At 56.7% G+C, this 57,671-nt stretch carries 51 protein-coding genes (2 of these 51 only partly in view); 25 read left to right on the top strand and 26 right to left on the bottom strand.

What is annotated here, in order from left to right; genetic code table 11:
- Both ACOTX7_RS07485 and ACOTX7_RS07480 read left to right on the top strand, forming a co-directional pair.
- On the top strand, positions 1 to 61 hold the final stretch of the coding sequence (locus ACOTX7_RS07485) for a YheU family protein (protein WP_003861664.1). 158 nt of this gene lie to the left of the window's left edge; only the last 61 of its 219 coding nucleotides appear in the window; the start codon falls outside the window, past its left edge; its stop codon occupies positions 59 to 61.
- Between the two features lie 30 nt (positions 62 to 91).
- Positions 92 to 961 (top strand): phosphoribulokinase, encoded by an 870-nt coding sequence (locus ACOTX7_RS07480; RefSeq protein ID WP_003861663.1) that lies wholly within the window; start codon positions 92 to 94, stop codon positions 959 to 961.
- 86 nt (positions 962 to 1,047) lie between these two features.
- On the opposite strand, the gene ACOTX7_RS07475 is transcribed toward ACOTX7_RS07480, so the two are convergent.
- Positions 1,048 to 1,452 (bottom strand): OsmC family protein, encoded by a 405-nt coding sequence (locus tag ACOTX7_RS07475; RefSeq protein ID WP_047353775.1) that lies wholly within the window; start codon positions 1,450 to 1,452, stop codon positions 1,048 to 1,050.
- A 310-nt stretch (positions 1,453 to 1,762) separates the two neighbouring features.
- On the opposite strand from ACOTX7_RS07475, the gene crp reads away from it, so the two are divergent.
- Both crp and ACOTX7_RS07465 read left to right on the top strand, forming a co-directional pair.
- Positions 1,763 to 2,395 (top strand): cAMP-activated global transcriptional regulator CRP, encoded by a 633-nt coding sequence (gene crp, locus ACOTX7_RS07470; protein ID WP_000242758.1) that lies wholly within the window; start codon positions 1,763 to 1,765, stop codon positions 2,393 to 2,395.
- 57 nt (positions 2,396 to 2,452) lie between these two features.
- Positions 2,453 to 4,540, top strand: coding sequence for a YccS/YhfK family putative transporter (locus tag ACOTX7_RS07465; protein ID WP_221257180.1), 2,088 nt, complete (start codon positions 2,453 to 2,455; stop codon positions 4,538 to 4,540).
- Here the strand turns inward: ACOTX7_RS07465 and argD are convergent.
- From argD to ppiA, 4 genes are all read right to left on the bottom strand, one after another.
- Positions 4,537 to 5,757: a bifunctional acetylornithine/succinyldiaminopimelate transaminase gene (gene argD, locus ACOTX7_RS07460; RefSeq protein WP_221256553.1), complete on the bottom strand. Its 1,221-nt coding sequence runs from the start codon at positions 5,755 to 5,757 to the stop codon at positions 4,537 to 4,539. The two genes, ACOTX7_RS07465 and argD, sit on opposite strands and share 4 nt — an antisense overlap.
- Before the next feature lie 87 nt (positions 5,758 to 5,844).
- Positions 5,845 to 6,408: an aminodeoxychorismate synthase component 2 gene (gene pabA / locus ACOTX7_RS07455; protein WP_047353773.1), complete on the bottom strand. Its 564-nt coding sequence runs from the start codon at positions 6,406 to 6,408 to the stop codon at positions 5,845 to 5,847.
- A 30-nt stretch (positions 6,409 to 6,438) separates the two neighbouring features.
- Positions 6,439 to 7,023 (bottom strand): putative adenosine monophosphate-protein transferase Fic, encoded by a 585-nt coding sequence (locus ACOTX7_RS07450; protein ID WP_221256555.1) that lies wholly within the window; start codon positions 7,021 to 7,023, stop codon positions 6,439 to 6,441.
- Positions 7,024 to 7,130: 107 nt separating this feature from the next.
- Entirely contained in the window at positions 7,131 to 7,703 is a 573-nt protein-coding gene (ppiA, locus tag ACOTX7_RS07445; RefSeq protein WP_000920483.1) for a peptidylprolyl isomerase A, read from the bottom strand.
- Positions 7,704 to 7,981: 278 nt separating this feature from the next.
- Between ppiA and tsgA the strand changes: the two genes are divergently transcribed.
- The 5 genes from tsgA (at position 7,982) to ACOTX7_RS07420 (ending at position 14,115) form a co-directional block, all read left to right on the top strand.
- On the top strand, positions 7,982 to 9,166 hold the full coding sequence (gene tsgA / locus ACOTX7_RS07440) for an MFS transporter TsgA (RefSeq protein ID WP_221256556.1): 1,185 nt from the start codon (positions 7,982 to 7,984) through the stop codon (positions 9,164 to 9,166).
- A gap of 260 nt (positions 9,167 to 9,426) precedes the next feature.
- Positions 9,427 to 11,970 (top strand): nitrite reductase large subunit NirB, encoded by a 2,544-nt coding sequence (nirB, locus tag ACOTX7_RS07435; RefSeq protein ID WP_047353770.1) that lies wholly within the window; start codon positions 9,427 to 9,429, stop codon positions 11,968 to 11,970.
- Positions 11,967 to 12,293, top strand: a complete 327-nt coding sequence (gene nirD, locus ACOTX7_RS07430; protein ID WP_006812221.1) for a nitrite reductase small subunit NirD — start codon at positions 11,967 to 11,969, stop codon at positions 12,291 to 12,293. Before nirB ends, nirD begins: the two co-directional genes overlap by 4 nt.
- A 134-nt stretch (positions 12,294 to 12,427) precedes the next feature.
- Entirely contained in the window at positions 12,428 to 13,801 is a 1,374-nt protein-coding gene (cysG, locus tag ACOTX7_RS07425; protein WP_221256557.1) for a siroheme synthase CysG, read from the top strand.
- A 143-nt stretch (positions 13,802 to 13,944) separates the two neighbouring features.
- Positions 13,945 to 14,115 carry a YhfL family protein gene (locus ACOTX7_RS07420; RefSeq protein ID WP_020884583.1) on the top strand — a complete coding sequence of 57 codons (171 nt, stop codon included), beginning with the start codon at positions 13,945 to 13,947 and terminating at the stop codon, positions 14,113 to 14,115.
- A gap of 95 nt (positions 14,116 to 14,210) precedes the next feature.
- Here the strand turns inward: ACOTX7_RS07420 and trpS are convergent, their stop codons facing one another.
- The 12 genes from trpS to pilM all read right to left on the bottom strand — a co-directional run bounded on the left by trpS (position 14,211) and on the right by pilM (position 24,168).
- Entirely contained in the window at positions 14,211 to 15,215 is a 1,005-nt protein-coding gene (trpS, locus tag ACOTX7_RS07415; protein WP_006812224.1) for a tryptophan--tRNA ligase, read from the bottom strand.
- A complete protein-coding gene (gene gph, locus ACOTX7_RS07410; RefSeq protein ID WP_006812225.1) occupies positions 15,208 to 15,969 on the bottom strand; it encodes a phosphoglycolate phosphatase in 762 nt (253 codons plus the stop codon). The genes trpS and gph overlap by 8 nt, the downstream gene beginning before the upstream one ends.
- On the bottom strand, positions 15,962 to 16,639 hold the full coding sequence (gene rpe / locus ACOTX7_RS07405) for a ribulose-phosphate 3-epimerase (protein WP_003861634.1): 678 nt from the start codon (positions 16,637 to 16,639) through the stop codon (positions 15,962 to 15,964). The genes gph and rpe overlap by 8 nt, the downstream gene beginning before the upstream one ends.
- 39 nt (positions 16,640 to 16,678) lie before the next feature.
- On the bottom strand, positions 16,679 to 17,491 hold the full coding sequence (dam, locus tag ACOTX7_RS07400) for an adenine-specific DNA-methyltransferase (RefSeq protein ID WP_221256558.1): 813 nt from the start codon (positions 17,489 to 17,491) through the stop codon (positions 16,679 to 16,681).
- Between the two features lie 67 nt (positions 17,492 to 17,558).
- Positions 17,559 to 18,848, bottom strand: a complete 1,290-nt coding sequence (damX, locus tag ACOTX7_RS07395) for a cell division protein DamX (protein WP_006812228.1) — start codon at positions 18,846 to 18,848, stop codon at positions 17,559 to 17,561.
- A 92-nt stretch (positions 18,849 to 18,940) separates the two neighbouring features.
- On the bottom strand, positions 18,941 to 20,029 hold the full coding sequence (gene aroB / locus ACOTX7_RS07390) for a 3-dehydroquinate synthase (protein WP_003861631.1): 1,089 nt from the start codon (positions 20,027 to 20,029) through the stop codon (positions 18,941 to 18,943).
- 57 nt (positions 20,030 to 20,086) lie between these two features.
- A complete protein-coding gene (aroK, locus tag ACOTX7_RS07385; RefSeq protein ID WP_003861630.1) occupies positions 20,087 to 20,608 on the bottom strand; it encodes a shikimate kinase AroK in 522 nt (173 codons plus the stop codon).
- A gap of 286 nt (positions 20,609 to 20,894) precedes the next feature.
- Entirely contained in the window at positions 20,895 to 22,133 is a 1,239-nt protein-coding gene (gene hofQ, locus ACOTX7_RS07380) for a DNA uptake porin HofQ (RefSeq protein ID WP_221256560.1), read from the bottom strand.
- On the bottom strand, positions 22,045 to 22,449 hold the full coding sequence (locus ACOTX7_RS07375; protein WP_205925159.1) for a HofP DNA utilization family protein: 405 nt from the start codon (positions 22,447 to 22,449) through the stop codon (positions 22,045 to 22,047). The genes hofQ and ACOTX7_RS07375 overlap by 89 nt, the downstream gene beginning before the upstream one ends.
- Positions 22,450 to 22,489: 40 nt before the next feature.
- Positions 22,490 to 22,900, bottom strand: coding sequence for a DNA utilization protein HofO (locus tag ACOTX7_RS07370; protein WP_221813299.1), 411 nt, complete (start codon positions 22,898 to 22,900; stop codon positions 22,490 to 22,492).
- 3 nt (positions 22,901 to 22,903) lie between these two features.
- Positions 22,904 to 23,395 carry a PilN domain-containing protein gene (locus ACOTX7_RS07365; protein ID WP_006812232.1) on the bottom strand — a complete coding sequence of 164 codons (492 nt, stop codon included), beginning with the start codon at positions 23,393 to 23,395 and terminating at the stop codon, positions 22,904 to 22,906.
- Positions 23,395 to 24,168 (bottom strand): pilus assembly protein PilM, encoded by a 774-nt coding sequence (gene pilM / locus ACOTX7_RS07360; RefSeq protein WP_006812233.1) that lies wholly within the window; start codon positions 24,166 to 24,168, stop codon positions 23,395 to 23,397. The genes ACOTX7_RS07365 and pilM overlap by 1 nt, the downstream gene beginning before the upstream one ends.
- Positions 24,169 to 24,288: 120 nt before the next feature.
- On the opposite strand from pilM, the gene mrcA reads away from it, so the two are divergent.
- On the top strand, positions 24,289 to 26,841 hold the full coding sequence (mrcA, locus tag ACOTX7_RS07355) for a peptidoglycan glycosyltransferase/peptidoglycan DD-transpeptidase MrcA (protein WP_006812234.1): 2,553 nt from the start codon (positions 24,289 to 24,291) through the stop codon (positions 26,839 to 26,841).
- A gap of 93 nt (positions 26,842 to 26,934) precedes the next feature.
- On the opposite strand, the gene nudE is transcribed toward mrcA, so the two are convergent.
- Complete coding sequence (gene nudE / locus ACOTX7_RS07350) at positions 26,935 to 27,495, bottom strand: ADP compounds hydrolase NudE (protein ID WP_003861622.1); 561 nt, start codon at positions 27,493 to 27,495, stop codon at positions 26,935 to 26,937.
- A gap of 327 nt (positions 27,496 to 27,822) precedes the next feature.
- Between nudE and ACOTX7_RS07345 the strand changes: the two genes are divergently transcribed.
- The 5 genes from ACOTX7_RS07345 (at position 27,823) to pckA (ending at position 34,021) form a co-directional block, all read left to right on the top strand.
- On the top strand, positions 27,823 to 29,961 hold the full coding sequence (locus tag ACOTX7_RS07345) for an intracellular growth attenuator family protein (protein WP_221256563.1): 2,139 nt from the start codon (positions 27,823 to 27,825) through the stop codon (positions 29,959 to 29,961).
- Between the two features lie 64 nt (positions 29,962 to 30,025).
- A complete protein-coding gene (gene yrfG / locus ACOTX7_RS07340; protein ID WP_006812237.1) occupies positions 30,026 to 30,709 on the top strand; it encodes a GMP/IMP nucleotidase in 684 nt (227 codons plus the stop codon).
- The gene (hslR, locus tag ACOTX7_RS07335; RefSeq protein WP_006812238.1) at positions 30,706 to 31,107 is read left to right on the top strand and encodes a ribosome-associated heat shock protein Hsp15; all 402 of its coding nucleotides are present in this window, start codon (positions 30,706 to 30,708) and stop codon (positions 31,105 to 31,107) included. The genes yrfG and hslR overlap by 4 nt, the downstream gene beginning before the upstream one ends.
- A gap of 18 nt (positions 31,108 to 31,125) precedes the next feature.
- Positions 31,126 to 32,010, top strand: coding sequence for an Hsp33 family molecular chaperone HslO (gene hslO, locus ACOTX7_RS07330; RefSeq protein WP_006812239.1), 885 nt, complete (start codon positions 31,126 to 31,128; stop codon positions 32,008 to 32,010).
- 391 nt (positions 32,011 to 32,401) lie between these two features.
- A complete protein-coding gene (pckA, locus tag ACOTX7_RS07325; protein WP_047353760.1) occupies positions 32,402 to 34,021 on the top strand; it encodes a phosphoenolpyruvate carboxykinase (ATP) in 1,620 nt (539 codons plus the stop codon).
- 87 nt (positions 34,022 to 34,108) lie between these two features.
- On the opposite strand, the gene envZ is transcribed toward pckA, so the two are convergent.
- Positions 34,109 to 35,455, bottom strand: coding sequence for a two-component system sensor histidine kinase EnvZ (envZ, locus tag ACOTX7_RS07320; protein ID WP_003861615.1), 1,347 nt, complete (start codon positions 35,453 to 35,455; stop codon positions 34,109 to 34,111).
- Positions 35,452 to 36,171, bottom strand: a complete 720-nt coding sequence (ompR, locus tag ACOTX7_RS07315; RefSeq protein ID WP_001157751.1) for a two-component system response regulator OmpR — start codon at positions 36,169 to 36,171, stop codon at positions 35,452 to 35,454. The genes envZ and ompR overlap by 4 nt, the downstream gene beginning before the upstream one ends.
- A 228-nt stretch (positions 36,172 to 36,399) precedes the next feature.
- Here ompR and greB point away from each other — a divergent pair, with 228 nt between their 5' ends.
- From greB to feoC, 5 genes are all read left to right on the top strand, one after another.
- Complete coding sequence (gene greB, locus ACOTX7_RS07310) at positions 36,400 to 36,873, top strand: transcription elongation factor GreB (protein ID WP_000856689.1); 474 nt, start codon at positions 36,400 to 36,402, stop codon at positions 36,871 to 36,873.
- 87 nt (positions 36,874 to 36,960) lie between these two features.
- A complete protein-coding gene (locus ACOTX7_RS07305; RefSeq protein WP_221257181.1) occupies positions 36,961 to 39,291 on the top strand; it encodes a Tex family protein in 2,331 nt (776 codons plus the stop codon).
- 336 nt (positions 39,292 to 39,627) lie between these two features.
- A complete protein-coding gene (feoA, locus tag ACOTX7_RS07300) occupies positions 39,628 to 39,855 on the top strand; it encodes a ferrous iron transporter A (protein WP_003861611.1) in 228 nt (75 codons plus the stop codon).
- Positions 39,856 to 39,885: 30 nt separating this feature from the next.
- The gene (gene feoB / locus ACOTX7_RS07295) at positions 39,886 to 42,204 is read left to right on the top strand and encodes a Fe(2+) transporter permease subunit FeoB (RefSeq protein WP_221256565.1); all 2,319 of its coding nucleotides are present in this window, start codon (positions 39,886 to 39,888) and stop codon (positions 42,202 to 42,204) included.
- Between the two features lie 12 nt (positions 42,205 to 42,216).
- The gene (gene feoC / locus ACOTX7_RS07290; protein ID WP_000157581.1) at positions 42,217 to 42,453 is read left to right on the top strand and encodes a [Fe-S]-dependent transcriptional repressor FeoC; all 237 of its coding nucleotides are present in this window, start codon (positions 42,217 to 42,219) and stop codon (positions 42,451 to 42,453) included.
- Here feoC and bioH read toward each other — a convergent pair.
- Complete coding sequence (gene bioH, locus ACOTX7_RS07285; protein WP_213828245.1) at positions 42,428 to 43,210, bottom strand: pimeloyl-ACP methyl ester esterase BioH; 783 nt, start codon at positions 43,208 to 43,210, stop codon at positions 42,428 to 42,430. The two genes, feoC and bioH, sit on opposite strands and share 26 nt — an antisense overlap.
- Positions 43,211 to 43,246: 36 nt before the next feature.
- Between bioH and gntX the strand changes: the two genes are divergently transcribed.
- From gntX to gntT, 3 genes are all read left to right on the top strand, one after another.
- Entirely contained in the window at positions 43,247 to 43,927 is a 681-nt protein-coding gene (gene gntX, locus ACOTX7_RS07280; protein WP_205925168.1) for a DNA utilization protein GntX, read from the top strand.
- 61 nt (positions 43,928 to 43,988) lie between these two features.
- Positions 43,989 to 44,564 carry a Fe-S biogenesis protein NfuA gene (nfuA, locus tag ACOTX7_RS07275; RefSeq protein WP_221256566.1) on the top strand — a complete coding sequence of 192 codons (576 nt, stop codon included), beginning with the start codon at positions 43,989 to 43,991 and terminating at the stop codon, positions 44,562 to 44,564.
- A 366-nt stretch (positions 44,565 to 44,930) separates the two neighbouring features.
- On the top strand, positions 44,931 to 46,247 hold the full coding sequence (gene gntT, locus ACOTX7_RS07270) for a gluconate transporter (protein WP_047353755.1): 1,317 nt from the start codon (positions 44,931 to 44,933) through the stop codon (positions 46,245 to 46,247).
- 82 nt (positions 46,248 to 46,329) lie between these two features.
- Here the strand turns inward: gntT and malQ are convergent, their stop codons facing one another.
- On the bottom strand, positions 46,330 to 48,411 hold the full coding sequence (gene malQ, locus ACOTX7_RS07265) for a 4-alpha-glucanotransferase (RefSeq protein WP_221813297.1): 2,082 nt from the start codon (positions 48,409 to 48,411) through the stop codon (positions 46,330 to 46,332).
- Positions 48,412 to 48,420: 9 nt separating this feature from the next.
- On the bottom strand, positions 48,421 to 50,814 hold the full coding sequence (gene malP / locus ACOTX7_RS07260) for a maltodextrin phosphorylase (protein ID WP_205922695.1): 2,394 nt from the start codon (positions 50,812 to 50,814) through the stop codon (positions 48,421 to 48,423).
- 571 nt (positions 50,815 to 51,385) lie between these two features.
- Here malP and malT point away from each other — a divergent pair.
- Complete coding sequence (gene malT, locus ACOTX7_RS07255) at positions 51,386 to 54,091, top strand: HTH-type transcriptional regulator MalT (protein ID WP_221256568.1); 2,706 nt, start codon at positions 51,386 to 51,388, stop codon at positions 54,089 to 54,091.
- A gap of 62 nt (positions 54,092 to 54,153) precedes the next feature.
- Here malT and ACOTX7_RS07250 read toward each other — a convergent pair whose 3' ends face one another.
- Genes ACOTX7_RS07250 through glpE form a run of 3 tightly spaced genes read right to left on the bottom strand, consistent with a single transcriptional unit; the run spans position 54,154 to position 56,139 of the window.
- The gene (locus ACOTX7_RS07250) at positions 54,154 to 54,912 is read right to left on the bottom strand and encodes a DeoR/GlpR family transcriptional regulator (protein WP_000815090.1); all 759 of its coding nucleotides are present in this window, start codon (positions 54,910 to 54,912) and stop codon (positions 54,154 to 54,156) included.
- 16 nt (positions 54,913 to 54,928) lie between these two features.
- On the bottom strand, positions 54,929 to 55,759 hold the full coding sequence (glpG, locus tag ACOTX7_RS07245) for a rhomboid family intramembrane serine protease GlpG (RefSeq protein WP_221256569.1): 831 nt from the start codon (positions 55,757 to 55,759) through the stop codon (positions 54,929 to 54,931).
- 47 nt (positions 55,760 to 55,806) lie between these two features.
- A complete protein-coding gene (glpE, locus tag ACOTX7_RS07240; RefSeq protein WP_006812253.1) occupies positions 55,807 to 56,139 on the bottom strand; it encodes a thiosulfate sulfurtransferase GlpE in 333 nt (110 codons plus the stop codon).
- A gap of 301 nt (positions 56,140 to 56,440) precedes the next feature.
- On the opposite strand from glpE, the gene glpD reads away from it, so the two are divergent.
- A protein-coding gene (glpD, locus tag ACOTX7_RS07235; protein WP_221256570.1) for a glycerol-3-phosphate dehydrogenase crosses the window boundary here: on the top strand, positions 56,441 to 57,671 show its 5' portion. Its footprint extends 278 nt past the window's final position; the window shows 1,231 of its 1,509 coding nt (coding positions 1-1,231); it begins with the start codon at positions 56,441 to 56,443; the stop codon falls past the right edge of the window.

Here is a 57,671-nt window from a genome sequence, read left to right as displayed (position 1 = left end):
GGTATGGTCCGAACTGCATGAGACGGTCAATATCATGCCCCGCAACGCGTTTCATGGCTGATCTTTACACTTTTCCAGTCAGGGAGTTGCTATGTCTGCCAGACATCCGGTTATTGCCGTTACGGGTTCGAGTGGGGCGGGTACCACTACCACCAGCCTCGCCTTCCGCAAGATCTTCGCCCAGCTTAACTTACGGGCGGCAGAGGTAGAGGGCGACAGCTTTCACCGCTACACGCGCCCGGAGATGGATATGGCCATCCGCAAGGCGCGCGATCTGGGTAAACACATCAGCTACTTCGGCCCGGAGGCGAATGACTTCGGCCTGCTGGAGCAAACCTTCCGCGAATACGGGCAGAGCGGCACCGGGCAGTCCCGCAAGTATCTGCACACCTACGATGAAGCCGTGCCCTGGAACCAGGTTCCCGGCACATTCACGCCCTGGCAACCGCTGCCGGAACCGACTGACGTGCTGTTTTACGAAGGATTGCACGGCGGCGTGGTGACGCCTCAGCACGACGTGGCGCGCCATGTGGATTTGCTGGTGGGGGTGGTGCCGATCGTTAACCTTGAGTGGATCCAGAAGCTGACGCGTGACATGAGCGAGCGCGGCCATTCGCGCGAGGCGGTCATGGACTCGGTTGTGCGCTCCATGGAAGACTACATCAACTTCCTGACGCCACAGTTCTCCCGCACCCACATTAACTTCCAGCGCGTCCCCACCGTGGACACCTCCAACCCGTTCGCCGCAAAAAGCATCCCGTCGCTGGACGAGAGCTTTGTGGTGATCCACTTCCGCAACCTGGAAGGCATTGATTACCCCTGGCTGCTGGCGATGCTACAGGGTTCGTTTATTTCGCACATGAATACGTTAGTGGTGCCGGGCGGAAAAATGGGGCTGGCGATGGAGCTGATTATGACACCGCTGGTGCAGCGGCTGATGGAAGGAAAGCAGATCGCGTGACGCCTGTTGCCGGATGGCGCTGCGCTTACCGGGCCTACGGGCGTGCAGTTGTAGGGCGGGTCAGCGAAGCGCCACCCGCCAAAAGATTACGCCTCGATCACTTCATACGAATGGGTGATGTTTACCGCTTTTTCCAGCATCAACGCCACAGAGCAGTACTTCTCCGCAGAGAGATCTACCGCGCGTGACACCGCCGCGTCCTTCAGCGCTTTGCCGGTGACGATAAAGTGCAGATTGATATGGGTAAACAGGCGTGGCGCCTCTTCGCGACGTTCCGACGTCAGCTTCACTTCACAACCGGTCACGTCATGACGGCCTTTTTGCAGGATCGACACCACGTCGATCGCACTGCATCCCCCTGCCGCCATCAGCACCATTTCCATTGGGCTTGGCGCTTTATCACCGGAGTTGCCATCCATCAAAACCTGGTGCCCGGAAGCAGACTCGCCCAGGAACGTTAACCCTTCAACCCATTTCACACGCGCTTGCATATTCACTCACTCCAACGTTGCATTTTTTATGACAGATTACGTGTACGTTACATTTCTCGCAACGGAAGGCGACCTGCGTCATGCTGAAGCGAGACACCAGGAGACACGCGGCGAAAGCTATGCTAAAACACTCTGGATGCTACAGTAATACATTGACGTTACACATGTATGCAGAGGACATCAAACTTTACTGGCTGCGAAACGTTACGACAGCCGACTTCCCAGGTATGGGTAAGAATTCGATTGCAACCCCAGAGTCCGGATGCATCTTATGACTCTGGTGACAGCTTATAACAGAGGATAACAGCGCATGGTGCTTGGCAAACCGCAAACAGACCCGACTCTCGAATGGTTCTTGTCTCATTGCCACATTCATAAGTACCCATCAAAGAGCACGCTGATTCACCAGGGTGAAAAGGCGGAAACGTTGTATTACATCGTTAAAGGCTCGGTGGCCGTGCTGATCAAAGATGAAGAAGGGAAAGAGATGATCCTTTCTTATCTGAACCAGGGCGATTTTATCGGTGAACTGGGCCTGTTTGAAGAAGGCCAGGAACGTAGCGCCTGGGTTCGTGCAAAAACAGCATGTGAAGTGGCTGAAATTTCTTACAAGAAATTCCGTCAGCTGATTCAGGTCAACCCTGACATCCTGATGCGTCTTTCTTCCCAGATGGCACGCCGTCTGCAAGTGACCTCTGAGAAGGTGGGTAACCTCGCCTTCCTGGACGTGACCGGTCGTATTGCGCAGACGCTGTTGAACCTGGCGAAACAGCCAGACGCCATGACCCACCCTGACGGCATGCAAATTAAAATTACCCGCCAGGAAATCGGTCAGATCGTCGGCTGCTCCCGTGAAACAGTGGGCCGTATCCTGAAGATGCTGGAAGATCAGAACCTGATCTCTGCCCACGGTAAAACTATCGTGGTTTACGGAACCCGTTAATTGTGGTCAAACGGCGTGCCGCCGCAGGGTGGCACGCCGTTTTTGTCTCTACTCCCCATGTGGCGCAGGCTGATCTATCACCCGGAAGTTAACTACGCACTGCGACAAACGCTGGTGTTGTGTCTTCCCGTGGCCGTGGGCCTGATCCTCGGACATCTTCAGCAAGGCCTGCTGTTTTCCCTCGTCCCCGCCTGCTGCAACATTGCCGGTCTGGATACGCCGCATAAACGCTTTTTTAAACGTCTGATTATCGGCGGCTGCCTGTTTGCGGGCTGTAGCCTTGCCGTACAGCTTTTGCTGGCTCGTGATATCCCGCTGCCGCTGATCCTGACCGTGCTGGCGATGACGCTCGGCGTCACCGCGGAAATCAGCTCGCTGCACGCCCGCCTGCTTCCCGCGTCGCTGATTGCCGCCATCTTCACCTTAAGCCTTGCGGGCAATATGCCGGTGTGGGAGCCGCTACTGATCTACGCCCTGGGGACATTATGGTACGGCCTGTTTAACTGGTTCTGGTTCTGGCTGTGGCGGGAACAGCCGCTGCGCGAATCCCTGAGCCTGCTCTACGTGCAGCTTGCTGAATACTGCGAAGCAAAATACACCCTGCTCACTCAACATACCGACCCGGAAAAATCCCTGCCGCCGCTGCTGGCGCGTCAGCAAAAAGTGGTGGATCTCATCAGCCAGTGCTATCAGCAGTTGCACATGCTTGCCGCCAACAAAAATCATGAATACAAGCGGCTGCTGCGTACCTTCCAAGTCGGGCTGGATTTGCAGGAGCATATCTCCGTCAGCCTTCATAATCCGGAAGAGGTGCAAAAGCTGGTGGAGCGCAGCCATGCGGAAGCGGTGATCCGCTGGAACGCGCAGACCGTCGCGGCGCGCCTGCGGGTGCTGGCTGACGATATCCTCTATCACCGCTACCCGACGCGCTTTAACATGGACAAACAGCTCGGCGCGCTGGAAAAGATTGCGCGTCAGCACGCGGATAACCCGGTCGGGCAGTTTGCCGCCTGGCATTTCAGCCGCATCGCCCGGGTGTTGCGCACCCAGCGCCCGCTTTATGCCCGGGACCTGATGGCCGATAAGCAAAAACGGCTGCCGCTGCTGCCCGCCCTCAAAAGCTATCTTTCACTGAAGTCTTCCGCCCTGCGCAACGCCGCGCGCATCAGTGTGATGCTGAGCATCGCCAGCCTGATGGGAGTGGCCCTGCACCTGCCGAAACCCTACTGGATCTTAATGACCGTGCTGTTTGTTACCCAGAACGGCTATGGCGCCACGCGGGTACGCATTCTGCATCGGGCGGGCGGGACGATGGCGGGGCTGATTATCGCGGGCGTGACGCTGCACTTCCATGTGCCGGAGGGCTATACCCTGGCCGGTATGCTGGCGATCACGCTGGTGAGTTACCTGATCATCCGCAAAAACTACGGCTGGGCGATGGTGGGCTTTACGGTGACGGCGGTATATACCCTACAACTGCTCACGCTTAACGGGGAACAATTTATTATTGCCCGGCTGGTCGATACGCTGATTGGCTGCCTGATCGCCTTTGGCGGCATGGTCTGGCTGTGGCCGCAGTGGCAAAGCGGGTTGCTGAGGCAGAACGCCCACGATGCGCTGGAAGCCGACCAGCAGGCCATACGTCTTATCCTGAGCGATGACCCGCAGCCTTCTCCGCTGGCTTACGAGCGCATGAAGGTCAACCAGGCGCATAACGCCCTGTTCAACTCCCTTAACCAGGCCATGCAGGAGCCGGGCTTTAACGCGCACTACCTGGCGGATATGAAACTGTGGGTCACGCACAGCCAGTTCATCGTCGAGCATATTAACGCCATGACCACGCTGGCGCGCGAGCACACGATGCTGACGCCGGATCTGGCGCAGCGCTATTTGCAGTCGTGTGAAATTGCGTTGCAGCGCTGTCAGCAGCGTCTGGAGTATGACGCGCCGGGCGAGTCGGGGGATTCGAACATTCTGGAAGCGCCGGAGACGCTGACCCACGGGCCGATGAGCACCCTGGAGCAGCATTTACAGCGCGTGCTGGGGCATCTGAACACCATGCACACCATTTCATCGGTGGCATGGCGTCAGCGCCCGCATCATGGGATTTGGTTAACGCGCCGGTTAAAACGCACCGCGTATTAGCCGCTGACGATCTTCGCGACCGCCGCGGCAAAACGGGCTAACCCGTCTTCGATGTCTTTGTCTTCCACCACCAGCGACGGTGCAAAACGCATCACGTCCGGCCCGGCATTCAACACCATCACCCCTTCATGTGCGGCAGCGTGCAGAAAATCACGTGCGCGGCCTTTGTACTGCGGCTTCAGTTCAGCGCCGATCAGCAGCCCCATCCCGCGGATCTCACTGAAGACATCAAACTGCTCGTCAATATGCTGGAGATGTTTCACAAACAGGTCGCGTTTCGCATTCACGCCATTCAGAACATCCGGCGTATTAATGATGTCGAACGCCGCACCCGCCACGGCGCACGCCAGCGGATTACCGCCGTAGGTGGAGCCGTGTGAGCCAACGTGGAATGCGGAAGCGATATCCTGGGTGGTGAGTACCGCGCTGACCGGGAAACCGCCGCCGAGCGCTTTCGCGCTGGTCAGAATATCCGGCGTGACGCCGTAGTGCATATAAGCGAACAGATCCCCGGTACGCCCCATCCCACACTGCACTTCATCAAACACCAGCAGCGCCTGGTGCTCGTCGCACAGTTCGCGCAGCCCTTGCAGAAATTCTGGGGTGGCCGCCGTGACGCCGCCTTCGCCCTGAATCGGCTCCACCACTACCGCGCAGGTGTGGTCGTCCATTACCGCTTTCACGGCATGCAGATCGTTAAACGGCACGTGGATGATATCCGCAGGTTTCGGACCAAAGCCGTCGGAATACTTCGGCTGGCCGCCAACGGAAACGGTAAAGAAGGAGCGACCGTGGAAGGCGTTATGGAAAGCGATGATTTTGGTTTTGTACGGGCTATGACGCGTGGTTGCGTAGTAACGCGCCAGCTTAAAGGCGGTTTCGTTGGCTTCGGTGCCGGAGTTCATAAACAGCACGCGTTCGGCGAAGGTGGCATCAATGATCTTACGCCCCAGACGCAGCGCCGGTTCGTTGGTGAACACGTTGCTGGTGTGCCACAGGGTTTCGCCCTGCGTTTTCAGCGCGTCCACCAGCGCAGGATGGCAATGGCCCAGCGCCGTCACCGCAATACCGCCCGCGAAATCAACATACTCGTTGCCCTGCTGATCCCAGACGCGGCTGCCTCTCCCCTTCACCGGGATAAACTCAGCCGGTGCATAAATCGGCAGGATCACTTCATCGAATGTCGCGCGGGTAATTGCTGGTTGTTCAGTTGCCATGTCATGACCATCCATTTTTATGTCACAGTTATTGTGAAAATATAATCACAAAATATGCATAAAAAATCACAGCAAAGCAACAGATATTCAGCGATTAAGGAAATTGGCCAGCAGCGCGTGCCCCTGTTCGCTGAGAATGCTTTCCGGGTGGAACTGCACGCCTTCCAGATCGTACTCCCGGTGACGAATGCCCATGATCTCCTGCGTCTCGCTCCAGGCGGTAACCTCAAAGCATGACGGCAGGGTCGGCGGATCAATCACCAGCGAATGGTAGCGCGTCACGGTTAACGGGTTGTTCAGCCCCGAGAACACGCCCGTACCGGTGTGCGTGACCGGTGAGGTTTTGCCGTGCATGACTTTCGCGGCACGGACAATGGTCGCGCCAAAGACCTGCGCAATGGCCTGATGGCCCAGGCAGACGCCCAGAATCGGCACCCTGCCCGCGTAGTGGCGGATCGCCTCCAGCGAGATACCGGACTCCGACGGGGTACACGGCCCCGGCGAAATCACGATCTTCTGGGGTGCCAGCGCGTCAATGTCAGCCAGCGCGATTTCATCGTTACGGCGGACAACCACCTCTGCCCCCAGCTCACAAAAATACTGGTAAAGGTTCCAGGTAAAGGAATCGTAGTTATCAATCAGCAGAATCATGGCGGCTCCTGAAAAAATGGCCGCCCTATTTTACGCAGATTCCCGCGCTTCGCTCACCACTTTGGCAAAGATGGCGTTCAGAGCGGTCAAATCCCCCATCGCCCCGCTCTGGTTGGCGGATGCCCAGTCGTCCGGATCGATACCCTGCCAGTTCAGCACGTACCCCGCATGGATTGCCAGTTGTTCAAAGAAGATCCGTTGGGCCACGCCATTACCGCTCATGAACGGATGTAGCATGTTGATTTCACAGTAGTAATGACTGATTCTGTCTGTGAATTCCTCTTTCTCAAGGCCAACCAGATATTTATCACTTTCCAGCGCCGCCATCAGCTCATTTCCCACCTTCTCGATGTACTCGAAATGGCAAAAAGGAATATCACCCTTGGAAATATCGGCGGTACGCAGCTCGCCAGCCCCTTTCATTTCGTTGCGGAATAAATGGCGGTGAATAAGGCACAGATGGGGTAAACCCGGTGCCGAAGGCCCCAGTTCTAGCGTCTCGATGTCGGGTTTAGCGGGGCCCTTGCCTTTTTCAAGGAGGAAACTGGCCTGAAAATTGACGTTACGTTGTTGTTCCCAGAGACGGGATTTTTGCTTGTCGGTGAGTTTTTTCACTTAACGCCTCCCTGAATAGTCCGTTTGCCACAAGTATAAGCAGCAAAACGCGCTTTCGCCGGGAGGGCGGAAAGACACGGGCAAGATATGCCCGTGTGAGGGAACGATTACGGCAGCACTTTCGCAGAGAGAATGACCACTGGCTTAGATGGCACATTCTGGTATGGACCGACGTCGTGCGTCTGAACCTGAGAGATCTTATCCGCCACGTCCATACCTTTCACCACTTTGCCGAACACCGCGTAGCCAAAGTCGCGCTGGCCGTGGTCCAGGAAGGCGTTATCAGCCACGTTGAGGAAGAACTGGCTGGTGGCGCTGTCTTTATCCGCCGTACGCGCCATGGAGATGGTGCCGCGCTTGTTCAGCAGGCCGTTATCCGCTTCGTTTTTGATGGGCGGGTTAGGCTGTTTCTGCTGCATCTGCTCGTTAAAACCGCCACCCTGAATCATAAAGCCCGGGATCACGCGGTGGAACGTGGTGTTGTTATAAAAACCACTGTTCACGTAGTCGAGGAAGTTTTTCACCGAAACAGGGGCTTTCTGGCTATCCAGCTCCAGCTCAATATTCCCCGCAGAGGTAGTCAGCAGGACGTGGGGGTCTCCTTTGGCTGCCAGCGCAGCAGGGGAAACGGCAGAAAGAGCAAACACAGCTGCGACAGCCGCCAGTGTTGATTTGAGCATGAGAATTCCTTAACAAAGCGCAGTATAAAAAGCGAATGGCTTGATTCTAAAGAGCAGTATGAACCCAGACCAGTCTTTTACCTAATTTTACCAATTTGAAACAATTATTACCGCGCAAACGATTGTTCACCCCGCAACGTAATGTGATCTACATCACGTTAAAACCTGCAATTGTGCTCAAATGTTTCCGAAAAGATTTAATTAGATCACTTTCGCGACTAAAATCTGCCCGCTCAAACGCAGTCATTGCGTTTTTCCTTACTTTTAACAGGCCAGACATGACTAACAGCAATCGCATCAAGCTCACATGGATCAGCTTCTTCTCTTACGCCCTGACCGGCGCGTTGGTGATCGTCACCGGGATGGTGATGGGAAATATCGCAGAGTATTTCCAGCTGCCCGTTTCCAGCATGAGTAACACCTTCACCTTCCTGAACGCGGGGATCCTGATCTCTATTTTCCTGAATGCCTGGCTGATGGAAATCGTACCGCTGAAAACCCAGCTACGCTTCGGCTTCGTGCTAATGGTCGCCGCCGTGGCGGGCCTGATGTTGAGCCACAGCATCGCCCTTTTCTCTGCCGCTATGTTCGTGCTGGGCCTGGTGAGCGGGATCACCATGTCGATCGGTACGTTCCTGATCACCCATATGTATGAAGGCCGCCAGCGCGGCGCGCGTCTGCTGTTCACCGACTCCTTCTTCAGCATGGCCGGGATGATTTTCCCGATGGTCGCCGCGTATCTTCTGGCGCGCAGCATTGAGTGGTACTGGGTGTATGCCTGTATTGGTCTGGTTTATGTCGCGATCTTCATTCTGACCTTCGGCTGTGAGTTCCCGGTGCTCGGCAAAAAAGCGCAGACTACGTCCGAGGCGGTCGCGAAAGAAAAATGGGGTATCGGCGTGCTGTTCCTCTCCATCGCCGCGCTGTGTTACATCCTCGGCCAGCTGGGCTTTATCTCCTGGGTGCCGGAATACGCAAAAGGTCTGGGCATGAGCCTGAACGACGCGGGTAAACTGGTGAGCGATTTCTGGATGTCTTACATGTTCGGCATGTGGGCGTTTAGCTTTATCCTGCGCTTCTTCGACCTGCAACGTATTCTGACCGTCCTGGCGGGTCTGGCAACCGTACTGATGTATCTGTTCATCAACGGTTCCCCGGAACATATGCCGTGGTTCATTTTGACCCTGGGCTTCTTCTCCAGCGCGATCTATACCTCAATCATCACCCTTGGCTCTCTCCAGACCAAAGTGGCCTCGCCAAAGCTGGTGAACTTCGTGCTGACCTGCGGCACCATCGGCACCATGCTGACCTTCGTGGTCACCGGCCCGATTGTTGCGCACAGCGGCCCGCTGGCGGCGCTGCATACCGCTAACGGTCTGTACGCCGTGGTGTTCATCATGTGCTTCGTGCTGGGCTTTGTAACCCGTCACCGTCAGCACAATCCGGCAACGGCTACCCACTAATCGCCGTAACCCCTTTGTCTGGTACAAAGGGGTTTTTACCCCGCTCCTCCGCCCTGCCCGTCGATTCGCAAAAACCCCACAAAATTTGTGCAAAAAACAAGCAAGCACAAAAATCGAACAATATCCGCCACTTATAAAAATCCTGACAAATCATAGATATACCCACTAAGGGGTAGGTGAAGGCGTATTTGATTTGCATCAATAAGTGCCCCTGCTGAATCGTTAAGGTAGGCAGTAATAGAAAAGAAATCGAGGCAAAAATGAGCAAAGTCAGACTCGCTATCATCGGTAACGGCATGGTCGGCCACCGCTTTATTGAGGATCTTCTCGATAAAGCCGATGCTAACCAGTTCGATATTACCGTGTTCTGTGAAGAACCCCGCAAGGCGTACGACCGTGTGCACCTGTCTTCCTACTTCTCCCACCACACCGCCGAAGAACTCTCTCTGGTGCGTGAAGGGTTCTACGAGAAGCATGGCGTGAAAGTGCTGGTGGGCGAACGCGCTATCACCATCAACCGTCAGGAGAAAGTGATCCACTCCAGCGCCGGACGTACGGTTTTTTACGACAAGCTGATCATGGCGACTGGCTCGTACCCGTGGATCCCGCCTATTAAAGGTTCGGAAACCCAGGATTGCTTCGTTTACCGTACCATTGAAGACCTTAACGCCATTGAATCCTGCGCACGTCGAAGCAAACGCGGCGCGGTTGTCGGCGGTGGTCTGCTGGGTCTGGAAGCGGCAGGCGCGCTGAAAAACCTCGGCGTTGAAACCCACGTCATCGAATTTGCCCCGATGCTGATGGCTGAACAGCTGGACCACATGGGTGGCGACCAGCTTCGCCGTAAAATCGAAAGCATGGGCGTGAAGGTTCACACCAGCAAGAACACCAAAGAGATCGTGCAGGAAGGTACCGAAGCGCGTAAAACCATGCGCTTTGCCGACGGCAGCGAGCTGGAAGTGGACTTCATCGTCTTCTCCACCGGCATTCGCCCGCGCGACAAGCTGGCCACCCAGTGCGGACTGGCCGTTGCGCAGCGCGGCGGGATCATGATTAACGACACCTGCCAGACCTCCGATCCGGATATCTACGCCATCGGCGAATGCGCCAGCTGGAACAACCGCGTATACGGTCTGGTTGCACCAGGATACAAAATGGCGCAGGTCGCCGTTGACCATATCCTCGGCAGCGAAAACGCCTTCACCGGCGCAGACATGAGCGCCAAGCTGAAGCTGCTGGGTGTGGACGTGGGCGGTATTGGCGATGCGCATGGCCGCACCCCGAACTCCCGCAGCTATGTTTATCTGGACGAAAGCAAAGAAGTCTACAAACGTCTTATCGTCAGCCAGGACAACAAAACCCTGCTCGGGGCGGTGCTGGTGGGCGATACCAGCGACTTTGGTAACCTGCTCCAGCTGGTGCTGAACGCCATCGAGCTGCCGGAAAACCCGGACGCGCTGATCCTGCCAGCGCATGCCTCCAGCGGTAAACCGTCTATCGGCGTGGATAAACTGCCGGACAGCGCACAGATTTGCTCCTGCTTCGACGTGACCAAAGGCATGCTGATCTCCGCCATCAACAAAGGCTGTCACACCGTTGCGGCGTTGAAGGCGGAAACCAAAGCCGGGACCGGCTGTGGCGGCTGCATTCCGCTGGTTACTCAGGTGCTGAACGCCGAGCTGGCGAAACAGGGCATCGAAGTGAACAACAACCTGTGCGAGCACTTCGCTTACTCTCGCCAGGAGCTTTATCACCTGATCCGCGTGGAAGGCATTAAGTCCTTCGACGAACTGCTGGAGAAACACGGCCAGGGCTACGGCTGTGAAGTCTGTAAACCGACGGTCGGTTCCCTGCTGGCGTCCTGCTGGAACGAATATGTGCTCAAACCAGAACACACGCCGCTTCAGGACACCAACGATAACTTCCTGGCCAATATTCAGAAAGACGGGACTTACTCGGTGATCCCGCGTTCTGCCGGGGGGGAAATTACCCCGGAAGGGCTGGTCGCCGTAGGCCGTATCGCCCGTGAGTTTAACCTGTACACCAAAATCACCGGCTCCCAGCGTATCGGCCTGTTTGGTGCGCAGAAAGATGACCTGCCGGAGATCTGGCGTCAGCTGATTGAAGCGGGCTTCGAAACCGGTCACGCGTACGCCAAAGCGCTGCGTATGGCGAAAACCTGCGTGGGCAGCACCTGGTGCCGCTACGGCGTAGGCGACAGCGTGGGCTTCGGCGTAGAGCTGGAAAACCGCTACAAAGGCATCCGTACGCCGCACAAAATGAAGTTCGGCGTCTCAGGGTGTACCCGTGAATGTGCAGAAGCACAGGGTAAAGACGTGGGTATCATTGCCACCGAGAAAGGCTGGAACCTGTACGTGTGCGGTAACGGCGGGATGAAACCTCGCCATGCCGACCTGCTGGCCGCCGATCTCGATCGCGATACGCTGATCAAATACCTCGACCGCTTCATGATGTTCTACATTCGTACCGCCGATAAGCTGACCCGTACCGCGTCCTGGCTGGATAACCTTGAAGGCGGCATCGACTACCTGAAGTCGGTCATTATCGACGACAAGCTGGGTCTGAATGAACAGCTGGAATCCGAAATGGCTCGCCTGCGCGAGGCGGTGATCTGCGAGTGGACCGAAACCGTGAACACGCCAGCGGCGCAGACTCGCTTCAAACACTTTATCAACAGCACCCAGCGCGACCCGAACGTGCAGGTGGTGCCGGAGCGCGAACAGCATCGTCCAGCGACCCCGTATGAACGTATTCCGGTGATGCTGGTGGAGGAAAACGCATGAGCCAGTGGGTAAACATCTGCAATATTAACGACATTCTGCCAGCAACCGGCGTCTGTGCTCTGCTGGGTAACGAGCAGGTGGCGATTTTCCGCCCGCGCCACGATGAACAGGTCTTTGCCATCAGCAATATCGACCCGTTCTTCGAGGCCAGCGTGCTCTCCCGCGGTCTGATTGCGGAGCACCAGGGCGAACTGTGGGTTGCCAGCCCGCTGAAAAAGCAGCGCTTCCGCTTAACCGACGGACGCTGCATGGAAGATGAAAGCGTCTCGGTCAAACACTACGACGTCCGCGTGAAGGACGGCGAGGTGCAGCTGAAAGCGTAACCCCTCGCCTTTTCAATAGGAAAGGCTTATGACCCCTTATGGGTAACGGCAGGAAAAACCGTATGTTCTGTACGATTCCTGCTGTTATCCTGACGTCAATTCTTCCCCCGCCATGAATGCTGTGAGGTAACGTCGTGGATCACCTGCCGATTTTTTGTCAATTACGCAACCGCGACTGCCTGCTCGTGGGCGGCGGCGATGTGGCTGAACGCAAAGCGCGCCTGCTGTTAGAGGCGGGCGCCCGACTGACCGTCAACGCCCTCACCTTCGCCCCACAGTTTGACGTCTGGGCGCAGGAAGGGATGCTCACGCAGGTGCAGGGGGAATTTGATGAATCCCTGCTGGATACCTGCTGGCTGACCATCGCCGCAACGGATAACGATGACGTTAACCAGCGCGTCAGCGACGCCTGCGAAGCGCGCCGCATCTTCTGTAACGTGGTGGATGCGCCGAAAGAGGCGAGCTTTATCATGCCGTCGATTATCGACCGTTCACCGCTGATGATTGCGGTGTCGTCCGGCGGGCGCTCGCCCGTTCTTGCTCGCCTGCTGCGGGAGAAACTGGAAGCCGTGCTGCCACAGCATCTTGGTCAGATTGCCCATTACGCCGGGCAGCTTCGTTCCCGCGTGAAGCAAACCTTCTCAACCGTGGGCGAACGCCGTCGTTTCTGGGAGAAGTTCTTTGTTAACGACAGGCTGGCGCAGTCGCTGGCGAATCAGGATGCGAAAGCGGTTGAAGAGACGACCGAGCAACTCCTCTCTGAACCGCTGGATCATCGCGGTGAAGTGGTACTGGTAGGCGCAGGTCCCGGCGATGCGGGCCTGCTGACGCTGAAAGGGCTTCAGCAGATCCAGCAGGCGGACATCGTGGTGTATGACCGTCTGGTCTCAGATGACATCATGAATCTGGTGCGCCGCGATGCTGACCGCGTGTTCGTCGGCAAACGGGCGGGTTATCACTGCGTGCCGCAGGAGGAGATCAACCAGATCCTCCTGCGGGAAGCGCAAAAAGGTAAGCGTGTGGTGCGTCTGAAGGGGGGCGATCCGTTTATCTTTGGTCGCGGCGGCGAGGAGCTGGAAACCCTGTGCAACGCGGGTATTCCGTTCTCCGTGGTGCCGGGCATTACCGCGGCATCCGGCTGTTCTGCCTATTCCGGCATTCCGTTAACCCATCGCGACTATGCCCAGAGCGTGCGCCTGGTGACGGGCCACCTGAAAACCGGTAGCGAGCTGGACTGGCATAATCTGGCCGCTGAAAAGCAGACGCTGGTCTTCTACATGGGGTTAAACCAGGCTGCCACGATTCAGGCGAAACTGCTGGAGCATGGCATGGAAGCAGATATGCCGGTCGCGCTGGTGGAAAACGGCACTGCCATTAGCCAGCGAGTAGTCGATGGCGTACTGACGCAGCTTGGCGAGCTGGCACAGCAGGTTGAAAGCCCGGCGCTGATCGTGGTGGGCCGCGTGGTAGCCCTGCGCGAAAAACTGAACTGGTTCTCCAGCCACTAACGCATAAACTCTCTCCCGGGAGTAGTCTTTAAGCGGACTACTCCCTTCTTACCTCAGTCGATAACATACCGTCCGCATAATGGAACTTTTCCATTTATTCCCTCGTGTTACATCCAATTTTCAATTTTTGACAAGGAATGCGTATGTTCAAACTGGCAAAAGCTGCCGTTCTGGTCGGTATGTTATCAACGCTGACGGCCTGCACCGGTCACGTGCAAAATACTAAAAATAATTGCAGCTATGATTACCTCCTGCACCCGGCGATCTCCATTTCGAAGATCATCGGCGGTTGCGGCCCGGCGGCACAGCAGTAAGCGTTTTTCAGGCGTAAAAAAAACCGGGGATTTCCCGGTTTTTTTGTTTCATCAGTTTTGTCGGGTGGCGGCTCCGCCTTACCCGGCAAAGTGGCTTAAGGTTTACCCACAAACCCAATCGCGTCGTACACCGCTTTCAGGGTTTCGGAGGCGCGCGCGCTGGCTTTTTCCGCGCCCTCTTTCATCACTTTTTGCAGGAAAGCTTCGTCGTTACGGTAACGGTGATAGCGCTCCTGCAACTCGGTCAGCATGCCGGAAACGGCGTCTGCCACTTCACCCTTCAGGTGGCCGTACATCTTGCCTTCGAAGTGTTTTTCCAGTTCAGGGATGCTTTGTCCGGTCACACCGGAGAGGATGTCCAGCAGGTTAGACACGCCCGCTTTGTTCTGCACGTCGTAGCGCACCACTGGCGGCTCGTCGGAGTCAGTCACCGCACGCTTGAGCTTTTTCACCACTGATTTCGGATCTTCCAGCAGGCCGATAACGTTGTTGCGGTTATCGTCGGACTTGGACATTTTCTTGGTCGGCTCCAGCAGCGACATCACGCGCGCACCGGATTTCGGAATAAACGGCTCAGGCACTTTGAACACGTCACCGTAAAGCGCGTTAAAGCGCTGGGCGATATCGCGGCTCAGCTCCAGATGCTGCTTCTGGTCTTCACCCACCGGCACCTGGTTGGTCTGGTACAGCAGAATGTCGGCCGCCATCAGCACCGGATAGTCAAACAGACCGGCGTTGATGTTTTCAGAGTAGCGGGCAGACTTATCCTTGAACTGGGTCATGCGGCTCAGCTCACCGAAATAGGTGTAGCAGTTCAGCGCCCAGCCCAGCTGCGCGTGCTCTGGCACGTGAGACTGAACGAAAATGGTGCTCTTCTCTGGATCGATACCGCAGGCCAGATACAGCGCCAGCGTATCCAGCGTGGCTTTGCGCAGCTTCTCGGGATCCTGACGCGCGGTGATAGCATGCAAATCCACGATGCAATAAATGCAGTGGTAGTCATCCTGCATGCTCACCCACTGACGTAACGCACCCATGTAGTTACCAATGGTCAGTTCACCTGAAGGCTGTGCGCCACTAAAAACGATGGGCTTAGTCATTATTCAATTCCTGATGTTCACTGTGCGAGAGCCCGAGTGCGGGCAACAAATCTTTGAAGTGGTCGAACACAACGTCCGGCTCACTCAGCGTAATGGCCTCACCGTAGTTGTAGCCGTAGGTCAGCCCAACAGACGGGCAACCTGCCGCTCTGGCAGCCAGAATATCATTGCGGGAATCCCCGACAAAGAGCAGCTCCGCTGGCGCTAAGGATAATTTTCCTGCCACCAGCAATAGCGGTTCCGGATGCGGCTTTTTATTCTGCACATCATCGCCGCCCACAATCACGGAGAAGTATTTCGCGATATCCAGCGCTTCAAGCAGAGGCGCAACGAACGGTGTCGGCTTGTTAGTCACCAGCCCCAGCGGGATGCCTTTTGCATGGAGCGCGCCCAGCGTTTCAGCGACATCCGGGAACAGGAAGCTGCCCTCTTCGACGGTCTCTTCATAGAAACGGTCGAACAGTTTGCGCAAAATACGCTGCTGCTCATCCTTGGGAATATCCGCGTGGTCAACACTCGGTTTCCCTTGTGCGGAACGCTGCGAGGCGCGCTCCTGACGAGCCCAGGTCAGCGCGCGTTCCATCAGCACGTCCGCACCGTTACCAATCCACGTCACGACGCGCTCTTCGCCCGCAACGGGGAGTTCAAGGGCATACAGCGCCTGATCGACGGCGCGGGTTAATCCTGGCGCGCTGTCGACCAGCGTGCCGTCGAGGTCAAATGCTACACCCCGAATAGCCTGCAATTTATCCATGACTTACCTTCGCCAGTTCACGGCGCATTTCATCAATGACTTTTTTGTAATCTGGTTGATCGAAGATGGCGGAGCCTGCGACGAACATATCCGCCCCTGCCGCCGCAATCTCACCGATGTTATTGACCTTCACACCGCCGTCCACTTCCAGGCGAATATCATAGCCAGACTCATCGATACGGCGGCGCACTTCACGCAGTTTGTCGAGGGTCTGTGGGATAAACGACTGGCCACCAAAGCCCGGGTTGACGGACATCAGCAGGATCACGTCCAGCTTGTCCATCACGTAGTCGAGATAGCTCAGCGGGGTCGCCGGGTTAAAGACCAGCCCTGCCTTACAGCCGTTCTCTTTGATCAGCTGTAGCGTGCGGTCAACATGCTCGGAGGCTTCCGGGTGGAAAGTGATGATGCTGGCACCCGCCGCGGCGAAATCAGGCACGATGCGGTCAACCGGTTTCACCATCAGATGCACGTCAATGGGTGCGGTGATCCCGTAATTACGCAGTGCTTTAAGCACCATCGGACCGATGGTCAGGTTGGGAACGTAGTGGTTATCCATAACGTCGAAATGGACGACATCCGCGCCAGCCGCGAGAGCTTTGGCAGTGTCTTCACCCAGGCGGGCAAAATCGGCCGACAGAATTGAGGGGGCAATCAAAAACTGTTTCATCCGCATCTCCTTGAAATGTGTTTACCGGCGGGCAAAGGCTCAGGGTCGATAAAGCGCCAGAAGTTCGTCCACCTTTTTACGTGTGCCGCCGTTGCTGCTAATGCTACGCCGCACTTTTACCTGAAAATGCTTCGCGGCTTTGTACCATTCGCGCGTATCAGGCGTGTCGTGATTCGAAATTAACACTGGAATTCTTTTGCTGACCAGCTTTTCCGCCATCTCCGCCAGACGCGCCTGCTCGGCCGGGCTGAAGCTGTTGGTATGGTAGGCGGTGAAATTTGCCGTGGCAGACAGCGGCGCATAAGGCGGGTCACAGTAGACCACCGAATTTACGCCCGCCAGCTCCATGCACTCTTCATAGGAGAGGCAGTAGAACTCGGCATTCTGCGCTTTTTCAGCAAAGTGATACAGCTCGTCCAGCGGGAAATAGGGACGCTTATAGCGGCCAAACGGCACGTTAAACTCGCCACGCAGATTATACCGGCACAGACCGTTGTAGCCATGGCGGTTGAGATAAAGAAACAACAGCGCGCGGCGGAACGGATCCTGGCTCTGATTAAACTCAGCGCGGAACTGATAGTAGACGTCCGGGTTGTTGTTCTCTGGCGTAAACAGCTTCCGCGCCTCTTCCACATACTCATCGGTATGCAGTTTGACGATGTTATAGAGGCTGATGAGATCGCTGTTGATATCCGCCAGGATATAACGAGAAAAATCGGTATTCAGGAACACCGATCCAGCACCCACGAAGGGCTCGATAAGACACTCGCCTTTCGGCAGGTGCTTTTTAATATCATCGAGCAGGGGGTATTTCCCCCCTGCCCATTTCAGAAAAGCGCGATTTTTTTTCATGCTGACTAACTGATTACACCTTCTCCGGCTGTGGAGAAAGCTCCGACAGCATCCTGCGCTTTAAACATTACTTCAGATCGGCCTGCACCTGATGAATCGGCTTCGCCCACGGGTTTTTCGCCTGCACATCGGCTGGCAGCGTGGAAACGGCACGTTTTGCTTCATCTTTGGAAGCATAGATACCACTCACCAGCACATACCACGGTTGACCGTTACGGGTCGTCTGATAAACCACGTAGTTTTTCAGATTCGATTTCTTCGCCCAGGCGTTGAGGTTGTCATAGTTAGACGAACTGCTCAGCTGAAGGGTGTAGTTGCTGGAAGAGGCCGACTGCAAAGAACCCACGTTGCCCGTCGTTTTACCTGATGCAGCGCCCGTTTTGGCTGCGGGAGCCGCAGGCGTTGTTGCCGCAGGCGCGGTCGTGGTCGCCGTTGCTTTCGGTGCAGTGGTTGCCGCAGGCGTTGGCGCTTTAACCGGCTGGCTCACCGCAGGTTTTGTCTGCGCTGGCGCTTTCGTTTCTGGCGCTTTTGCCACGGTCTGTGGTTTCGTCTCACGCTTCGGCTCAATCACAGCCTGCTTACGCTCCTGACGCGGCGCAGTCTGCGTCTGGCGCGGTTTGGTTTCCGTTGCCGCCGTTTGCTGCTGGGCATTGCTGCCATGAACTGGCGCAACGGTGGCAGGTTCAGTTGGCAGCGTGGAGTTCACCACGGCAGCGTTAACCTGCTCCTGATTCTGCGGCTGCATCAGCGCGTTATTCAAATCGCCCTGAACTTCAACACGCTGCTGGCCTTCAGGCGTAACAGGTGCCTGGCCCTGAGTTGGGGTCGCAGAGACGGGCGGCAGAGAGATATCCTGGCCTGCACTGGTGTTACCGGCGGTCTGTTCCGCGGAGGTGGTACCCGGCGCAGGCTGAGCGCCATTCGCCTGGTTGCTCGCATCGTTACCAGACAGGTCGATGCTCTTCTCGGCAGACGCCGTCTGCTCGGTAGAATTGGTAGAAGGTGCTTTTAGCGCGGAACCAATGCCGACAATCAGCAAGACCAGAACCAGAACGCCAAGGCCCATCATGATGTACTGACGAGAGGCCGGTTTTGCCGCTACCGCTTTTTTACGCTTGCGCGGACGACGTTCAACAGGCTGTTCATCCATTAACTCTTCTTCGGATTCATACTCCTCGTCTTCACGCTCATTTCGCACATTACGGCTACGCGAAGGACGACGATCGTCTGCATCCAGATCGACATCGTCAAAGTTGATCTGCGGCTCGTTATCACGTTCTGAAGATTGACGAGAACGACCAGTACGACGATCGCTGGGATCGGGTTTCAGCTCGTCTTCTGGTTTGAATTCATCCATTTAACACCCCACTCAAAGGCTTATGCCAACGACTCTGCATTTACCTGAAGCTAAAACGACCACCTGTGACAGCGGTCTGACCTTTCTAGTTGTTACGCCTGCTGACAATCAGCAATAGCGCCAAGTACGACTTCGTGCGGCACTCCGCCGCGCACTTCACTTTTCCCTATTGCAAGCGGGAGTACCAGACGCATCTCACCTGCCAATACTTTTTTATCGCGCATCATGTGGGGAAGGTACGCCTGCGCAGACATTTCCTGCGGCCCACTCACCGGCAAGCCAGCACGTTTAAGCAACGCGATGATACGTGCTGTCTCTTCCGGCCTGAACTGCCCCAGACGTTCAGAGGCACGTGCAGCCATAACCATCCCGGCAGCGACAGCCTCACCGTGCAGCCAGTTACCGTAGCCCATTTCGGCTTCGATTGCGTGACCAAACGTATGCCCCAGATTCAGTAAAGCACGTAAGCCGGTTTCACGCTCATCTGCGGCAACGACTTCTGCTTTCAGCTCACAACAACGGCGAATACAGTAGGCCATTGCCTGCCCGTCGAGGCGCAGCAGCGCATCCATATTCTCTTCCAGCCAGGTGAAGAACTCACCGTCAAGAATAATGCCGTATTTGATCACTTCTGCAAGGCCGGACGCCAGTTCGCGTGCTGGCAAGGTTTTCAGACAGTCGAGATCCACCACCACCGAGGCAGGCTGGTAGAACGCGCCAATCATGTTTTTGCCGAGCGGATGGTTAACCGCCGTTTTACCGCCTACAGAAGAATCGACCTGTGACAGCAACGTGGTTGGAATTTGAATAAAGCGCACGCCACGCTGGTAGCTGGCGGCTGCAAAACCGGTCAGATCGCCCACAACGCCGCCGCCCAGGGCAAGCAGTGTTGTATCACGACCGTGCGGTTTTTGCAGAAGTGCGGTAAAGACGGTATCCAGTACCGTCAGGCTTTTGTACTGCTCGCCATCGGGCAGAATCACACTGTCGACCTTCACGCCCGCCTGCTCAAGCAGGTGGCGTACACGATCGAGATAAAGCGGAGCCAGCGTCTCGTTGGTGACCAGCATCGCCTGATCACCCGCTTTCAGTGGTAAGAAGGAAGCTGGGTCGTTAAACAAACCAGCCGCGATGGTGATAGGGTAACTACGTTCCCCGAGAGTAACTGTAATCCTCTCCATGACGCGACATCCACCTTAAATGCTTTTACCCGCAGGCGAGTGTATATAAAGCCAGAATCAGTTGCTTTCCAGCATATGAATAATCTGGTTTGCAACCACTTTAGCGCTTTGATCGTCAGTACGAATGGTCACATCAGCAATCTCTTCGTACAGAGGATTGCGTTCATCGGCCAAAGCTTCCAGAACTTCACGTGGCGGTGTTTCAACCTGCAACAACGGGCGCTTTTTATCACGCTGCGTGCGTGCCAGCTGTTTTTCGATGGTCGTCTCAAGATAGACCACTACGCCACGGGCGGAGAGACGGTTGCGGGTTTCGCGAGATTTTACAGAGCCGCCGCCTGTTGCCAGCACAATGCCCTGTTTTTCCGTGAGTTCGTTGATCACTTTTTCTTCTCGGTCACGGAAACCTTCTTCGCCTTCTACGTCGAAGACCCAGCCCACATCCGCTCCGGTTCGTTTCTCAATCTCTTGATCAGAATCGTAAAATTCCATATTGAGTTGTTGAGCTAACTGACGCCCAATAGTGCTTTTGCCGGCACCCATAGGCCCAACCAGAAAGATATTGCGTTTCTCTGCCATTTTTTCGGTACTACTAAGACTATTCGTTAATGGTAATCCCCGCTGCGCAGACACCCGGCGTAGCAGGACATGAACTGAAACCTCATTTGCAATAGAGCGAGAGTCAGACGAAAAATTATCTCAATACTCCGGCTTGTTTGGCAACTGATTAAATCACCGTTCCCGGCGCATAAGGAAATAAGACGTAAGTCCAACTCAAATCGGTACTCCTTGTATGCTAATTCATGCCCCACGTCAAACATCTGCAACAAACTGAATGCAAAATCATTGCGGGGATCGTTACCCATTAATGAATACTGACCAGACGTGGCGTGATAAACACCACTAACTCGCGCCGTTCGTTATCTTTTCCGTCATGGCGGAACAACTGCCCCAGCCACGGGATGTTGCCCAGCACAGGTACGCTGTCGCGTCCGGTTTTATTCTTTTGCGAAAAGATCCCGCCCAGGGCGAGCGTTTCCCCACTTTTTACCTCGACCTGCGTTTCGATCTCCTGCTTATCAATCGCCAGCGTTTCACCATCAGCCTGTTGCAGCACCTGACCGGGCATATTTTCACTGATATGCAGTTTCAGACGCACGCGGCCGCCCGGCAGGACCACCGGCGTCACCTCCATGCCTAATACCGCCTCTTTAAATTCAACGGATGTCGCCCCGCTCTCGCCGCTGGAAACCTGATACGGAATTTCGCTGCCCTGCTTGATGCTGGCAGGCTGCATGTGCGATGCCAGCAGCCGCGGGCTGGCGATGATATCCACCTGCTGCTTTTGCTCAAGCGCCGACAACTCAAGATCCAGCATCCTGCCGTTGATGCGCCCGATGTTGAACCCTACGTGGGTGGTCGCACTGGCCACCGACAGGTCCGCGCCAAGCGTTGAGACCTGCCCCACCTTACCGGCCTTTGTTGCGTCAGCGAGGTTCCATTTCACCCCCAGTTCACGCAGGCTTTTTTCACTGATTGTCACAATCTGCGCCGCCAGTTCCACCTGCTCGATGGGCAGATCCATCTGCGCTGCCCAGCGCTGGAGCATCGCCACCACCGTCTGGTTATCCCTGACCAGGAGACGGTTGGTGCGCTTGTCGACGGAGAGACTGCCTTTCGGACTTAAGAGCTTTTCCGCCGCTTTTTGCAATTCGGCCGCATCTGCATAAGCAAACGGAATGCTGTGAGAGTGCAGCGGGGCGTCGAGCAGACGCTGGGCCTGCTCCTGCGCTTTACGCGCCTGTTGTTCCCGTAACCAGGCCGCCGTATGCACATAGAAAATGCCGCCCTCTTCCCGCAATACCAGCCCGGCGCTGTTCACTACTGTCTGAAGCGCCTGCCTCCAGGGCACCCGTGTTAAATTCAGCGAAAGGGAACCGCTGACATCTGGCGACACCACCAGATTGCGCTCCTCCTGCGCGACCAGCGCCTGTAAGACCTGTACCACCGGGACATCATCCACCAGCAGGGTGACCGGTTTTGGCGTCGCGGCCCACAGGGGCTGGCTGAGTGCCGCCAGTAACAGCCCTATCCATATCTTCACTTTTTTTCGTTCCTTCTCGTTGCCATGTCCATTGCATCGGCTCGCACATCTCACCGACATCAACGGTCAGTTGTTGTTTATCTATCGCACTCACCCGCCAGCCAGGCGATAACCGCATCTGCGTTTTTACCCGGTGCCAGCGTTTCTGCCCGTCCTGCATAAGGCCAATATCCATGCTGCCACTGACTACTCCCTGATATCGCCACTGGCTGAGTTGCCCTGCTGCGCAACGCTCCTCCGGCACAGAGAAGGGGTCCCGCATCCCGGTCAGGAAAAGCGGAGAAAGCAGGATCAGCAACCGGGCTTTACTGCGCATGACCGATCTCCAGTTGCAGGCTGAGGCGTAGCCGTTTGCCCTACGGTGTGATGTCAAACGCGCTTACCCGCATGTTCTCAAGCGCCAGCCGGGGAAAGAGCGCCGGAACCGCGCCCCATGAGGCATCCAGCGCCAGCTCTCCGCCATTCTGCTGCGGTTTCCAGTGCACCAGCCTTGCCTCCTCACGCTGAAAGGCCAGCGGAGAAAAGGGCTGCGCCGGTTGCGAGGGTTTCACTTGCGTCATCACCGGTCGCCGTCTGGCCTGTGGCCACAGCGAGGCGTTGATTCGCTTCGCACTGATAGTCTGCGCCTGAATATCGGCGTAGCGCAGAGCAGCGGGTCTGAGCAGCAGCCCCCAAATCACAAACGCAACGAACCCCGACGCGATAAACCAACAAAGGACGCGCCGGGAAGGACGCGCATCACTCCAGCGTTGATACCAGATGTCCACTGGCTACCTCCGGCTATGCAGCTGAAAAGAGAACATCCATCGCCCCTGGCTATCCTGTTGCAGTTCGCCTGCCGGTCCGGGGGTAAACCCCGTTACCCTTTTCAGGGCATCGGTCATGGCCGAGAGCGCTGGCAGTGAGGTGGTATAGCCGGTCAGGATCAGCGAGGGAGGCTGATAGCGCAGCGCCGTCAGCCAGGCCTGCCGGGGCATTGCGTCTGCAAGGGATTCCAGCGCGGGTTGCCATGCCGGATCAGAGGGCAGCGAAGGGGTTTTCAGCCCCGCAGATTGCGGCTGACGCGCTTTCAATACCTTCTGCACCGCACGCATTCCCGCCAGTTCGCTTTGCAGCGACTGTAACGCGAGCGTCTTTGTCACCCGCAGACTGACGCCTCCCGCCAGCATCACCAGCAATGAGGCGGCAAACAGCAAGCCCCAGAAACGCAGGTGCTGAATACGTTGTTGCCGACGCCAGGGTAAAAGATTGGGCATGCTCATTACGGCACCTCGCTCATGGCCAGCGCCAGGGCGACGGTGTAATCAGCACCGCATTCTGGCAGCGGCGGCTGACACAATTTCACCACTTCCCACGGGTCGCGAGCAGCATCAAACACGGCGATATCAGAAGGCGAAAGCGCAAGCAGCGCCGCCAGCGCATTCACGTTCGCCGCTTCCGTGGTGTCACGCCGCCCCCACTGATGGCGCATCGCCCATAGCCACTGATGTTCATCTCTCCAGGCCACGCACCGGGTGGGGGCAACAGCAGAGAGAAGATTCGCCAGCGCACCGGCATCCGGGGCGATTGCGGCCAGGCGCAAATGCAGCGCTTTCGCCAGCGACAGCAGGGTATCAACCTCTCTGTTCTGCGCTGCGGTAACCTGAAATGTGTTGCTGAACGTATCCTGCGCGTAGTCAAAGCAGAGCGTATCGGCAGGCATCTCCAGCTCACGCGCTAATGTGGCGCCTACCCAGGTGAGCTGTTCGCTGTCACGCAAGGTAACGGATGGACGAGGCAACGCGCGTTGCAGAACACGCGTTGACGGAAATGAGAGAAATACCCGATGCGAGTGCGGCAACGTTTTCCGCCAGCCGCGTAAGGCATTAACCAGTTGTTCTGGGTTAACTATTTTTCCCTCCCTGATAATGGCGTCTGACAGCGGCACCGCCCACCAGCGCCGTAAACGCCAGCCCGCCCGCTCTCTGGTCAGCGCGACAGCAACTACCTTATCCTGTTGAATATGAACGCCTGTTTGCCACGTTTTAAAAGCCATGCTTCACGATCTCCTTATCGCCCGTCAGAGTGACGGCTATATCAATGAATCAGGCTTGCCTTTATACTACCGCGCGATTGTTTAGAAACTGCCCAGGCTAAACCAAATGGGAAATCTCCGGTGAAGTTCGTAAAGTATTTATTGATCCTTGCAGTCTGTTGCATTCTGCTGGGAGCAGGCTCGATTATTGGTTTGTACAAATATGTCGAGCCGCAACTCCCTGACGTCGCCACGCTTCGTGATGTGCGGCTTCAGATCCCTATGCAGGTCTATAGCGCCGATGGTGAACTGATGGCGCAATACGGCGAGAAACGTCGTATCCCTCTGACCTTAAATCAAATTCCACCCGTGATGGTGAAGGCGTTTATCGCCACCGAGGACAGCCGTTTTTACGAGCACCACGGTGTCGATCCGGTCGGTATTTTCCGTGCGGCAAGCGTGGCGCTGTTCTCCGGTCATGCCTCTCAGGGGGCAAGTACCATTACCCAGCAGCTGGCGCGTAACTTCTTCCTCAGCCCGGAAAAGACGTTGATGCGTAAGATCAAAGAGGTGTTCCTCGCGATCCGCATTGAGCAACTGCTGAGCAAAGACGAGATCCTGGAGCTTTACCTCAACAAGATCTATCTGGGCTACCGCGCCTATGGCGTTGGGGCAGCGGCTCAGGTCTACTTTGGTAAGCCGATCGATCAGCTCACGCTGAGCGAAATGGCGACCATTGCCGGTCTGCCAAAAGCGCCATCCACGTTTAACCCGCTCTACTCGCTGGACCGCGCCACCGCGCGCCGTAACGTTGTGCTGTCGCGTATGTTGAGCGAAGGCTACATCAGCCAGGCTGAGTACGATAAGGCGCGCAGCGACGTTATTGACGCCAATTACCATGCGCCGGAAATCGCCTTCTCTGCACCGTATCTCACTGAAATGGTTCGCCAGGAGATGGTGAGTCGCTACGGTGATAAAGCGTATGAAGATGGCTATCGCGTCTATACCACCGTGACCCGAAAGGTGCAGCAGGCTGCCCAGCAGGCGGTGCGTAATAACGTGATGGATTACGATATGCGTCACGGCTATCGCGGCCCGTCCAACGTGCTGTGGAAAGTGGGCGAAGGCGCCTGGGACAGCAAAAAAATCACTGATTCCCTGAAAGCGCTGCCGACCTATGGCCCGCTGCGTCCGGCGGTAGTCACCCAGGCCGATCCACAGGAAGCGGTAGCGATGATGGCCGATGGCACATCCGTATCGCTGCGCATGGAAGGTGTCCGCTGGGCGCGTCCGTACCGTTCTGACACCCTTCAGGGGCCTACGCCGCGCAAAGTGACCGATGTGGTACAAACCGGACAACAAATCTGGGTGCGTCAGGTCGGTGATGCCTGGTGGCTGGCGCAGGTGCCGGACGTCAACTCGGCTCTGGTCTCTATCAATCCGCAAAACGGTGCCGTGATGGCGCTGGTTGGCGGGTTCGATTTCAACCAGAGCAAGTTTAACCGCGCGACCCAGGCGCTGCGTCAGGTCGGTTCGAACATCAAACCGTTCCTGTATACCGCGGCGATGGATAAGGGTCTGACGCTCGCCAGCATTCTCAACGACGTGCCAATCTCCCGCTGGGATGCCGGTGCGGGATCTGACTGGCAGCCGAAGAACTCTCCGGCGCAATACGCTGGCCCTATCCGTCTTCGTCAGGGGCTTGGTCAGTCGAAGAACGTGGTTATGGTTCGCGCGATGCGTGCGATGGGCGTTGATTATGCGGCAGAGTATCTGCAACGCTTCGGCTTCCCGGCGCAAAACATCGTTCATACCGAATCTCTGGCGCTCGGCTCCGCGTCCTTTACGCCGCTCCAGGTCGCGCGTGGATACTCGGTGATGGCGAACGGCGGTTTCCTGGTCGATCCGTATTTCATCAGCAAAATCGAGAACGATCAGGGCGGCGTGCTGTTTGAAGCGAAACCGAAAATTGCCTGCCCTGAATGCGATATTCCGGTGATTTACGGCGACACGCCAAAATCCAATGTCCTGGAAAACAAGGATATGGAAGATGTGGCGATCTCGCAGGAACGTCAGAATCTGGCGGTGCCGCAGCCTCAGCTGGAACAGGCCAATCAGGCGCTGGTCGCCCAGAGTGGCGCGCAGGAGTATGCCCCGCACGTGATCAGCACGCCGCTGTCGTTCCTGATTAAGAGCGCACTGAACACCAACATCTTTGGCGAACCGGGCTGGCAAGGCACCGGCTGGCGAGCGGGCCGCGATTTGCAGCGCCACGATATCGGCGGCAAAACCGGGACAACCAACAGTTCGAAAGATGCCTGGTTCTCAGGTTATGGCCCGGGCGTTGTCACCTCTGTCTGGATTGGTTTTGACGATCACCGCCGCGATCTGGGACGCACCACCGCCTCTGGCGCGATTAAAGATCAGATTTCCGGGTACGAAGGCGGCGCGAAGAGTGCGCAACCTGCCTGGGATGCGTACATGAAAGCCGTTCTCGAGGGCGTACCAGAGCAGCCGCTAACGCCACCACCGGGCGTGGTGACGGTAAATATCGACCGCAGCACCGGACAGCTCGCGAATGGTGGTAACAGCCGTGCAGAGTATTTCATCGAGGGCACTCAGCCAACCACGCAGGCAGTGCATGAGGTGGGTACAGAGATCATCGATAACGGCGAGACGCACGAACTGTTCTGACGCCAACAAAAAAGCCGGGTGGCGACTACGCCTGACCCGGCTACAACGTCAATGCAAAACGGCAACCTTCGGTTGCCGTTTTTAATGGGGGCGCTACAAACGCCCCTGCCCCTTCAGCCACTCCCGCACCAGGAACAGTGCGCTCACGTTGCGCGCCTCGTTAAAGTCAGGATCTTCCAGCAAATCCATCAGATGAGCCAGCGGCCAGCGAACCTGCGGCAGCGGTTCCGGCTCGTCTCCTTCCAGCGATTCAGGATAGAGATCTTCCGCAACTACAATGTTCATTTTGCTGGAGAAATAGGACGGCGCCATGCTCAGTTTTTTCAGGAACGTCAGCTCTTTCGCGCCAAACCCCACCTCTTCTTTCAGCTCGCGGTTTGCCGCTTCAAACACCGTTTCGCCCGGATCGATCAGTCCTTTGGAGAAGCCCAGCTCGTAGGATTCGGTGCCCACGGCGTATTCACGGATGAGGATCAGGTGCTCATCGACGATGGGCACGATCATCACCGCTTCACGTGAGGAGGGGCGCATACGTTCATAAACACGACGCACACCGTTGCTGAACTCCAGATCCACGCTTTCGACATTAAACAGACGCGATTTCGCGACGGTTTCAACATTCAGAATGGTGGGCTTTTGTAAGGGTTTGGTCATCTTGACGGGTCTTTGCTGGGTGAACTGGCTTTATTGTGCGATACGCCGCACGGTTTCGGCAATGTCAATTGCTCTTTATTTACATTTATGCAACGTAACTGTACGTGATTCTCATTTCAAAACAAATGTCAAGAGGTTGAAATGTTTCCAGGAATTTGCTGATATCGCGCCGGAACAGGCTTTGTTATCATTACCGGTCACTGGGATGCGCGTCAACATGCTCAAGTTAGACTCCATACTTGCCGATAGCCGACCACAGAATCTCATTCATTGTACAAAAGGTGCGACTGACAACACCTGTAAGAAGATAAGTAAGATGGGGAAAGCATGAGCACCATTTTGATTTTTCTCGCTGCTGTGCTGGCCTGCGCGTCGATTGCGGTGTGGGTATTCAGGCGCCGCGTACATCGCCGTTATCGGCTGCCCTTTTTAAACGCGTTTGCCGGGGCAAACACGCGCAAGCTTTCGCCAGAGGAACGCAGTACCGTTGAGCAGTATCTCGACACGCTGAACCGATCCCGGCTTTCGCCTGGCCCTACCGGCGCCAGCGCCGCCCCCGTATCGCTCAATCTGAACGCCCAAAGCGACACCGTTCTGTGCGTGACGCGCTCCATTACCCGCTACGGCATCACCACCGACGATCCCAATAAGTGGCGCTACTATCTCGATTCTGTTGAAGTTCACCTGCCCCCCTTCTGGGAGCAGTATATTAACGATGAAAACAGCGTTGAGCTTATCCATACCGATACGTTGCCGCTGGTTATTTCCCTGAATGGTCATACCCTGAGCGAATATGTTCAGGAAGCGCCGCGCTTTGCGCTGGAACGCGCGAGCGGAACGCAGGCCTCTATTCGCGGTGAAGAGACTGAGCAGATTGAACTGCTGAACATCCGCCAGGAGACGCATGAGGAGTACGTTCTGAGCCGCCCGGACGGCATTCGCGAAGCGGTGCTGATTGTCGTCTCGTTCCTGCTCTTTTTCATCTGCCTGCTGACGCCGGACGTGTTTTTTCCGTGGCTCGCGGGTGGCGCAGTGCTGCTTCTGGCCGCCGGACTGTGGGGCATATTTGCCCCACCAGCAAAAACGTCATTACGCGAAATTCACTGCCTACGCGGAACCCCAAAACGCTGGGGACTGTTTGGCGAGAACGATCAGGAACATATCAACAATATCTCGCTCGGGATCATCGATCTCATCTATCCGCGCCACTGGCAGCCGTGGATAGCGCAGGATTTGGGCCACAAAACGGATATTGATATTTATCTCGACCGCCACGTTGTACGCCAGGGACGTTACTTATCCCTGCACGACGAAGTGAAAAACTTCCCGCTTCAGCACTGGCTCCGCAGCGCGGTGATTGCCGGTGGCGCCGCGTTAATCTTCGTCATGCTGCTGCTTTTCGTGCCGCTGGATATGCCGATTAAATTTACCCTGTCGTGGATCAAAGGGGCGCAAACCGTGGAAGCCACCAGCGTGCAGCAGCTTGAAGAAGCGGGGGTACGCGTGGGGGATACGTTGCGTCTGAAAGGTACCGGGATGTGTAATATCCACACGCCGGGCGCCTGGAACACGCGCCAGAACTCACCGTTCTCGCCGTTCGACTGCTCTCAGATCATCTGGAATGACGCCTCTCCGCTGCCGCTGCCGGAGTCGGATGTGGTCAATAAGGCCACCGCGCTTACCCAGACGATTAATCGCCAGCTCCATCCGAAACCGGATGATGATTCTCGCGTCAGCCCTGCCCTGCGTTCTGCTATTCAGAAGTCGGGCATGGTGCTGCTGGATGACTTTGGCGAAATCGTCCTGAAAACAGAGGATCTCTGCTCAGCTCAGGATGACTGTATCCGGCTGAAGAACGCGCTGGTCAACCTCGGTAACAGCAAAGACTGGGACGCGCTGGTGAAACGCGCCGAAGCGGGACGCCTGGACGGGGTGAACGTGCTTCTGCGTCCGGTCAGCGCCGAGTCGCTGGATAACCTGGTGGCAACCTCTACCGCCCCCTTCGTGATGCGTGAAACCACCCGTGCGGCTCAGGCGCTTAACAGCCCGGCGCCAGGCGGATTTGTGATTGCCAGCGATGAAGGCAGCGACCTGGTGGATCAACCCTATCCGCAGGTTTCGCTGTATGACTATCCTGCCCAGGAGCAATGGAGCGAATTCCAGCGTCTGGCGCAGATGCTGATGCAGACGCCATTCAGCGCGGAAGGGATCGTCACCACCCTCTTTACCGACGCCAACGGCACGCGTCATATCGGCCTGCACCGTATGCCGGATAGCGCTGGCCTGTGGCGCTATGTAGGGACATCCCTGCTGCTGATTGCGATGCTGGCGTGCATTGTCTGGAACGGTTATCAGGCCGTACGCCGCTATCAGCGTTCCCGCACGCGGCTGGCAGAAATCCAGGCCTACTACGAAAATTGCCTTAACCCGAAACTGATCTCCTCTTCCGAGAGCCTGATCGGATAACGTCCCTGCGCGACAAGTTGTGCTACCCTGTCGCGCACGTTTCTTCTGGCTGGAGTTCCCCCTTATGCATCTTGATATCGACTGGCAAGCGGTCGATACCGTCCTGCTTGATATGGACGGCACGCTGCTTGATCTCGCCTTTGATAACTATTTCTGGCAAAAGCTGGTCCCGGAAACATACGGTGAACAGCAGGGGATCTCCCCGGCGGAAGCGCAGGAATTCATTCGTTCGCAATATAGCGCGGTGCAGCATACGCTAAACTGGTACTGTCTTGATTACTGGAGCGAGCGACTCGGTTTGGATATTTGTGCCATGACCACCGCCCAGGGCGCACGCGCCGTACTGCGCGACGATACGGTTCCGTTCCTGGACGCGCTAAAAGCCTGCGGTAAGCGCCGCATTTTGCTGACGAATGCGCATCCCCATAACCTGGCCGTGAAGCTGGAACATACCGGTCTTGCTTCACACCTTGATTTATTGCTTTCCACCCACACATTTGGTTATCCGAAAGAAGATCAGCGGTTGTGGCATGCCGTGGTGGAAGAGACCGGTTTACAGCCGGAACGGACGCTTTTCATTGACGATAGCGAGCCGATTCTGGATTCTGCGGCCGCTTTTGGCATTCGCTATTGTCTGGGCGTGACCAATCCTGATTCCGGCCTGGCTGAAAAAAGCTATCTTCGACATCCGGGGCTGAACGACTATCGCCGGATGATCCCCTCACTCACCGTGAAGGAGACGCCATGAAAGAAAAACCCTCTGATGGGGTAAGACTGGATAAATGGCTGTGGGCCGCCCGTTTTTACAAAACGCGCGCCCTTGCCCGTGAAATGGTTGATGGCGGAAAGGTGCATTACAACGGTCAGCGCAGCAAACCGAGCAAGCTGGTTGAACTGAATGCCACGTTAACGCTTCGCCAGGGCAACGATGAGAAAACGGTGGTGGTGAAAGCCATTACCGAACAACGGCGGCCCGCAACCGAAGCCGTTTTGCTGTATGAAGAGACGGCCGAAAGCATAGAGAAGCGCGAGAAAACCGCGCTGGCGCGCAAAATGAATGCGCTGACCATGCCTCACCCGGACCGGCGACCGGACAAAAAAGAGCGCCGCGATCTGATGAAATTTAAACACGGTGAGAACGAGTAATTCTCACCTGCACGAGAGATGAAAATGGCCCAACACGACCAATTACACCGCTATCTGTTTGAACAATTCGCCGTGCGCGGCGAGCTGGTCACCGTATCCGAAACCTGGAAACAGATCCTGGAAAACCACAACTACCCGCTGCCGGTGAAAACCCTGTTGGGCGAACTGCTGGTTGCCACCAGCCTGCTGACCGCCACGCTGAAATTCGCAGGGGATATTACCGTACAGTTGCAGGGCGATGGCCCGATGTCGCTGGCGGTGATCAACGGCAATAACCAGCAACAGATGCGCGGCGTGGCGCGCGTTCAGGGCGATATCCCTGAAAATGCCGATCTGAAAACGCTGGTCGGTAACGGCTACCTGGTTATCACGATCTCGCCTGAAGAGGGTGAGCGTTATCAGGGCGTTGTCGGTCTGGAGGGCGATACGCTTGCCGCCTGCCTGGAAGATTACTTCATGCGTTCCGAACAGCTGCCAACCCGCCTGTTCATCCGCACCGGTGAAGTGGATGGCCAGCCTGCTGCCGGTGGTATGCTGCTCCAGGTTCTGCCTGCACAGGATGCGCAGACCAATGATTTTGAGCATCTGGCAACGCTGACGGAAACCATCAAAGCGGAAGAGCTGTTCACCCTGTCGGCGACCGACGTGCTGTGGCGTCTGTATCACGAAGAAGAGGTGACGGTTTACGATCCGCAGGCGGTGGAATTTAAGTGCACCTGCTCTCGCGAGCGTTGCGCGGGCGCCCTGAAAACACTGCCGGATGAAGAGATCGACAGCATCATGGCGGAAGACGGTGAAATCGATATGCACTGTGATTACTGCGGTACGCACTACGTGTTCAATTCGATGGATATCGCGGAGATCCGCAATAACGCCTCCCCGGCGGATCCGCAGGTTCATTAAACCTATTTCCCCTCACCCTAACCCTCTCCCCAAAGGTGAGAGGGAACTTGAACACCCTCTCCCCTTTGGGGAGAGGGCTGGGGTGAGGGGCAAATATCCCACCCAAGCTGAATCGTTTTCCCTATGTAACCCTTACGTAATTTTCTTACATGTATGCGATTACATTCACATTCCTTCCGATAAAATCACCAACCTTTAACCTTTTAAGAACATTTTCCCCAACCAAAAAGCGATTCCTGCGATAATCTGCCCGCCCTGTGACTGGAGTCGCAGCGTTTTCCGTTAGTAAGGGTTTTGACCAGATACGTAAATCTATGAGCCCCGTCGCGGTTAACATCCCCAGAAAAACCCTACAATTTCAGGCAGTACATATTGGCTAAGGAGCAGTGATATGCGTGTTAATGGTTTAACCCCGCAAGATCTCAAGGCTTATGGTATTCACGACGTCCAGGAAGTGGTCTACAACCCCGATTACGATACGCTGTATCAGGAAGAGCTCAATCCAGCACTGGAAGGATACGAGCGAGGTGTGTTGACGAACCTTGGTGCTATCGCCGTCGATACGGGTATTTTTACCGGTCGTTCGCCGAAAGATAAGTATATCGTCCGAGACGATACCACCCGCGATACGCTGTGGTGGGCTGATAAGGGCAAAGGGAAGAACGATAACAAACCGCTCTCCCCGGAAACCTGGCAGCATCTGAAAGGACTTGTCACCCATCAGCTTTCCGGCAAGCGTCTGTTTATTATCGATGCGTTCTGCGGCGCTAACGCCGACACCCGTCTTTCCGTACGGTTTATCACTGAAGTGGCCTGGCAGGCGCATTTCGTGAAGAACATGTTCATTCGTCCGACCGATGAAGAGCTGCAAGACTTCACCCCAGACTTTATCGTGATGAACGGCGCGAAATGCACCAATCCGCAGTGGAAAGAGCAGGGTCTGAACTCCGAAAACTTTATCGCCTTCAACCTGACCGAGCGTATCCAGCTGATCGGCGGGACCTGGTACGGCGGCGAAATGAAGAAAGGAATGTTCTCGGTCATGAACTACCTGCTGCCGCTGCGCGGAATCGCCTCCATGCACTGCTCGGCGAACGTCGGGGAAAAAGGCGATGTAGCAGTATTCTTCGGCCTTTCCGGCACCGGTAAAACTACGCTTTCCACCGATCCAAAACGTCGTCTGATTGGCGACGATGAACACGGCTGGGATGATGACGGCGTGTTCAACTTTGAAGGCGGCTGCTACGCGAAGACCATTCGCCTGTCTGAAGAGGCAGAGCCGGATATCTTCCACGCGATTCGCCGCGATGCGCTGCTGGAAAACGTCACCGTGCGTGCCGATGGTTCGATCGACTTCGACGATGCGTCGAAAACGGAAAACACCCGCGTCTCTTACCCGATCTACCACATCGAGAACATCGTGAAGCCGGTGTCGAAGGCGGGGCATGCCACGAAGGTGATTTTCCTGACGGCGGATGCGTTCGGCGTGCTGCCACCGGTTTCCCGCCTGACCGCCAGCCAGACGCAGTACCACTTCCTCTCCGGCTTTACCGCTAAACTGGCGGGTACCGAGCGCGGTGTGACCGAGCCAACGCCAACCTTCTCCGCCTGTTTCGGCGCGGCGTTCCTGTCGCTGCACCCGACGCAGTACGCGGAAGTGCTGGTGAAACGCATGCAGGCATCCGGCGCACAGGCGTACCTGGTAAACACTGGCTGGAACGGTACGGGCAAACGTATCTCCATCAAAGACACGCGCGCCATCATCGACGCGATTCTGGATGGTTCACTGGATAACGCCGAAACCTTCACGCTGCCGATGTTCGATCTGGCGATCCCAACAGAATTGCCGGGCGTGGATACGCGTATCCTGGATCCGCGCAACACCTACGGTTCACCGGAACAGTGGCGTGAGAAGGCAGAATCGCTGGCGAAACTGTTTATCGAAAACTTCGAGAAGTATACCGATACCCCGGCGGGTGCTGCGCTGGTGAGTGCGGGACCGAAGCTGTAATTAACCCCTCACCCCGGCCCTCTCCCCAAAGGAGAGAGTGTAAAAGTCCCCTCTCCCCTTTGGGGAGAGGGTTAGGGTGAGGGGAAATTAACTCTCTTTCACCTGCCCCCGCAAAACCGGCACCGGTAACCACGCACGAATGCTCAAACCACCCCGCTCGCTGGTGCCAATTTCCAGCAGTCCGTTATGGTTATCCACAATACGCTGCACAATCGCCAGGCCTAAGCCGGTTCCGCTGGTGCTGCGCGCGCTGTCGCCACGCACAAACGGCTGGAACAGGTGCTTACGCTGCTCAGGCTTGATGCCCGGGCCATCGTCTTCCACCTGGAACCAGGCGCGGTTGAGTTCCGTACCGCTACTGACTTTGATCCAGCCGTTGCCGTAGCGCGCCGCGTTGACCACCATGTTCGCCACCGCGCGTTTAATCGAAAGTGGGTGCATACGTACCTGAATCTCGCCCGCCTGAAGGTCGGTCGCAATTTCACGTTCGTAGCCACTTTCGGCGGCGACCACTTCGCCCAGAACCGCGTTCAGATCCGCCATCTCCATCGGCATCTCCTGCCCGGTGCGCAGGTAGTCAATAAACTGCTCGATGATGGCGTTACACTCTTCGATATCCTTGTTGATGGACTCTGCAAGATAACCATCCTGCTCGCCCATCATCTCTGTCGCCAGCCGGATACGCGTCAGCGGCGTGCGTAAATCGTGACTGACGCCCGCCATGAGTAACGTACGGTCATCCGCCAGCTGTTTAACGCCTGCCGCCATGTGGTTAAACGCACGCGTTACCGAGCGCACTTCCGACGCGCCATACTCGCGCAGCGGCGGGGGGATAATCCCTTTGCCGACCTGCAATGCCGCATGCTCCAGGTCAACCAGCGGTCGGTTCTGAATACGAATAAACAGCCACGCGCCGCCGATGGCCAGCAGCATGATCGCCAGGGTGTAACGGAACAGCGGCGAGAAGTCGCCCTGATGGATCTCGGTGAGGGGAACACGCACCCAGATGTTGGGTGACAGCCAGGTTTTCAGCCAGACAACCGGTGAGCTTTTATTGACCTCAACGCGCACTTCCGTCGGGCCACCAAGCTGCTGCGCCATCTGCTGGCTGAGGAATTCGTAGTGCTGCGCCCAGCGCAGGCCAGCATCTTCCGCCGCTTCGTTCGAATAAAGAGAAATGCCCAGCTCACGGTAGATTTCCCGACGGAACGCCGGGGGAACAACCAACTGCGTGCCGTCCTCCAGTTGCAGTTTGTCGGTCATCAGCATACGCACTTCGTATGCCAGTACCTTATTAAACTGCTGAAGGCTCGGCAGGATCGCAAAGTTCAGCACCACCAGGTAGGTCGTCACCAGGCTGACGAACAGCAGGGTGACGATCAATAACAGCGTGCGGGCAAACGAACTTCGCGGCGAGAAGCGCATTCGCCTCATGCTTTAGAGCCGTCCGGGACAAACACGTAGCCCAGACCCCACACGGTCTGAATATAGCGAGGATGCGCCGGATCTTCTTCCACCATGCGGCGCAGACGAGAGATCTGCACGTCGATAGAACGCTCCATCGCGGAATATTCACGACCACGGGCCAGGTTCATCAGCTTGTCACGGGAGAGCGGCTCACGCGGGTGGCTGACCAGCGCTTTGAGCACCGCGAACTCACCGCTGGTGAGCGGCATTGGCTCATCTTCACGGAACATCTCACGGGTGCCGAGGTTCAGCTTGAACTTACCGAATGCAATGACGGCCTCTTCCTGAGACGGCGCGCCCGGCAGCTCGTTCGCCTGACGACGCAGCACGGCGCGAATACGCGCCAGCAGTTCACGCGGGTTGAACGGTTTTGGAATGTAGTCATCAGCGCCGATCTCAAGGCCGACAATGCGGTCAACTTCTTCACCCTTCGCCGTTACCATGATGATCGGCATCGGGTTGCTCTGGCTGCGCAGACGTCGGCAGATGGAAAGCCCGTCTTCGCCAGGCAGCATCAGGTCTAACACCATCAGGTGGAAGGATTCACGCGTCAGCAGGCGATCCATCTGTTCCGCGTTCGCGACGCTACGAACCTGGAAGCCCTGCTCGGTCAGATAACGTTCCAGCAGCGCACGCAGGCGCATGTCGTCATCTACGACCAGAATTTTGTAGTTCTCTTGCATTGTGTGTACTCCCAAAGGTTCGGATAGGCCTGGAACAGCGTATTCTAAAAAAGTGCACGTGTTCGACCAGCAAATTCTGGTATAAATTCTAGACGAAATTGTTACAAAGCATATTTAACAGCAGCTTATCTGTTCATTTCATCACATAAATCATTATTAATCTTGTCTGTTACACTGTGCGCTACGTATTGTGCGCAAAGACAGTTAACCGGCATTGAAGGCTGCACCATGAAAACGCCCCTGATCACCCGTGAAGGGTACGAGAAACTCAAAAAAGAGATGGACTACCTGTGGCGCGAGGAGCGTCCGGAAGTGACCAAAAAAGTCACCTGGGCAGCAAGCCTGGGCGACCGCAGCGAGAATGCGGACTACCAGTACAATAAAAAGCGGCTGCGCGAGATCGATCGCCGGGTACGTTACCTGACCAAGTGCCTCGAGAATCTCAAAATTGTCGATTACTCCCCGCAGCAGGAAGGTAAAGTCTTCTTCGGCGCCTGGGTGGAGATCGAAAACGACGACGGCCAAACCCTGCGTTTTCGCATCGTCGGCTACGATGAAATTTTCGGTCGTAAGGATTACATTTCTATCGACTCACCCATGGCCCGCGCCCTGCTGAAAAAAGAGGTGGGTGACCTGGCCGTCGTTCAGACGCCTGCCGGTGAAGCAAGCTGGTACGTCAACGAAATCGAGTATGTTAAATAGTCCGAGAGCGCCCTCCCCGGCTGGCATTTTTTGGTGTCAGCCCGTATAACTATCCCCCTGATTTTCGATCCACAAGATGAACTGACCATGATGAAAGAGTCGCTCTGCCGCATTATTGCGGGTGAACTTCAGGCCAGAGCCGAACAGGTAGAAGCTGCCGTTCGCCTGCTTGATGAAGGGAACACCGTGCCGTTTATTGCACGTTATCGTAAGGAAGTCACCGGCGGTCTGGATGACACGCAGCTGCGTAACCTGGAGACCCGACTGGGCTATCTGCGCGAGCTGGAAGACCGACGTCAGGCGATCCTCAAATCTATCGGCGAGCAGGGCAAGCTGACCAGCGAGCTGGAAAGCGCCATTAACGGTACCCTGAGTAAAACCGAACTCGAAGACCTCTATCTGCCGTACAAACCGAAGCGCCGAACGCGCGGGCAGATTGCTATCGAAGCCGGCCTTGAGCCGCTGGCTGACCTGCTGTGGAACGAGCCGTCTCACGACCCGGAAGCCGAAGCCGCCAGGTTTATCGACGCCGACAAAGGCGTAGCGGACACCAAAGCCGCGCTGGACGGCGCGCGCTACATTCTGATGGAGCGCTTCGCTGAAGACGCGGCGCTGCTGGCCAAAGTGCGTGATTACCTGTGGAAGAATGCGCATATCGTCTCCACCGTGGTGTCCGGCAAAGAGGACGAAGGCGCGAAATTCCGCGACTACTTCGATCACCACGAACCCATTTCTACCGCACCGTCTCACCGCGCGCTGGCGATGTTCCGTGGCCGTAACGAAGGCGTGCTGCAACTCTCCCTGAATGCCGATCCGCAGTTTGATGAGCCGCCAAAAGAGAGCCACTGCGAGCAGATCATTATCGATCACCTCGGTCTGCGCCTGAACAACGCCCCGGCGGACAGCTGGCGCAAAGGCGTGGTGAGCTGGACCTGGCGCATTAAGGTGCTGATGCACCTCGAAACCGAACTGATGGGCACCGTGCGCGAGCGCGCCGAAGACGAAGCGATCAACGTCTTCGCCCGTAACCTGCACGACCTGCTGATGGCTGCGCCAGCTGGCCTGCGCGCCACCATGGGTCTCGATCCGGGTCTGCGTACCGGCGTGAAGGTGGCCGTGGTTGACGGCACCGGCAAGCTGGTTGCCACCGACACCATTTACCCACACACCGGTCAGGCAGCGAAAGCGGCTGTCGTCGTCGCCGCGCTGTGCGAGAAGTACAACGTTGAGCTGGTTGCCATCGGTAACGGTACGGCATCCCGCGAAACCGAGCGTTTCTACCTGGACGTGCAGAAGCAGTTCCCGAAAGTGACGGCGCAGAAGGTGATCGTCAGCGAAGCGGGGGCATCGGTCTACTCCGCCTCAGAACTGGCGGCACAGGAGTTCCCGGATCTGGACGTTTCCCTGCGCGGTGCGGTCTCTATTGCCCGTCGTTTACAGGATCCGCTGGCGGAGCTGGTGAAGATCGACCCGAAATCCATCGGCGTGGGCCAGTATCAGCACGACGTGAGCCAGACGCAGCTGGCGCGCAAGCTGGATGCAGTAGTGGAAGACTGCGTTAACGCCGTCGGCGTGGACCTGAACACCGCTTCCGTTCCCCTGCTTACCCGCGTGGCGGGCCTGACCCGGATGATGGCGCAGAATATCGTTGCCTGGCGTGATGAGAACGGTCAGTTCCAGAACCGCCAGCAGTTGCTGAAGGTAAGCCGTCTGGGGCCGAAAGCGTTTGAGCAGTGCGCGGGCTTCCTGCGCATCAACCACGGCGATAACCCGCTGGATGCCTCTACCGTTCACCCGGAAGCGTACCCGGTGGTTGAGCGTATTCTGGCCGCTACCCGGCAGGCGCTGAAAGATCTGATGGGCGACAGCAGCGCGCTGCGTAACCTGAAAGCGGTGGATTTCACCGACGAACAGTTCGGCGTGCCGACGGTCACTGACATCATCAAAGAGCTGGAAAAACCGGGCCGCGATCCGCGTCCTGAGTTTAAAACCGCAACCTTTGCTGACGGCGTGGAAACCATGAACGACCTGTTACCGGGCATGGTGCTGGAAGGGGCGGTAACCAACGTCACCAACTTTGGCGCGTTTGTGGATATCGGCGTGCATCAGGATGGTCTGGTGCATATCTCTTCCCTCGCCGACAAGTTCGTTGAAGATCCGCACACCGTGGTCAAAGCGGGCGACATCGTGAAGGTGAAAGTGCTGGAAGTGGATCTCCAGCGCAAGCGTATCGCCCTGACCATGCGTCTGGACGAGCAGCCGGGCGACACTAACGCGCGCCGTGGCGGTAATGGCGGTGGCCGTGAACAGCAGCGTCCGGCAGCGAAAGCCGCGAAGCCACGCGGACGTGACGCACAGCCTGCGGGCAACAGCGCAATGATGGATGCGCTGGCAGCGGCGATGGGTAAGAAACGCTAATGCTGTAAATGCCCCTCACCCTAACCCTCTCCCCAAATGGGAGAGGGAACTTGAATACCCTCGCCCCTTTGGGGAGAGGGCCGGGGTGAGGGGAAAAATTATATCGTAAAATATGAAACCGATTGCATATCCATATTTAAACCGCTATTTATCACCTCATTAACAAATGCCCTTCTTTTTATTTTCACCTCAATTTCGCAAATATTGAGCAAGGTCAAGCAGACCGCAAATTAATACGATTAACAACATCCCGTCACATTTTTATTATTGCTGATAAAAACTATTCTCATTATCATCGCAGTGTAGATTATTTAACCTCTCGTGGAATCAGGCGCTATGCAATTCACTCCAGACAGTGCGTGGAAAATTATCGGTTTTACCCGTGAGATAAGCCCGGCCTACCGGCAGAAGCTGCTGTCACTGGGCATGCTACCCGGCTCATCATTCCAGGTGGTGCGCGTTGCGCCGTTGGGCGATCCGGTTCATATCGAAACCCGACGCGTTAATCTGGTTCTGCGTAAAAAAGACCTCGCATTAATTGAAGTTGAATCTTTATCCCGTTAACAAGCCAGCGGTTTCAGTGAGTCTACTACAATGAAAAAATTAACTATTGGCTTAATTGGCAATCCAAATTCCGGCAAGACAACCTTATTTAATCAGTTAACCGGCGCCCGCCAGCGTGTGGGAAATTGGGCAGGCGTGACGGTTGAACGCAAAGAAGGCCAGTTCACCACGACAGATAATCAGGTCACGCTGGTTGATTTACCGGGGACCTATTCACTCACCACGATTTCCTCCCAGACCTCTCTCGATGAGCAGATTGCCTGCCACTATATTCTGAGCGGCGACGCGGATCTGCTCATCAACGTGGTGGATGCCTCCAATCTCGAACGCAATCTGTATCTCACGTTACAGCTGCTGGAGCTGGGTATTCCCTGCATCGTGGCGCTGAACATGCTCGACATCGCCGAGAAGCAAAAGCTGCGCATCGACGTCGATGCCCTCTCCGCCCGTCTGGGCTGCCCGGTGGTGCCGCTGGTTTCTACCCGCGCGCGCGGCATTGACGCCCTGAAGCTGGCGATTGACCGCCACACGGGCAATGCCGACGTCGAACTGGTCCACTACGCCCAGCCGCTGCTGCGCGAAGCCAGACAACTGGCGCAGGAGATGGATAACAGCATGCCCGCCAGACAACGCCTGTGGCTTGGTCTGCAAATGCTGGAAGGCGATATCTACAGCCGCGCCTACGCAGGCGATGCGGCGGATAAGCTGGACGTCGCACAGGCTCGCCTGAGCGACGAGCTGGATGACCCGGCCCTGCACATTGCAGATGCGCGCTATCAGGCCATCGCCGCTATCTGTGACGTGGTCAGCAATGCATTAACCGCTGAACCCAGCCGCTTCACCGCCGCCGTGGATAAGATTGTGCTCAACCGCTTCCTCGGTTTGCCGATCTTTTTACTGGTGATGTACGTGATGTTCCTGCTCGCCATTAACATCGGCGGCGCATTACAACCCATCTTTGATGGCGGCTCTGTCGCTATTTTCGTGCACGGCATTCAGTGGCTGGGCTACACCCTCCACTTCCCGGAATGGTTGACCATCTTCCTTGCGCAGGGGATCGGCGGCGGGATCAACACCGTCCTGCCGCTGGTACCGCAGATCGGCATGATGTACCTGTTCCTCTCCTTCCTCGAAGATTCCGGTTACATGGCGCGCGCCGCCTTCGTGATGGACCGCCTGATGCAGGCGCTGGGGCTGCCGGGCAAATCCTTCGTGCCGCTGATTGTTGGTTTCGGCTGTAACGTGCCGTCAGTCATGGGCGCGCGTACGCTGGATGCCCCGCGCGAACGCCTGATGACCATCATGATGGCGCCGTTCATGTCCTGCGGCGCGCGACTGGCGATCTTCGCGGTCTTTGCCGCGGCGTTCTTTGGTCAGGAAGGGGCGCTGGCCGTCTTCTCCCTGTATGTGCTGGGTATCGTGATGGCTATTCTCACCGGCCTGATGCTGAAGCACACCATCATGCGTGGCGAAGCGTCGCCGTTCGTGATGGAACTGCCGGTTTATCACGTTCCGCATCTGAAAAGCCTGATTATTCAGACATGGCAGCGCCTGAAGGGCTTCGTTCTGCGCGCCGGTAAGGTGATTGTGGTGGTCAGCATTTTCCTGAGCGCCCTGAACAGTTTCACCCTGAGCGGCCAGGCCGCGGACAACATTAATGACTCTGCCCTTGCCTCCGTCAGCCGCGTCATTACGCCGGTCTTCAAACCGATTGGCGTGCAGGAAGACAACTGGCAGGCAACCGTGGGCCTGTTTACCGGCGCAATGGCAAAAGAGGTGGTTGTCGGCACCCTGAACACGCTTTACACCGCGGAAAACATTCAGGAAGAGGAGTTTAATCCGGCTGCGTTCCACCTCGGGGATGAACTGCTCGGCGCGATGGAAGAGACCTGGCAGAGCCTGAAAGACACCTTCAGTCTGAGCGTACTGGCGAACCCGATTGAAGCCAGCAAAGGCGACGGCGAAATGGCGACCGGGGCAATGGGCGTGATGGGCCAGAAATTTGGCAGCGCGTCAGCGGCCTACAGCTACCTGATCTTCGTCCTGCTCTATATTCCGTGCATCTCGGTCATGGGCGCCATTGCCCGTGAGTCCAGCCGCGGCTGGATGGGCTTCTCCATTCTGTGGGGGCTGAACATTGCCTACTCGCTGGCGACCGTGTTTTATCAGGCCGTCAATTACAGTCAACATCCGCGCTACAGCCTGGTCTGTATTCTGGCGGTGATCCTGTTTAACGTGATGGTGATTGGCCTGCTGCGCCGGGCGCGTAGCCGCGTTAACGTTAACCTGCTGGCAACGCGCAAAACCCCGACAACCTGCTGTAGCAGCCCTGCGGGCGACTGTCACTAAGGGGAAAAGAACATGGCATCGTTGATTCAGGTTCGTGATTTACTGGCGTTGCAGGGGCGAATGGAGGCGAAGCAGCTCAGCCTCAGCCTGCATACGCCGCAGCCGATGATCGATGCCATGCTGGAAAGGCTGGAGGCCATGGGGAAAGCCGTGCGCATTCAGGAAGAGCCGGACGGTTGTCTGTCCGGCAGTTGTAAGCGTTGCCCGGAAGGGAAAGCCTGTCTCAGGGAGTGGTGGACGCTTCGCTAATAAAACCGGACAGCGCCGAACAAAACTCAGCAGGATGAGAGATGAATGGCGCATGGGCCGCTTTGGCCACCACCATTGATTTACTCTCCGGCCACAGCGCATCCAGCAGCGGAACCACCTTGCGCGGGACCAGTCCATCCAGATAGCCATAAATACGCAGATGCGGCACCGTCAGCGATGCCAGCGGCTCGCGCAGATCGACCGTTTTCAGGATCTCCAGCCCTCCGTTCAGCACCTCAACTTCCGGCATCGGCAGAGAAAGCACCGTCTGCTTCAGCGTCCGCGCGTCCTGACGGGCGGTTTCTGTTCCCATCGTCTGTAATGCCAGGAAACGCTCCACCGTCCGCTGGAAGTCTTCACTCAGCTGGTGCTGGAACCCGGCGAGCACCTCGGGTTTGATGCCCGGCCACGCCTCGCGGGCGCTGAAACAGGGTGATGAGGCAACGGTGATCAACGCCTGTACCCGCTCAGGATGACGCAGCGCAATCTGGCTTGCCACCAGCCCGCCCAGGCTCCAGCCGAGCCAGACGGCTTTTTGCGGCGCCGCTTCCAGAACCTGCTCCGCCATGTCGTCGAGCGTCATCGCGCCATAGCCGTGGCTACGGCCATACCCCGGTAGATCCACCAGGTGTAGCGTGAATTGCGAGGCCAGTTCCTCACTTATGCAACGCCATACTTCCGCGTTCAGTCCCCATCCGTGCAGCAGCACAAGATGACAATTTCCCGTCCCAACGGTCTGCCACCACAGCGTCTTCATCAGTTAACGTTCTCTTTTTTCACATGGAGGTTGCGTATGCTAACAGTGCCCGGCTTGTGCTGGCTATGCCGAATGCCACTTACGCTGAGCGCGTGGGGCATCTGTTCCGTTTGCACGCGAGCGCTGGGTGACCTGAAGGGCTGTCCGCAATGCGGCTTGCCTGCCGTAAGCCAGACGCTGCCCTGTGGCCGATGCCTTAAAAAAGCGCCGCCGTGGAGCGCGCTGGTGGCGGTGGATGACTACGTTTTGCCGCTGAGCCGTCTGATTCATCAGTTTAAGTTTTCCAGCCAGACTACACTGGCGCAGCCCCTGGCACGTCTGTTATTACTGGCGGTATTGCAGGCGAGAAGAACGCGCGGACTGCCGCAGGTCGACACGCTCGTGAACGTGCCACTGTTTCAGCGTCGCCACTGGCGACGCGGATACAATCAAAGCGACCTGCTCTGCCGTCCGCTCGCCCACTGGCTGGGTTGCCGGTATCCAGCCTCTGCGCTGAAACGCATTCATGCCACTGCCGTTCAGCACCGCCTTAACGCCCGGTCGCGCAAAAGGAACCTGAAAAACGCCTTTCGCCTTGAATTGCCGGTCAACGGCCTCCATATCGCGATTGTGGATGATGTCGTCACCACGGGCAGTACCGTGGCTGAACTTTCCCGACTGCTTTTGCAAAGCGGCGCCGCGTCTGTTCAGGTATGGTGTCTGTGCCGTACCTTGTAGCCCTTCTCCAATGGGCGTATGATTATACCCAGGTAATTTAGTCAACTATTAGGCCAAAGCTATGATCCGTATTTCCGATTCTGCACAAGCGCACTTTGCCAAACTGCTGGCAAATCAGGAAGAAGGGACGCAGATCCGCGTGTTTGTGATCAATCCAGGCACTCCGAATGCAGAATGTGGTGTCTCTTATTGTCCTCCGGATGCTGTGGAAGCAACTGACACTGCCCTTAAATTTGAACAGCTCACCGCGTACGTTGATGAGCTGAGCGCGCCGTATCTTGAAGATGCGGAGATTGATTTCGTCACCGACCAGCTGGGTTCTCAGCTGACGCTGAAAGCGCCAAACGCGAAGATGCGTAAAGTCTCTGACGATGCCCCGCTGATGGAGCGTGTGGAGTATCTGCTGCAATCGCAGATCAACCCGCAGCTGGCTGGCCACGGTGGACGTGTTTCCCTGATGGAAATCACCGAAGATGGTCTGGCGATCCTGCAATTCGGCGGCGGCTGTAACGGCTGCTCCATGGTCGATGTGACCCTGAAAGAAGGGATCGAGAAGCAGCTGCTGAACGAATGCCCGGAACTGAAAGGCGTGCGCGATCTGACCGAGCACCAGCGCGGCGAGCACTCTTACTATTAATTCGGTGCCCGTCTGTATTGCCCGGTGGCGCTGCGCTTACCGGGCCTACAAAACTGTTACTGCATCCGAATCGTACGCCGGGTAAGGCGTAGCTGCCACCCGGCATTTATTTTCCCGCCGCTCCCCCTCTATATGTTGACCTGCGTCTCATAATTCAAATTTTGCCTCCCTGGGTGATTCTCAATCACCGCATGTTACCCGTATCATTCTCGTGGGCACTCAACACCCTTATAACAGCCGACTAAACTTAATGTTTTCGCAGGCATCAGTATGAGTGCCGTTAACACTCTGTTCCCAGTTGGGACAACCGGAATTTGTCGTTGAAACAATGACGTTACCCATAACAATTCAAAGGCCAGGTCAATCATGCCATTAGTCATCGTCGCTATCGGTGTTGTGTTATTACTGCTCTTGATGATCCGCTTCAAAATGAACGGATTTATCGCTCTGGTTCTGGTGGCACTTGCAGTCGGTCTGATGCAGGGAATGCCGCTGGTTAAAGTTATCAGCTCCATTAAAGCCGGTGTCGGCGGTACGCTCGGCAGCCTGGCGCTGATCATGGGCTTCGGCGCCATGCTCGGTAAAATGCTCGCGGACTGCGGTGGCGCGCAGCGTATTGCCACCACGCTGATCGAGAAATTTGGCAAGAAGAACATTCAATGGGCAGTCGTGTTAACCGGTTTTACCGTCGGTTTTGCGCTGTTCTATGAAGTGGGCTTCGTCCTGATGCTGCCGCTGGTGTTCACCATCGCCGCTGCCGCCAACATCCCGCTGCTGTTCGTGGGTGTGCCAATGGCTGCGGCGCTGTCCGTCACCCACGGCTTCCTGCCGCCGCACCCGGGTCCAACGGCTATCGCCACCATCTTCCACGCCGATATGGGGAAAACCCTGCTGTTCGGTACGATTCTGGCGATCCCAACGGTAATTCTGGCTGGCCCTGTTTATGCCCGCTTCCTGAAAGGCATCGATAAGCCTATCCCGGAAGGGCTGTACAGCGCCAAAACCTTCACGGAAGAAGAGATGCCTGGCTTTGGCGTCAGCGTCTGGACTTCACTGGTGCCGGTGATCCTGATGGCGATGCGTGCCATAGCAGAAATGGTTCTGCCGAAAGGCCACGCGTTCCTGTCCGTTGCGGAGTTCCTGGGCGACCCGGTGATGGCAACGCTGATTGCGGTTCTGATCGCCATGTTCACCTTCGGTCTTAACCGTGGTCGTTCCATGGATCAGATCAACGACACGCTGACCTCGTCCATCAAAATCATTGCCATGATGCTGCTGATCATCGGCGGCGGCGGCGCGTTCAAGCAGGTGCTGGTCGACAGCGGCGTGGACAAATACATCGCCGCCATGATGCATGAAACCAACGTATCGCCGCTCCTGATGGCCTGGTCTATTGCCGCGGTGCTGCGTATTGCGCTGGGTTCTGCGACCGTTGCGGCGATTACCGCGGGCGGCATTGTTGCGCCGCTGATTGCCACCACCGGCGTCAGCCCTGAACTGATGGTTATCGCGGTCGGTTCCGGTAGCGTGATTTTCTCTCACGTGAACGATCCGGGCTTCTGGCTGTTCAAGGAGTACTTCAACCTGACCATCGGTGAAACCATCAAGTCCTGGTCCGCGCTGGAAACCATTATTTCGGTGTGCGGCCTGGTCGGGGTGCTGCTGTTGAATATGGTGGTTTGATGTAAAAAAGCCGGGTGGCGCTGACGCTTACCCGGCCTACATTCGATTCCCTCTCCCCTTTGGGGAGAGGACTAGGGTGAAACTACCGCTTCTTACCCACCGCCCTTCTGCGCTTGTCCAAATCCTTAATCAGCCTGTTCACCCCGTCATCGGCAAACATCGCTTCAAGCGTTGTGGACAGCTTGCGTCGCCAGTTTTTGTACTGATAGCTGGTGCCGGGAATGTTTACCGGCTCCGCCATATCTATCCAGTCTTCCGGTTGCAGGCCGAGCAACGCGCTGTTGCTGTCGGCAATATAGCGCTGTAAGCCACGGTTAAGCGTTGGCGTCATCGACATCAATGACGCCTTATGCCCGGCGCGCTTCGGCAGACAGCCATGCTTATGCAGCGCATCCAGCAGCCCCTGCTTCGCCAGCTCGCGATCCTGATACAGCCCACGCAGAACCTCTTCATCAGGATACAGCCCCAGCGTTTTACCAAGCGTCAGGTCGCCGCTTTCCCAGTAGCCACGAAGCGTAGGAAGGTCATGCGTCGTCGCGACTGCCATTGACTGTTCAGGGTACGCTTTCGGCGCGCGGAAGGTTTTCTCATGGTCATTTTCAAAATAGAGCACTTTGTAGGAGTAAACCCCGCTGTCGCGGAGCTTGCTGACAATTTCCACCGGTACGGTACCGAGATCTTCGCCAATCACCATGCACTGATGACGCTTACTCTCCAGCGCAAGAATTGAGAGCAGATCGTCCACCGGATACTGCACGTACGCCCCGTGGTCGGCGGTTTCACCGTACGGGATCCACCACAGGCGCAGCACGGACATCACGTGGTCGATACGCAACGCGCCGCAGTTCTGCATGTTCGCGCGCAGCAGGTCGATAAACGGCTCGTAGGCACGCGCCGCCATCACGTGCGGATCCATCGGCGGCAAGCCCCAGTTCTGACCAAGCGGGCCAAGGATATCCGGCGGTGCGCCCACGGAAGCTTTCAGGCAGTAAAGTTCACGGTCACACCAGGTTTCCGCCCCGCCTTCCGCCACGCCAACGGCCAGATCGCGATACAGGCCGATCGGCATCTTATAGCCCTGGCTCACCTGCCAGCAGGCGGCAAACTGGCTGTAGGCCAGCCACTGCAACCAGAGATAGAAATCCACCTCGTCGGCATGCGTCTTACAAAACGCCTTCACTTCCGGGGTATCAACGGACTGATAGGCTTCCGGCCACACCGGCCAGCCCCAGCGCATCTCGTCCTCCTGCACCTGATACGCATGCAGCGCGTCAAACGCTGCCTGCCAGTAAAGACTCTCACCTTCCTGCATCACAAACTGGCGGAAGGCCGCCATCTGCTCGTCATCGCGCTTCGCAAAGCCTTTCCACGCCAGACGCAGCGCCGCCATTTTCAGCGCGGTCACGGAGGCATAATCGACCCAGTCTGCGTCCCGGGCCTGTTTCAGCATCTGCTGGGTGGTCTCAAGCTTCCACCAGGCCTGCGCCTCTTTGCTGTTTTTGAAATCGTCTAACGCGTTAACGTCGATGTAAATTACGTTCAGCCAGCGCCGCGAAGACGGGCTGTACGGGCTGGCGCTTTCCGGGTTGGCCGGATAGAGGGCGTGGATCGGGTTGAGGCCGATAAACGCGCCGCCGCGCTCACCAACAGATGCCAGCATCTTCTTCAGGTCGCCAAAATCACCGATGCCCCAGTTGCTGTCCGAACGCAGCGTATAGAGCTGCACACAGGCGCCCCACAGCTTTTTGCCTTCGAGCAGCGCCTGCGGCTCATAGCAGCGCTTCGGCGCGACGATCACCCGGCAGTGAAAACGCTGTTCGTCCTGGGTGAGCGTCAGGCTGTGATACCCCTCCGGCAGCTTCGCCGGAAGGGTGAACGTTTTGCCGCCGGTGGCATGACCTTTGTGCTGATGCCCCTCTTCGGTGGTGAGCAGCCAGCTGAATTCGCCGCGCCCTTCTACCGCCAGCGACATCTTTTTACCCGCGGTAAAGACCTTCACGTTTGGCACCGGGGCAACCGACGCTTTCGCGTCGATTTTGTGCATCGCATCGAGCAAACGTCTTTTGGTGTCCGCACCAATAGACTGCGGTTTGCCGTGCGCATTGATGTAACTGAGGCTAATTCCCGCCGCCTGCGCGGCACTGTCCAGACGTTTACTCTCCATCGCGCTTCCTTAGCGTTTTGCCTGCCAGATACGGGCCTGATAATCACGGATTGAGCGGTCAGAGCTGAACATGCCGCAGCGTGCGGTGTTCAGGATACACGCGCGGGTCCAGGCATCCTGGTCGCGATAGAGCACGTCCACCTGCTTCTGCGCTTCAACGTAAGCGGTGAAGTCTGCCATCACCAGGTACGGGTCGCCGCCCTGTTTGTCCATGCTGTGCAGCATCTGGTCAAACGCGTGCTTGTCGCCGTCGCTGTACTTCCCGCTTTCCAGCTCTTTCAGCACCGCATCCAGCACTTTGTCTTTTTTACGCCATTTCACCGGGTCGTAGCCTTTGGCTTTGATGGCTTTCACTTCTTCAACAGTATGGCCGAAGATAAAGATGTTCTCTTCGCCGACCTTCTCCGCGATTTCTACGTTCGCACCGTCCAGCGTGCCGACGGTCAGCGCGCCGTTGAGCGCCAGCTTCATGTTGCCGGTACCGGAGGCTTCTTTACCGGCGGTAGAGATCTGCTCGGAAATATCCGCCGCCGGGATCAGCATTTCCGCCGCAGAGACGCAGTAATCCGGCAGGAACACTACCTTCAGCTTGTCGCCCACTTTCGGATCGTTATTGATCGCCGCCGCCACCTTATTAATGGCGAGGATAATATTTTTCGCCAGGTAGTAGCCCGGCGCCGCTTTCGCACCGAACAGGAACACGCGCGGCACGCGGTCGGCCTGCGGGTTCTCGCGGATCTCTTTGTACAGCGCCAGAATGTGCAGCAGGTTCAGGTGCTGACGTTTGTACTCGTGCAGGCGTTTGATCTGGATATCGAAAATCGCGTTCGGGTTAATTTCAATCCCGGTACGCACTTTCACAAATTCCGCCAGACGCACTTTGTTCTCCAGCTTAATGGCGCGGTACTGCTCGCGGAACTTCGCGTCGTCGGCCTGTTTTTCCAGGTTGATCAACTGGTCCAGATCGTTGGCCCACTCTTTCTTCAGGGTCTTGTCCAGCAGGCCTGCCAGCAGCGGGTTGCACTGTTTGATCCAGCGACGCGGCGTGATGCCGTTGGTCACGTTATGGAATTTGGTCGGCCACAGCTGGTGGTATTCCGGGAACAGATCTTTCACCACCAGATCCGAGTGCAGCGCCGCCACGCCGTTAACGGCAAAGCCGCTGACCACGCACATGTTCGCCATGCGCACCTGTTTGTTGTGTACCACGGCCAGCTTCGCCCAGACGGCTTTGTCGCCCGGCCAGGTTTTCTCCACCAGGGTTTTAAACTGGTCGTTAATCTTGTTGATGATCTGCATATGGCGCGGCAGCAGCGTTTTCACCAGCTTCTCATCCCAGCACTCCAGCGCTTCTGGCATCAGGGTGTGGTTGGTGTAGGCGAAGGTGCGGCTGGTGATGGCCCAGGCGTCGTCCCAGCTTAGCTGATGCTCGTCGATCAGCACGCGCAGCAGTTCAGGGATGGCAATGGTCGGGTGCGTGTCGTTCAGCTGGATCACTTCGAAGTCCGGCAGTTGCGCCAGCGTGCGGCCCGCCAGGTGATGGCGACGCAGAATGTCCGCCACGGAGCAGGCGCACTGGAAGTACTGCTGCATCAGACGCAGCTTCTTACCCGCCAGGTGGTTGTCGTTCGGGTAGAGGACTTTGGTCAGCTTCTCGGCGTCGATCCCTTGCTGCTCGGCGCGCAGGAAATCGCCGTCGTTGAATTTGGTCAGGTTAAACGGATGTGCGTGCTTCGCCTGCCACAGACGCAGCGGCTGCGCCACGCCGTTACGATAGCCAAGCACCGGCAGGTCCCAGGCTTCGCCAGTGATGGTGAACGCCGGTTCCCAAAGTCCCTGCTTCGTGACTTTCCCGCCAATGCCCACCTGCACATCCAGCTGCGCGTTGTGGCGGAACCACGGGTAGGTATTACGGTGCCAGTCATCCGGCGCTTCCATCTGATGGCCGTCGGCAAACGACTGACGGAACAGGCCGTACTGATAGTTCAGGCCATAGCCAATGGCCGACTGGCCCACCGTTGCCATGGAATCCAGGAAACAGGCCGCCAGACGTCCCAGACCGCCGTTACCCAGCGCCGGGTCAATCTCTTCTTCCAGCAGATCGGTCAGGTTGATGTCGTGCTCTTTCAGCACGTCACCAACGTCCTGATACCAGCCAAGGTTCAGCAGATTGTTGCCCGTCAGACGGCCAATCAGGAACTCCATCGAAATGTAGTTGACGTGACGCTGGCCCTTAACAGGCTTCGCCACAGGCTGAGCGTCCAGCTGCTCTGCGAGCGCCCCGCTCACCGCCTGCCACCACTGGTGAGGCGTCATCTCGTTTGCAGCATGAAGGCCAAAACGCTGCCACTGACGCGTCAGGGCAGCCTGAAATTGAGCTTTGTTGAAAGTAGGCTGTGACATAGGGAATCGGCATCCTGTAGAGAGAAAACACATTTGGCGCTAGTGTGCCTGGCTCATTGCGCCTCTTCCTCCTCCTGTCGGGGATTAGGCAGGGAGGAGTAGCGGGGATGAGCATAAAAGTGTGATCGAGGCCACTGTGTGAGTATGCGCCCGGTAAAAAAAGATATCCCGGAAGGGTGTCAAAGAAATGAAATGCCGTTTCGGTGGAAATTAATCCTCGCTGAAATGATTACTTATGTAGAATAATATTTCCGCGCGTCGGGATTATTCAGCACCACTATTAAGCCTGTGCAACTTTCCCAAAGTTTATTAACTTCAGCGTCATTATCTCTTTCTGAAACCAGTTTCAGCGCAACCGCGCCTTATGCAGGCAAGCCAGCAGCAGCGCGGCATCCAGCCATTTACAAAAAGTTCCATCAGCGATGCGAATGTTTTGTGACAGAGTGCAAATTCAGAGCCTCCAAACCCAGACATAACTTGCAATAGTTCCTCTATTGGCCGAACTTATAGATATTAATTACGAAGCGCAAAAAAAATAAATTCTCTCGTTCTCCACAGTGAAGTGAAAACTATGTTGATTCCGTCCAAATTAAGTCGCCCGGTTCGTCTTGACCATACTGTGGTCCGCGAGCGCCTGCTGGCTAAACTTTCCGGTGCGCATAATTTCCGACTGGCGCTGGTTACGAGTCCTGCGGGTTATGGAAAAACAACGCTCATTTCGCAATGGGCGGCAGGCAAAAGCGATCTTGGCTGGTACTCGCTGGATGAAGGTGATAACCAGCAGGAGCGTTTTGCCAGCTATTTAATTGCCGCAATTCAGCAGGCCACCAACGGACACTGCGTCACCAGCGAGGTGATGGTGCAAAAGCGCCAGTACGCCAGCCTGTCCTCTCTTTTCTCCCAGCTGTTTATCGAGCTGGCCGAATGGCATCGCCCGCTGTATGTGGTGATTGATGATTATCATCTGATCACCAACCCGGTTATTCATGAGTCCATGCGTTTCTTCCTGCGCCATCAGCCGGAAAACCTGACGCTGGTTGTTCTGTCGCGTAACCTTCCGCAGCTGGGCATTGCCAACCTGCGCGTGCGCGATCAGCTGCTGGAAATCGGCAGCCAGCAGCTGGCCTTTACCCATCAGGAAGCGAAACAGTTCTTTGACTGCCGCCTGACTTCGCCGATTGAGGCATCAGAAAGCAGCCGCCTGTGCGATGACGTTGCAGGCTGGGCCACGGCGCTACAGCTGATTGCCCTTTCCGCCCGGCAAAACAACAGCCCGACGCATCAGTCCGCGCGCCGCCTGGCGGGCATCAACGCCAGCCACCTGTCGGATTATCTGGTGGATGAAGTTCTCGACAGCATTGACCTCTCCACCCGTCATTTCCTGCTGAAAAGCTCCCTGTTGCGTTCCATGAACGATGCGCTGATTGTGCGCGTCACCGGCATTGAAAACGGGCAGCTTCAGCTTGAAGAGATTGAACGTCAGGGCCTGTTCCTGACGCGCATGGACGATCACGGCGAATGGTTTAGCTACCATCCGCTGTTTGGCAGTTTCCTGCGTCAGCGTTGCCAGTGGGAGCTGGCCGCAGAGCTGCCCGACATTCACCGCGCCGCCGCCGAAAGCTGGATGGCGCAAGGTTTCCCGAGCGAGGCTATCCACCATGCGCTGGCCGCCGGGGATGCCAGTATGCTGCGCGATATTCTGCTCAACCACGCATGGGGTCTGTTCAACCATAGCGAACTGACGCTGCTGGAAGAGTCATTGAAAGCGCTGCCGTGGGAGAGCCTGCTGGAAAACCCGCGTCTGGTGCTGCTCCAGGCCTGGCTAATGCAGAGCCAGCATCGCTACAGCGAAGTGAACACCCTGCTGGCGCGCGCCGAGCAGGAGATGGAAAGCGAGATGGATACCACCCTGCATGGCGAATTCAACGCCCTGCGTGCGCAGGTGGCGATTAACGACGGCGACCCGGATGAAGCCGAACGGCTGGCGATGGTCGCGCTGGATGAGTTGCCGCTGGCGAATTTTTACAGCCGCATTGTGGCCACCTCGGTGCACGGTGAAGTGCTGCACTGTAAGGGCGACCTCACACGTTCGCTTTCACTCATGCAGCAAACCGAACAGATGGCGCGCCGCCACGATGTCTGGCATTACGCCCTGTGGAGTCTGATCCAGCAAAGCGAGATTTTATTTGCTCAGGGGTTCCTGCAAGCCGCCTGGGAAAACCAGGAGAAAGCGTTCCAGCTGATCCGTGAACAGCATCTGGAACAGCTGCCGATGCACGAGTTCCTGTTGCGTATTCGCGCTCAGTTGCTGTGGGCATGGTCGCGTCTGGATGAAGCAGAAAGCTGCGCCCGTCAGGGTCTGAATGTGCTTTCGAGCTTCCAGCCGCAACAGCAATTACAGTGTCTGGCCCTGCTGGTGCAGTGCTCGCTGGCGCGCGGCGACCTGGATAATGCCCGCAATCACCTTAACCGCCTGGAAAACCTGCTTGGCAACGGGCAGTACCATAGCGACTGGGTTTCCAACGCCGATAAGGTCCGGGTGATTTACTGGCAGATGACCGGCGATAAAAAGTCCGCCGCCAACTGGCTGCGTCATACGCCTAAACCCGAATTTGCCAATAACCACTTCCTGCAAAGTCAGTGGCGCAACATCGCCCGCGTGCAGATCCTGCTGGGTGACTTCGAGCCTGCGGAGATCGTGCTGGAAGAGTTAAACGAAAACGCCCGTAGCCTGCGTCTGATGAGCGACCTGAACCGCAACCTGCTGCTGTTAAACCAGCTTTACTGGCAGGCGGGACGTAAAAACGATGCCCAGCGCGTGCTGCTGGAAGCGTTGCAACTGGCGAACCGCACCGGGTTTATCAGCCACTTTGTGATTGAAGGCGAAGTGATGGCCCAGCAGTTGCGCCAGCTGATTCAGCTCAACACGCTGCCAGAGCTGGATCAGCATCGCGCCCAGCGGATCCTGCGTGAGATCAACCAGCACCACCGCCACAAGTTTGCGCACTTCGATGAGAACTTCGTGGAACGTCTGCTTAATCATCCGGAAGTGCCGGAGCTTATACGCACCAGCCCGCTCACCCAGCGTGAATGGCAGGTGCTGGGGCTGATCTATTCCGGCTACAGCAACGAGCAGATTGCCGGTGAACTGGCGGTGGCGGCAACCACCATCAAAACGCACATTCGCAATCTGTATCAGAAGCTGGGCGTGGCGCACCGTCAGGACGCGGTGCAGCATGCGCAGCAGCTGTTGAAGATGATGGGATATGGGGTGTAATTCCTCTGCGGTCTGATGCCCTCACCCCGGCCCTCTCCCACGGGGAGAGGGTGAAAAGCTTTTCAACACAACTCTAACTGCAAATTATTATCTTTAATCACCTGCATCACGCCCGCTGGCGGCATCACGTCGGTGTAGAGCGCATCCACCATGCTGATGCTGCCCATGTTCACCATCGCGTTACGACCAAACTTGGAGTGATCCACCACCAGCATCACGTGGCGCGAGTTCTCAATAATTGCGCGCTTGGTGCGCACCTCGTGGTAATCGAACTCCAGCAGCGAGCCGTCGGTGTCGATGCCGCTGATCCCCAGAATGCCGAAGTCGAGGCGGAACTGAGAGATAAAATCGAGCGTCGCTTCGCCGATAATGCCCCCGTCGCGGCTACGCAGTTCGCCCCCCGCGAGGATGATGCGGAAGTCATCTTTCTGCATCAAGGTGTTGGCCACGTTCAGGTTGTTGGTCACCACGCGCAGGTTCTCGTGGTTCAGCAGGGCATGAGCGACCGCTTCCGGCGTGGTGCCGATATCAATAAACAGCGTCGCGCCGTTCGGGATCTGGCTCGCCACTTTACGGGCAATGCGCTCTTTCTCTGCCGTTTGCGTCGCTTTACGGTCGTGCCACGAGGTGTTCACCGAGCTGGACGGCAGCGCCGCGCCGCCGTGGTGACGCAGAATACGGTTCTGATCGGCCAGATCGTTGAGGTCACGACGGATGGTTTGCGGGCTGACGGCAAACTGCTCCACCAGCTCTTCAGTGCTGACGTATCCCTGTTTTTTTACCAGTTCGATAATGGCGTCATGACGTTGTGTTTGTTTCATGAAATATCCCTGGGAATTATGTTCGTTTTCGCGCATGGAGCGTATCGGCAAGCGCCATCGCCAGCCCGACCGCCAGGCCGGTAACGTGCGCACCATTGGCGATAGACATACCAAACAGATCAAACCATCCGGCAATAAGCCATATTAACGCAAAGGTTATTAATCCACGTTGTAAATAGATGCCGCTTTCCGGGTCGCGCTCGCCTCTGAGCCAGACGTAGCCCATCAGGGCGTATACCACGCCGGATAACCCGCCAAACCACGGGCCGCTGAATTTGTGCTGTACGTAGCCGCTCAACAGGGCGCTGATAAGGGTGATAACAATCAGCTTGCCGCTGCCGAGCCGCTTCTCAACGATACCGCCAAGATACCACCACCACAGCAGGTTAAAGAGGATATGCATCACCGAGAAGTGCATCAGCGCATGCGTGAAGTAGCGCCAGACGTCAAATTGCAGGGAGGGATCGTACGGCCATGCGAGGGCAATCATCACGCTCTGGTCGCCCACCACGCTCATAATAATGAAGACGATGATGCATGCCGCCATCAGCAACAGCGTAAACGGCCCTGCGCGCTCGCGGAGGGTGGCGAGGAAAGGAAAACGTTGGTAATGCAGGCCACTGTCGGTCTGCCCGGATTGCCAGCTTGCCGCCAGATAACGCGGGTCGCCCGGGTTTTCCAGAAAACGCGCCAGCTCAGCGTTCACGCGGCTGGCCTGGGTTTCGTCCGCCAGCCAGACATCCGTCTGTGTATGCTGCTGAATAGTCAGGATAATGCCCTGCGTCGCCATATAGTCGACAAACGCCTGGGCGACGCGCGGGTTGCTAAAAGAGGTGATCATCAACATGGGCAGCGGTCGCTTATTTCCACACAAAAGGGGACAGTATAGCGGGATCAGCGCTCAAACGCGTATTCAACTTCTGCCGGGAAATGACGATGCCAGGCATCGAAGCCGCCATCGACGCTGTACACCGCCTCGTAACCCTGCTGAAGCAGATACTGCGCCGCGCCTTTACTGCTGTTGCCGTGATAGCACATGACCATCACCGGGGTGTCGAAGTCGTTATCGCGCATAAACGCGCCCAATGAGTCGTTGGTGAGATGGAACGCGCCCGGCGTGTGGCCCATCGCAAAGCTCTGCGGATCGCGGATATCCACCAGCACCGCCGTTCCCTGGTGCATCTTCTGATGGGCTTCTTCTACATTAATACATTCAAACTGATCCATGGTGTTCTCTTTCGCTTATTCAGGTTTTATGCCGCCTGCTGACCCTCACCCCTGCCCTCTCCCTAAAAGGGAGAGGGAGCAAACCATCCCCTCGCCCCTCCGGGGAGAGGGTGAGGGTGAGGGGAGGGGCATCAGACCGCACTATTTTACCCCGTAGTGTACGTCCTGGCGGCGGGTAAACGCCATTATGTTATCCATATCACTCTAAATTGTTTTTTTGATGTTACCAAAAGCGCGTTCCTTTGCTATTATGAGCGATATCGAACATTTTTGAGCTTTAACGAAAGTGCATGAGGGTGTTATGGAAACCAAAGATCTGATTGTGATAGGCGGTGGCATCAACGGTGCCGGTATTGCGGTTGATGCCGCAGGACGCGGTTTATCCGTGCTGATGCTGGAAGCTAACGATCTCGCCTGCGCGACGTCGTCCGCCAGCTCCAAGCTGATCCACGGTGGCCTGCGCTACCTGGAACACTACGAATTCCGCCTGGTCAGCGAAGCGCTGGCCGAACGCGAAGTGCTGCTGAACATGGCCCCGCATCTGGCGATCCCGATGCGCTTCCGCCTGCCTCACCGCCCACACCTGCGTCCGGCGTGGATGATCCGCATTGGTCTGTTTATGTACGATCATCTGGGTAAACGCACCAGCCTGCCGGGTTCGACCGGTTTGCGTTTTGGCTCAGAATCGGTTCTTAAGCCTGAAATCGTGCGCGGTTTAGAATATTCCGACTGCTGGGTGGACGATGCGCGTCTGGTGCTGGCTAACGCCCAGATGGTCGAGAAGAAAGGCGGCGAGGTGAAAACCCGTACCCGCGCAACCGCCGCACGCCGCGAAAACGGCCTGTGGATTGTGGAAGCGGAAGACGTGGATACCGGCGAGAAGTTTAGCTGGAAAGCGCGCGGACTGGTGAACGCTACCGGTCCGTGGGTGAAACAGTTCTTCGATGACGGCATGCACCTGCCTTCACCCTACGGCATCCGCCTGATCAAGGGCAGCCACATTGTGGTGCCGCGTGTGCACACCCAGAAGCAGGCTTATATCCTGCAAAACGAAGATAAGCGCATCGTGTTTGTGATCCCGTGGATGGACGAGTTCTCCATCATCGGCACCACCGACGTGGAGTACAAAGGCGATCCGAAAAATGTTGAGATCGACGAGAGCGAAGTCAGCTATCTGCTGAAAGTGTACAACGCGCACTTTAAGAAACAGCTGGCGCGCGATGACGTGGTCTGGACTTACTCCGGCGTGCGTCCGCTGTGCGATGACGAGTCTGACTCACCGCAGGCCATCACCCGCGACTATACGCTCGATATTCATGACGTGGACGGTCAGGCGCCGCTGCTGTCGGTGTTTGGCGGTAAGCTCACCACCTACCGCAAACTGGCGGAGCACGCGCTGGAGAAACTGGCGCCGTATTACAAAGGCATCGGACCGGCATGGACCAAAGGCGCCGTGCTGCCTGGCGGTGATATCGGCGGTAACCGCGACGATTATGCCGCGAAGCTGCGCCGCCGCTTCCCGTTCATCACCG

It is taken from the genome of Enterobacter cloacae complex sp. IR5418 (assembly GCF_049238105.1).
Classification (GTDB): Bacteria; Pseudomonadota; Gammaproteobacteria; order Enterobacterales; family Enterobacteriaceae; genus Enterobacter; species Enterobacter hormaechei.
The sequence above is the reverse complement of the archived record's forward strand: the minus strand, read 5'-3'. Positions and strand labels throughout refer to the sequence as shown.

Coding starts and splice junctions, on each gene's coding strand:
- ACOTX7_RS07375 (WP_205925159.1), bottom strand. CDS start 22,449: ATGCGCAGTAAAGCCCGGTTGCTGATCCTGCTTTCTCCGCTTTTCCTG.
- glpE (WP_006812253.1), bottom strand. CDS start 56,139: ATGGATCAGTTTGAATGTATTAATGTAGAAGAAGCCCATCAGAAGATG.
- aroB (WP_003861631.1), bottom strand. CDS start 20,029: ATGGAGAGGATTACAGTTACTCTCGGGGAACGTAGTTACCCTATCACC.
- ACOTX7_RS07365 (WP_006812232.1), bottom strand. CDS start 23,395: ATGAGCATGCCCAATCTTTTACCCTGGCGTCGGCAACAACGTATTCAG.
- feoA (WP_003861611.1), top strand. CDS start 39,628: ATGCAATTCACTCCAGACAGTGCGTGGAAAATTATCGGTTTTACCCGT.
- nudE (WP_003861622.1), bottom strand. CDS start 27,495: ATGACCAAACCCTTACAAAAGCCCACCATTCTGAATGTTGAAACCGTC.
- feoB (WP_221256565.1), top strand. CDS start 39,886: ATGAAAAAATTAACTATTGGCTTAATTGGCAATCCAAATTCCGGCAAG.
- dam (WP_221256558.1), bottom strand. CDS start 17,491: ATGAAAAAAAATCGCGCTTTTCTGAAATGGGCAGGGGGGAAATACCCC.
- crp (WP_000242758.1), top strand. CDS start 1,763: ATGGTGCTTGGCAAACCGCAAACAGACCCGACTCTCGAATGGTTCTTG.
- ACOTX7_RS07480 (WP_003861663.1), top strand. CDS start 92: ATGTCTGCCAGACATCCGGTTATTGCCGTTACGGGTTCGAGTGGGGCG.
- nirB (WP_047353770.1), top strand. CDS start 9,427: ATGAGCAAAGTCAGACTCGCTATCATCGGTAACGGCATGGTCGGCCAC.
- malQ (WP_221813297.1), bottom strand. CDS start 48,411: ATGGAGAGTAAACGTCTGGACAGTGCCGCGCAGGCGGCGGGAATTAGC.
- yrfG (WP_006812237.1), top strand. CDS start 30,026: ATGCATCTTGATATCGACTGGCAAGCGGTCGATACCGTCCTGCTTGAT.
- ACOTX7_RS07420 (WP_020884583.1), top strand. CDS start 13,945: ATGTTCAAACTGGCAAAAGCTGCCGTTCTGGTCGGTATGTTATCAACG.
- nfuA (WP_221256566.1), top strand. CDS start 43,989: ATGATCCGTATTTCCGATTCTGCACAAGCGCACTTTGCCAAACTGCTG.
- malP (WP_205922695.1), bottom strand. CDS start 50,814: ATGTCACAGCCTACTTTCAACAAAGCTCAATTTCAGGCTGCCCTGACG.
- nirD (WP_006812221.1), top strand. CDS start 11,967: ATGAGCCAGTGGGTAAACATCTGCAATATTAACGACATTCTGCCAGCA.
- hslR (WP_006812238.1), top strand. CDS start 30,706: ATGAAAGAAAAACCCTCTGATGGGGTAAGACTGGATAAATGGCTGTGG.
- aroK (WP_003861630.1), bottom strand. CDS start 20,608: ATGGCAGAGAAACGCAATATCTTTCTGGTTGGGCCTATGGGTGCCGGC.
- rpe (WP_003861634.1), bottom strand. CDS start 16,639: ATGAAACAGTTTTTGATTGCCCCCTCAATTCTGTCGGCCGATTTTGCC.
- pilM (WP_006812233.1), bottom strand. CDS start 24,168: ATGGCTTTTAAAACGTGGCAAACAGGCGTTCATATTCAACAGGATAAG.
- envZ (WP_003861615.1), bottom strand. CDS start 35,455: ATGAGGCGAATGCGCTTCTCGCCGCGAAGTTCGTTTGCCCGCACGCTG.
- gntX (WP_205925168.1), top strand. CDS start 43,247: ATGCTAACAGTGCCCGGCTTGTGCTGGCTATGCCGAATGCCACTTACG.
- ppiA (WP_000920483.1), bottom strand. CDS start 7,703: ATGCTCAAATCAACACTGGCGGCTGTCGCAGCTGTGTTTGCTCTTTCT.
- malT (WP_221256568.1), top strand. CDS start 51,386: ATGTTGATTCCGTCCAAATTAAGTCGCCCGGTTCGTCTTGACCATACT.
- argD (WP_221256553.1), bottom strand. CDS start 5,757: ATGGCAACTGAACAACCAGCAATTACCCGCGCGACATTCGATGAAGTG.
- bioH (WP_213828245.1), bottom strand. CDS start 43,210: ATGAAGACGCTGTGGTGGCAGACCGTTGGGACGGGAAATTGTCATCTT.
- ACOTX7_RS07305 (WP_221257181.1), top strand. CDS start 36,961: ATGATGAAAGAGTCGCTCTGCCGCATTATTGCGGGTGAACTTCAGGCC.
- damX (WP_006812228.1), bottom strand. CDS start 18,848: ATGGATGAATTCAAACCAGAAGACGAGCTGAAACCCGATCCCAGCGAT.
- gph (WP_006812225.1), bottom strand. CDS start 15,969: ATGGATAAATTGCAGGCTATTCGGGGTGTAGCATTTGACCTCGACGGC.
- ACOTX7_RS07345 (WP_221256563.1), top strand. CDS start 27,823: ATGAGCACCATTTTGATTTTTCTCGCTGCTGTGCTGGCCTGCGCGTCG.
- ACOTX7_RS07475 (WP_047353775.1), bottom strand. CDS start 1,452: ATGCAAGCGCGTGTGAAATGGGTTGAAGGGTTAACGTTCCTGGGCGAG.
- ompR (WP_001157751.1), bottom strand. CDS start 36,171: ATGCAAGAGAACTACAAAATTCTGGTCGTAGATGACGACATGCGCCTG.
- glpG (WP_221256569.1), bottom strand. CDS start 55,759: ATGTTGATGATCACCTCTTTTAGCAACCCGCGCGTCGCCCAGGCGTTT.
- feoC (WP_000157581.1), top strand. CDS start 42,217: ATGGCATCGTTGATTCAGGTTCGTGATTTACTGGCGTTGCAGGGGCGA.
- trpS (WP_006812224.1), bottom strand. CDS start 15,215: ATGACTAAGCCCATCGTTTTTAGTGGCGCACAGCCTTCAGGTGAACTG.
- ACOTX7_RS07465 (WP_221257180.1), top strand. CDS start 2,453: ATGTGGCGCAGGCTGATCTATCACCCGGAAGTTAACTACGCACTGCGA.
- pabA (WP_047353773.1), bottom strand. CDS start 6,408: ATGATTCTGCTGATTGATAACTACGATTCCTTTACCTGGAACCTTTAC.
- greB (WP_000856689.1), top strand. CDS start 36,400: ATGAAAACGCCCCTGATCACCCGTGAAGGGTACGAGAAACTCAAAAAA.
- pckA (WP_047353760.1), top strand. CDS start 32,402: ATGCGTGTTAATGGTTTAACCCCGCAAGATCTCAAGGCTTATGGTATT.
- tsgA (WP_221256556.1), top strand. CDS start 7,982: ATGACTAACAGCAATCGCATCAAGCTCACATGGATCAGCTTCTTCTCT.
- hslO (WP_006812239.1), top strand. CDS start 31,126: ATGAAAATGGCCCAACACGACCAATTACACCGCTATCTGTTTGAACAA.
- gntT (WP_047353755.1), top strand. CDS start 44,931: ATGCCATTAGTCATCGTCGCTATCGGTGTTGTGTTATTACTGCTCTTG.
- ACOTX7_RS07250 (WP_000815090.1), bottom strand. CDS start 54,912: ATGAAACAAACACAACGTCATGACGCCATTATCGAACTGGTAAAAAAA.